The 52,907-nt window shown below is 72.2% G+C and carries 53 protein-coding genes and 1 pseudogene; 19 read left to right on the top strand and 35 right to left on the bottom strand.

What is annotated here, in order from left to right; translation table 11 throughout:
- Nucleotides 1-112: 112 nt before the first annotated feature.
- Both DV20_RS31545 and DV20_RS45670 read left to right on the top strand, forming a co-directional pair.
- Nucleotides 113-1,072 (top strand): annotated as a pseudogene (locus DV20_RS31545) (IS481 family transposase).
- Nucleotides 1,073-1,182: 110 nt separating this feature from the next.
- A complete protein-coding gene (locus DV20_RS45670) occupies nt 1,183-1,329 on the top strand; it encodes a hypothetical protein (protein ID WP_160169769.1) in 147 nt (48 codons plus the stop codon).
- A gap of 10 nt (nt 1,330-1,339) precedes the next feature.
- Here the strand turns inward: DV20_RS45670 and DV20_RS31540 are convergent, their stop codons facing one another.
- The 3 genes from DV20_RS31540 to DV20_RS31530 all read right to left on the bottom strand — a co-directional run bounded on the left by DV20_RS31540 (nt 1,340) and on the right by DV20_RS31530 (nt 5,534).
- Complete coding sequence (locus DV20_RS31540; RefSeq protein WP_043786638.1) at nt 1,340-2,845, bottom strand: FAD-binding oxidoreductase; 1,506 nt, start codon at nt 2,843-2,845, stop codon at nt 1,340-1,342.
- Between the two features lie 71 nt (nt 2,846-2,916).
- Entirely contained in the window at nt 2,917-3,627 is a 711-nt protein-coding gene (locus DV20_RS31535; protein ID WP_051736214.1) for a maleylpyruvate isomerase N-terminal domain-containing protein, read from the bottom strand.
- A 194-nt stretch (nt 3,628-3,821) separates the two neighbouring features.
- Nucleotides 3,822-5,534 (bottom strand): GMC family oxidoreductase, encoded by a 1,713-nt coding sequence (locus tag DV20_RS31530; protein WP_043786636.1) that lies wholly within the window; start codon nt 5,532-5,534, stop codon nt 3,822-3,824.
- A 154-nt stretch (nt 5,535-5,688) separates the two neighbouring features.
- Here DV20_RS31530 and DV20_RS31525 point away from each other — a divergent pair, with 154 nt between their 5' ends.
- Nucleotides 5,689-5,883 (top strand): DUF397 domain-containing protein, encoded by a 195-nt coding sequence (locus tag DV20_RS31525; RefSeq protein ID WP_043786634.1) that lies wholly within the window; start codon nt 5,689-5,691, stop codon nt 5,881-5,883.
- Here DV20_RS31525 and DV20_RS31520 read toward each other — a convergent pair.
- Entirely contained in the window at nt 5,867-7,000 is a 1,134-nt protein-coding gene (locus DV20_RS31520) for a GuaB3 family IMP dehydrogenase-related protein (protein ID WP_003073532.1), read from the bottom strand. The two genes, DV20_RS31525 and DV20_RS31520, sit on opposite strands and share 17 nt — an antisense overlap.
- A 76-nt stretch (nt 7,001-7,076) precedes the next feature.
- On the opposite strand from DV20_RS31520, the gene DV20_RS47065 reads away from it, so the two are divergent.
- On the top strand, nt 7,077-7,211 hold the full coding sequence (locus DV20_RS47065; protein WP_268747456.1) for a hypothetical protein: 135 nt from the start codon (nt 7,077-7,079) through the stop codon (nt 7,209-7,211).
- A 72-nt stretch (nt 7,212-7,283) separates the two neighbouring features.
- On the opposite strand, the gene DV20_RS31515 is transcribed toward DV20_RS47065, so the two are convergent.
- The 3 genes from DV20_RS31515 to guaB all read right to left on the bottom strand — a co-directional run bounded on the left by DV20_RS31515 (nt 7,284) and on the right by guaB (nt 9,911).
- A complete protein-coding gene (locus tag DV20_RS31515) occupies nt 7,284-7,796 on the bottom strand; it encodes a hypothetical protein (protein ID WP_043786633.1) in 513 nt (170 codons plus the stop codon).
- Nucleotides 7,797-7,870: 74 nt separating this feature from the next.
- Nucleotides 7,871-8,323, bottom strand: coding sequence for a DUF3574 domain-containing protein (locus DV20_RS31510; protein WP_235191027.1), 453 nt, complete (start codon nt 8,321-8,323; stop codon nt 7,871-7,873).
- 76 nt (nt 8,324-8,399) lie between these two features.
- Nucleotides 8,400-9,911: an IMP dehydrogenase gene (gene guaB, locus DV20_RS31505; RefSeq protein WP_043786631.1), complete on the bottom strand. Its 1,512-nt coding sequence runs from the start codon at nt 9,909-9,911 to the stop codon at nt 8,400-8,402.
- Nucleotides 9,912-10,059: 148 nt separating this feature from the next.
- Here guaB and DV20_RS31500 point away from each other — a divergent pair, with 148 nt between their 5' ends.
- On the top strand, nt 10,060-10,455 hold the full coding sequence (locus tag DV20_RS31500; protein WP_003073549.1) for a DUF5319 domain-containing protein: 396 nt from the start codon (nt 10,060-10,062) through the stop codon (nt 10,453-10,455).
- Between the two features lie 65 nt (nt 10,456-10,520).
- On the opposite strand, the gene DV20_RS31495 is transcribed toward DV20_RS31500, so the two are convergent.
- The 5 genes from DV20_RS31495 to DV20_RS31475 form a co-directional block, all read right to left on the bottom strand.
- Nucleotides 10,521-11,459: an anti-sigma-D factor RsdA gene (locus tag DV20_RS31495; protein WP_043786630.1), complete on the bottom strand. Its 939-nt coding sequence runs from the start codon at nt 11,457-11,459 to the stop codon at nt 10,521-10,523.
- On the bottom strand, nt 11,460-12,032 hold the full coding sequence (locus DV20_RS31490) for a sigma-70 family RNA polymerase sigma factor (RefSeq protein ID WP_043786628.1): 573 nt from the start codon (nt 12,030-12,032) through the stop codon (nt 11,460-11,462).
- Nucleotides 12,033-12,408: 376 nt separating this feature from the next.
- The gene (locus tag DV20_RS31485) at nt 12,409-13,005 is read right to left on the bottom strand and encodes a response regulator transcription factor (RefSeq protein WP_003073605.1); all 597 of its coding nucleotides are present in this window, start codon (nt 13,003-13,005) and stop codon (nt 12,409-12,411) included.
- Nucleotides 13,006-13,136: 131 nt separating this feature from the next.
- The gene (locus tag DV20_RS31480) at nt 13,137-13,991 is read right to left on the bottom strand and encodes a hypothetical protein (RefSeq protein WP_043786626.1); all 855 of its coding nucleotides are present in this window, start codon (nt 13,989-13,991) and stop codon (nt 13,137-13,139) included.
- Between the two features lie 68 nt (nt 13,992-14,059).
- Nucleotides 14,060-15,004: a MerR family transcriptional regulator gene (locus tag DV20_RS31475; protein ID WP_043786624.1), complete on the bottom strand. Its 945-nt coding sequence runs from the start codon at nt 15,002-15,004 to the stop codon at nt 14,060-14,062.
- A gap of 191 nt (nt 15,005-15,195) precedes the next feature.
- On the opposite strand from DV20_RS31475, the gene DV20_RS31470 reads away from it, so the two are divergent.
- Nucleotides 15,196-15,516: a WhiB family transcriptional regulator gene (locus tag DV20_RS31470; protein WP_084093773.1), complete on the top strand. Its 321-nt coding sequence runs from the start codon at nt 15,196-15,198 to the stop codon at nt 15,514-15,516.
- Between the two features lie 117 nt (nt 15,517-15,633).
- On the opposite strand, the gene groL is transcribed toward DV20_RS31470, so the two are convergent.
- Together groL and groES are read right to left on the bottom strand one after the other, a co-directional pair.
- A complete protein-coding gene (gene groL, locus DV20_RS31465) occupies nt 15,634-17,247 on the bottom strand; it encodes a chaperonin GroEL (RefSeq protein ID WP_043786623.1) in 1,614 nt (537 codons plus the stop codon).
- Between the two features lie 98 nt (nt 17,248-17,345).
- Nucleotides 17,346-17,639 carry a co-chaperone GroES gene (groES, locus tag DV20_RS31460; RefSeq protein ID WP_004559922.1) on the bottom strand — a complete coding sequence of 98 codons (294 nt, stop codon included), beginning with the start codon at nt 17,637-17,639 and terminating at the stop codon, nt 17,346-17,348.
- 312 nt (nt 17,640-17,951) lie between these two features.
- On the opposite strand from groES, the gene DV20_RS31455 reads away from it, so the two are divergent.
- Entirely contained in the window at nt 17,952-19,823 is a 1,872-nt protein-coding gene (locus DV20_RS31455) for an N-acetylmuramoyl-L-alanine amidase (RefSeq protein WP_043786622.1), read from the top strand.
- A 21-nt stretch (nt 19,824-19,844) separates the two neighbouring features.
- Here the strand turns inward: DV20_RS31455 and DV20_RS31450 are convergent, their stop codons facing one another.
- On the bottom strand, nt 19,845-21,221 hold the full coding sequence (locus tag DV20_RS31450; protein WP_043786621.1) for a glycosyltransferase: 1,377 nt from the start codon (nt 21,219-21,221) through the stop codon (nt 19,845-19,847).
- Nucleotides 21,218-21,727, bottom strand: coding sequence for an exosortase P (gene xrtP, locus DV20_RS31445; protein WP_152603779.1), 510 nt, complete (start codon nt 21,725-21,727; stop codon nt 21,218-21,220). Before xrtP ends, DV20_RS31450 begins: the two co-directional genes overlap by 4 nt.
- Before the next feature lie 360 nt (nt 21,728-22,087).
- Here xrtP and DV20_RS31440 point away from each other — a divergent pair, with 360 nt between their 5' ends.
- The 5 genes from DV20_RS31440 (at nt 22,088) to DV20_RS31420 (ending at nt 25,452) form a co-directional block, all read left to right on the top strand.
- Nucleotides 22,088-22,855, top strand: coding sequence for a choice-of-anchor P family protein (locus DV20_RS31440; protein ID WP_043786620.1), 768 nt, complete (start codon nt 22,088-22,090; stop codon nt 22,853-22,855).
- An 11-nt stretch (nt 22,856-22,866) separates the two neighbouring features.
- Nucleotides 22,867-23,046: an LPXTG cell wall anchor domain-containing protein gene (locus DV20_RS31435; RefSeq protein ID WP_043786618.1), complete on the top strand. Its 180-nt coding sequence runs from the start codon at nt 22,867-22,869 to the stop codon at nt 23,044-23,046.
- A 105-nt stretch (nt 23,047-23,151) separates the two neighbouring features.
- Complete coding sequence (gene wecB, locus DV20_RS31430) at nt 23,152-24,297, top strand: non-hydrolyzing UDP-N-acetylglucosamine 2-epimerase (RefSeq protein WP_043786651.1); 1,146 nt, start codon at nt 23,152-23,154, stop codon at nt 24,295-24,297.
- 42 nt (nt 24,298-24,339) lie between these two features.
- A complete protein-coding gene (locus DV20_RS31425) occupies nt 24,340-24,936 on the top strand; it encodes a GNAT family N-acetyltransferase (protein WP_152603778.1) in 597 nt (198 codons plus the stop codon).
- 135 nt (nt 24,937-25,071) lie between these two features.
- Nucleotides 25,072-25,452, top strand: coding sequence for a pyridoxamine 5'-phosphate oxidase family protein (locus tag DV20_RS31420; RefSeq protein WP_043786646.1), 381 nt, complete (start codon nt 25,072-25,074; stop codon nt 25,450-25,452).
- On the opposite strand, the gene tsaD is transcribed toward DV20_RS31420, so the two are convergent.
- Genes tsaD through tsaB form a run of 3 tightly spaced genes read right to left on the bottom strand, consistent with a single transcriptional unit; the run spans nt 25,453 to nt 27,640 of the window.
- Entirely contained in the window at nt 25,453-26,499 is a 1,047-nt protein-coding gene (gene tsaD, locus DV20_RS31415; protein WP_043786617.1) for a tRNA (adenosine(37)-N6)-threonylcarbamoyltransferase complex transferase subunit TsaD, read from the bottom strand.
- Nucleotides 26,499-26,978: a ribosomal protein S18-alanine N-acetyltransferase gene (rimI, locus tag DV20_RS31410; RefSeq protein WP_043786616.1), complete on the bottom strand. Its 480-nt coding sequence runs from the start codon at nt 26,976-26,978 to the stop codon at nt 26,499-26,501. Before rimI ends, tsaD begins: the two co-directional genes overlap by 1 nt.
- Nucleotides 26,975-27,640, bottom strand: a complete 666-nt coding sequence (tsaB, locus tag DV20_RS31405) for a tRNA (adenosine(37)-N6)-threonylcarbamoyltransferase complex dimerization subunit type 1 TsaB (RefSeq protein WP_043786614.1) — start codon at nt 27,638-27,640, stop codon at nt 26,975-26,977. Before tsaB ends, rimI begins: the two co-directional genes overlap by 4 nt.
- A gap of 99 nt (nt 27,641-27,739) precedes the next feature.
- Here tsaB and DV20_RS31400 point away from each other — a divergent pair, with 99 nt between their 5' ends.
- The 3 genes from DV20_RS31400 (at nt 27,740) to DV20_RS31390 (ending at nt 31,526) form a co-directional block, all read left to right on the top strand.
- Complete coding sequence (locus tag DV20_RS31400; RefSeq protein WP_043786613.1) at nt 27,740-29,164, top strand: acyl-CoA synthetase; 1,425 nt, start codon at nt 27,740-27,742, stop codon at nt 29,162-29,164.
- Nucleotides 29,157-30,488, top strand: coding sequence for a carboxyl transferase domain-containing protein (locus tag DV20_RS31395; RefSeq protein WP_043786612.1), 1,332 nt, complete (start codon nt 29,157-29,159; stop codon nt 30,486-30,488). Before DV20_RS31400 ends, DV20_RS31395 begins: the two co-directional genes overlap by 8 nt.
- A gap of 75 nt (nt 30,489-30,563) precedes the next feature.
- The gene (locus DV20_RS31390) at nt 30,564-31,526 is read left to right on the top strand and encodes a serine hydrolase (protein WP_043786645.1); all 963 of its coding nucleotides are present in this window, start codon (nt 30,564-30,566) and stop codon (nt 31,524-31,526) included.
- A 65-nt stretch (nt 31,527-31,591) separates the two neighbouring features.
- On the opposite strand, the gene tsaE is transcribed toward DV20_RS31390, so the two are convergent.
- From tsaE to glmS, 8 genes are read right to left on the bottom strand one after another with little or no spacing between them, the layout of a single operon-like run.
- Complete coding sequence (gene tsaE, locus DV20_RS31385) at nt 31,592-32,068, bottom strand: tRNA (adenosine(37)-N6)-threonylcarbamoyltransferase complex ATPase subunit type 1 TsaE (protein WP_043786611.1); 477 nt, start codon at nt 32,066-32,068, stop codon at nt 31,592-31,594.
- Entirely contained in the window at nt 32,065-33,162 is a 1,098-nt protein-coding gene (locus DV20_RS31380; protein ID WP_043786610.1) for an alpha/beta fold hydrolase, read from the bottom strand. The genes tsaE and DV20_RS31380 overlap by 4 nt, the downstream gene beginning before the upstream one ends.
- Nucleotides 33,159-34,274: an alanine racemase gene (gene alr, locus DV20_RS31375; RefSeq protein WP_043786609.1), complete on the bottom strand. Its 1,116-nt coding sequence runs from the start codon at nt 34,272-34,274 to the stop codon at nt 33,159-33,161. The genes DV20_RS31380 and alr overlap by 4 nt, the downstream gene beginning before the upstream one ends.
- Nucleotides 34,275-34,303: 29 nt before the next feature.
- Nucleotides 34,304-35,395: an ABC transporter ATP-binding protein gene (locus DV20_RS31370; RefSeq protein ID WP_043786608.1), complete on the bottom strand. Its 1,092-nt coding sequence runs from the start codon at nt 35,393-35,395 to the stop codon at nt 34,304-34,306.
- Nucleotides 35,396-35,398: 3 nt separating this feature from the next.
- Entirely contained in the window at nt 35,399-36,829 is a 1,431-nt protein-coding gene (xylB, locus tag DV20_RS31365) for a xylulokinase (RefSeq protein ID WP_043786607.1), read from the bottom strand.
- On the bottom strand, nt 36,819-37,655 hold the full coding sequence (locus DV20_RS31360; RefSeq protein WP_043786606.1) for a DeoR/GlpR family DNA-binding transcription regulator: 837 nt from the start codon (nt 37,653-37,655) through the stop codon (nt 36,819-36,821). Before DV20_RS31360 ends, xylB begins: the two co-directional genes overlap by 11 nt.
- A gap of 56 nt (nt 37,656-37,711) precedes the next feature.
- On the bottom strand, nt 37,712-39,151 hold the full coding sequence (locus DV20_RS31355; RefSeq protein ID WP_043786604.1) for a bifunctional ADP-dependent NAD(P)H-hydrate dehydratase/NAD(P)H-hydrate epimerase: 1,440 nt from the start codon (nt 39,149-39,151) through the stop codon (nt 37,712-37,714).
- A gap of 18 nt (nt 39,152-39,169) precedes the next feature.
- Nucleotides 39,170-41,032 (bottom strand): glutamine--fructose-6-phosphate transaminase (isomerizing), encoded by a 1,863-nt coding sequence (gene glmS, locus DV20_RS31350; RefSeq protein ID WP_043786642.1) that lies wholly within the window; start codon nt 41,030-41,032, stop codon nt 39,170-39,172.
- 377 nt (nt 41,033-41,409) lie between these two features.
- Here glmS and DV20_RS31345 point away from each other — a divergent pair, with 377 nt between their 5' ends.
- A complete protein-coding gene (locus tag DV20_RS31345; protein WP_043786602.1) occupies nt 41,410-42,234 on the top strand; it encodes a dienelactone hydrolase family protein in 825 nt (274 codons plus the stop codon).
- A gap of 22 nt (nt 42,235-42,256) precedes the next feature.
- On the opposite strand, the gene DV20_RS31340 is transcribed toward DV20_RS31345, so the two are convergent.
- The 5 genes from DV20_RS31340 to DV20_RS31320 all read right to left on the bottom strand — a co-directional run bounded on the left by DV20_RS31340 (nt 42,257) and on the right by DV20_RS31320 (nt 47,548).
- Complete coding sequence (locus DV20_RS31340) at nt 42,257-42,721, bottom strand: hypothetical protein (protein WP_043786601.1); 465 nt, start codon at nt 42,719-42,721, stop codon at nt 42,257-42,259.
- Nucleotides 42,722-42,740: 19 nt separating this feature from the next.
- Nucleotides 42,741-45,281: a WXG100 family type VII secretion target gene (locus DV20_RS31335; protein WP_043786599.1), complete on the bottom strand. Its 2,541-nt coding sequence runs from the start codon at nt 45,279-45,281 to the stop codon at nt 42,741-42,743.
- Complete coding sequence (locus DV20_RS31330; protein WP_235191025.1) at nt 45,281-45,595, bottom strand: hypothetical protein; 315 nt, start codon at nt 45,593-45,595, stop codon at nt 45,281-45,283. Before DV20_RS31330 ends, DV20_RS31335 begins: the two co-directional genes overlap by 1 nt.
- A 167-nt stretch (nt 45,596-45,762) precedes the next feature.
- On the bottom strand, nt 45,763-46,023 hold the full coding sequence (locus DV20_RS31325; RefSeq protein WP_043786598.1) for an acyl carrier protein: 261 nt from the start codon (nt 46,021-46,023) through the stop codon (nt 45,763-45,765).
- The gene (locus DV20_RS31320; RefSeq protein WP_043786596.1) at nt 46,016-47,548 is read right to left on the bottom strand and encodes a fatty acyl-AMP ligase; all 1,533 of its coding nucleotides are present in this window, start codon (nt 47,546-47,548) and stop codon (nt 46,016-46,018) included. The genes DV20_RS31325 and DV20_RS31320 overlap by 8 nt, the downstream gene beginning before the upstream one ends.
- Nucleotides 47,549-47,578: 30 nt before the next feature.
- On the opposite strand from DV20_RS31320, the gene DV20_RS31315 reads away from it, so the two are divergent.
- On the top strand, nt 47,579-48,463 hold the full coding sequence (locus DV20_RS31315) for a cytochrome P450 family protein (protein WP_043786595.1): 885 nt from the start codon (nt 47,579-47,581) through the stop codon (nt 48,461-48,463).
- On the opposite strand, the gene glmM is transcribed toward DV20_RS31315, so the two are convergent.
- From glmM to rplM, 3 genes are all read right to left on the bottom strand, one after another.
- The gene (gene glmM, locus DV20_RS31310) at nt 48,449-49,783 is read right to left on the bottom strand and encodes a phosphoglucosamine mutase (protein WP_043786593.1); all 1,335 of its coding nucleotides are present in this window, start codon (nt 49,781-49,783) and stop codon (nt 48,449-48,451) included. The genes DV20_RS31315 and glmM overlap by 15 nt on opposite strands.
- Nucleotides 49,784-49,954: 171 nt before the next feature.
- On the bottom strand, nt 49,955-50,455 hold the full coding sequence (gene rpsI / locus DV20_RS31305; protein WP_043786592.1) for a 30S ribosomal protein S9: 501 nt from the start codon (nt 50,453-50,455) through the stop codon (nt 49,955-49,957).
- A gap of 14 nt (nt 50,456-50,469) precedes the next feature.
- Nucleotides 50,470-50,922 carry a 50S ribosomal protein L13 gene (gene rplM, locus DV20_RS31300; RefSeq protein ID WP_004560141.1) on the bottom strand — a complete coding sequence of 151 codons (453 nt, stop codon included), beginning with the start codon at nt 50,920-50,922 and terminating at the stop codon, nt 50,470-50,472.
- Nucleotides 50,923-51,183: 261 nt separating this feature from the next.
- Here rplM and DV20_RS31295 point away from each other — a divergent pair, with 261 nt between their 5' ends.
- Nucleotides 51,184-52,077: a hypothetical protein gene (locus tag DV20_RS31295; protein WP_043786590.1), complete on the top strand. Its 894-nt coding sequence runs from the start codon at nt 51,184-51,186 to the stop codon at nt 52,075-52,077.
- A gap of 29 nt (nt 52,078-52,106) precedes the next feature.
- Nucleotides 52,107-52,841, top strand: coding sequence for a DUF4333 domain-containing protein (locus DV20_RS31290; protein WP_043786589.1), 735 nt, complete (start codon nt 52,107-52,109; stop codon nt 52,839-52,841).
- The last annotated feature ends 66 nt before the right edge of the window (nt 52,842-52,907 follow it).

Below are 52,907 nucleotides of genomic sequence, written 5' to 3'. Positions count from 1 at the left end.
TGCCCGGGGAGGTTGCGATCGTGGTGACACGTGATTGGATGATCTTGGTGTGAGGGAGGGCCTCTGGGTTCGGTGTGGATTGCGACGTCTACCCCGCCTCACGGAGGCCCTCGTGATCCACGCTAACGCACCCCTCACCCCAACCGGCAGACTGCGCCTGGCCCGTTGTGTGGTCGAGGACGGCTGGCCGCTACGACGGGCCGCGGAACGGTTCCAGGTGTCGGTCTCCACCGCCGCCCGCTGGGCCGGCCGCTACCGCGACCTCGGCGAAGCCGGCATGGCCGACCGGTCCAGCCGCCCCCGCACCAGTCCGGCCCGGACACCGACGCGGACCGAGCGGCGAGTCATCAAGGTCCGGGTGATCCGCCGGTGGGGACCCGCGCGGATCGCCTACCTGCTCGGCCTCAACCCCTCCACGGTGCACCGAATCCTGACCCGCTACCGGCTGGCCCGGCTGACACACCTCGACCGAGCCACCGCCACCCCGATCCGCCGCTACGAACACCCCGCCCCCGGCGACCTGGTCCACGTGGACATCAAGAAGCTGGGCAACATCCCCGACGGCGGCGGCCACCGCGCCCTCGGCCGCGCCGCCGGGCGCCGCAACAGCGGTCAACGCGGCCACGGCTACGCCTACCTGCACAACGCCGTCGACGACCACAGCAGGCTGGCCTACACCGAAATCCATGCCGACGAGACCACGGAAACCGCGGTCGCGTTCTGGATCCGGGCTCAGGCGTTCTTCGCCGGCTACGGCATCACCGTCCGCCGGGTGCTGACCGACAACGGCGCCTGCTAACGCTCACGTCTGTGGCGCGACACGCTGCGCGACGCGGCGATCGTCCCGAAACGGACCCGGCCTTATCGGCCGCAGACCAATGGCAAGGTGGAGCGCTTCAACCGCACCCTGCTCGAGGAATGGGCCTACGCCCAGCCCTACCGCACCGACACCGAACGCCGCCGCGCCCTGCCACACTGGCTGCACACCTACAACCACCACCGCGGACACACCGCACTCGCAGGCCACCCACCCGCCAGCCGCGTCCCCAACCTCACGGGGCACTACATCTAGGGCGAGGTCTTGGCGTCCCGCCTGCGGGCCCGGGAGGCGCGCAGGTTGTTCTGGAACGCCACCCCGCACGCGGGGTTCCGGCACGTCTTGAGCCGGGACAGCGTGCCCGTGTGCGAGGCGAGCAGGGCCTCGAGGTGGACCAGCGACGCGACCGCGGCGGCATCGGCGCGGCGACCGCGCTGGCCCTCGCGACCCAGGGCGCGAACGTCGCCCTGGTCGCCCGGCGCAAGGACCGGCCCGACGCGGGTCAGTGGTAGGCGCCGGCACTCAGACGACGACGCTCTGCCCGAACCGGAAGACGTTCTGCGGGTCGTACTTCTTCGCGACGTCCTGCAGCCGCTTGGCGTTGTCGCCGTAGTACGCGGTCTTCCAGTCGGGCAGGGCCGGGTCGATGTAGTTGACGTACCCGCCGCCCGCGCCCGCCGCGGCGAGCCCGGCGACGACGTCGCCGACCGTCTGCGCCACCTTCGTCCGGGTCTTCGCCGTCGCGGGTGCGTAGACCTGGACGCTGGCCAGCGCGTCGCGGTGCCAGAACGCGGTGGCGTTCTTGGCCGGCCCGGCGACCGCGCCGCCGAGACCGTCGATGAGCAGGTCCATGCCCGACCGGCCGTCGGCGACGGCGACGATCTTCGCCGCGTCGACCGGGGTGGTGATGATCCGCGAGGACGCGACGAACGACTGGCGGTTCGAGCTGCCCTCGAAGTACTTCATGGCGCCGAGGTAGTCCAGGGTCTTCACCACGCGCTGGGTCGGCCGGACGCCCGCGTTGGTGGTGAGGTTGTTGAGCAGCGTGCTCAGACCGGCGGCGCCGCCGACGTAGCAGCCGCCGACCCGGCACTGCACCGGCGTCCCGCCCGAGAGCACCAGGTTCGCCCAGAGCTCCGGCGGCATCGCGGCGATCCACTGCTGCCACGCGGCGAGCACGCCGGCGCCGGACCCGGCCGGGAAGCGCAGCGAGAACACTGTCAGCTCCTCCGGCGCCGGATCGGTGTCGAAGGTGAACTCGGTGACGACGCCGAAGTTGCCGCCGCCCCCGCCGCGCAGGGCCCAGAACAGGTCCGGCTCGGAGCCCGCGGACGCCGTCAGGGCCTGGCCGTCGGCGGTGACGACTCGCGCGGAACTCAGGTGGTCGCAGGTCAGGCCGTACTTGCGGGCGAGCACGCCGATGCCGCCGCCGAGGGTCAGCCCGGCGATCCCGACCGTCGGGCAGGACCCGGCGGGCAGCGCGCGCCCGGCCTTCGCCAGCGCGGCGTAGACGTCCTTCAGCTTCGCGCCGGCGCCGATGACGGCCTTGCCGCCCTGGACGTCGACCTTGTTCAGCGCGGCCACGTCGATGACCAGCCCGCCTTGGGGCACCGAGTACCCGGCGTAGCTGTGGCCGCCGCTGCGCGCGGCGATGGTGACGCGCCCGGCGGCCGCCCGGACGCACGCCTGAACGTCCTCGGTCGTGGACGCGGTCGCGACGGCGACCGGGTTGTTGCCGTCGAAGAGCTGGTTGAAGCCGTGCCTGGCGGTGTCGTAGCCCTCGGTACCGGGGCGCAGCAGGCCGCCGGTGAGCTGGCTGCGCAGGTCGTCCCAGTTCGGTGGCCCGGTGGGCAGCCGGCTGGTGGGCGGCGCGGACGACGTGGCGTCCGGGACGGTCGAGGCGACCGGGGCCGGGGGGTTCTCCGGCCCGCACGCGGCGGCGACGGCTCCGGCGGCGGACACGCCCGCGATGCGCAGGAACGTCCTCCGGGGGACGCCGGGCCGCCCCTGGTCGTGCTCACTGTCCACAGCGGACTCCTCGTGCCGGGAACGCCCAGTGTAGAGCGGGCGCGAAGGGTTCACCGGGCGGAGCGGACCGGTCACGTCCAGGCGGGGATCCGGGGCACGGCACCGTCGAGCGCGGCGCCGTCGGAGCGCCCGCTGAGCCAGGCGAGCAGCGCCCCGGCCGATCCGCGGACGGTGCTCTTCGGGGCGGCCCCCATCGTCCATTCGAATCCGTCTGCGGCCAGGCGCAGGGCGGGCAGGTGGGCACCGCGCGAGGTGATGGCGTGCTGGACGACGTCCTCGGTGAGCGGGCCGAGCAGCCCGAGCACGCGATCGAGGTCGTAGCCGCGGTCGAGGTCGGCGAGGTGGATGGCCAGTTCGGACAGCCGCATCCGCGCCACGACGGCCCCGGTGACGGGCGCGCCCTGCCGGTTGCGGGCCTCCCGCACCCAGGCCTCGTCCGGCATCGCCGCGGCGTACTGCTCGAACCGGCCGGCCGACGCGACGAAGTCCGCGAGCAGCTCACCGGCGGCCCGCTGGGCCCCGGCTTCGATGTCCCGGTCGCGGGCCTCCGGGCTGGCGTACATCGGGGTCTCGACGCCGGTGTTCGCCCAGGTCAGCAGGTTCCGCAGGCCGTCGGCGTTGCGGGCCACGTGCGCGAGGACGTGGGCGCGCGACCAGCCGGGCAACGCGCTGGGGGCGCGCAGCTCGGGCTCGCCGAGGCCGCCGATGGCCCTCGCCCATTCGTCGTCGAGCTTGCGGATGCCGCCGAGCAGCGCGTGCGCCTTCTCCGATGCCGTCGTCACGGCCTCGATCTTAGGACCGCCGCAGCGCCGCCGGGGCGTCCGCGGGGACCGCCGGGTTCTTCGGCGCGACCGGCTCCAGCCGCACGTACGGCCGGTCCTGCAACTCGCCGGCCGGATCGGCAAGGAGCCGGCGCCGCTCGAGGCGACCCTCTCCGAACCACCCGCACGACTCCGGCCCCGTGACGGCCGAGAACCTAAGACGACCGCCGCAGCGCCGCCGGGGCGTCCGCGGGAACCGCCGGGTTCTTCGGCGCGACCGGCTCCAGCCGCACGTACGGCCGGTCCTGCGCCGGGCGCTGGTCCTCCTCGCCCTTGTTCGGCCAGAACGAGAACGCGCGCTCGGCCTGGGCCGTGATCGTCAGGGACGGGTTCACGCCCAGGTTCGCCGTGATCGCCGCGCCGTCCACCACCGACAGGCCCGGGTAGCCGAACACGCGGTGGTACGGGTCGATCACGCCCTCCTCCGCCGTGGCGCCGATCGGGACGCCGCCGATGAAGTGGGCCGTCAGCGGGATGTCGAAGATCTCGCCCCACGTGCCGCCCGCGATGCCGCCGATGTGCTCGGCCGTGCGCTCGTTGGCCTCGTGGCCCGCCGGGATGAAGCTCGGGTTCGGCTCGCCGTGGCCCTGCTTGGACGTGTACCTGCGCCGCCCGAACAGACCTCGGCGGGTGTAGGTCGTGATCGAGTTGTCCAGGCTCTGCATCACCAGCAGGATCACCGTGCGCTCGCTCCAGCGGTAGCCGTTGAGCATCCGCGCCGACTGCAGCGGGTGCTTCAGCAGGAACCGCAGCAGCTGCTGCCAGCGCGGTACCGGCGAGGCGCCGTCCGTCGCGATCGTCTGCAGCAGGCTCATCGCGTTGCTGCCCTTGCCGTAGCGGACCGGCTCGATGTGGGTGTTCTCGTCGGGGTGGATGGACGACGTGATCGCGACACCGCGGCTGAAGTTGCGGCTCTCGTCGACCTCGGTACGGGCCGCGCCGATGATCGCCTCGGAGTTCGTCCTGGTCAGCTCGCCGAGCCGGCGGGACAGCTTCGGCAGCGTGCCGGTGTCCTTCATCTTGTGCAGCAGGTTCTGGGTGCCCCAGGTCCCGGCGGCGAAGACGACCTTCTCGGCGGTGATCGTGGTCCGGAACCTCTTCGACGTCGTCCCGGTCTTCTTCAGGCCGATCTCGTAGCCGCCGTCGACGGGCTTGACCGAGGTCACCGTGGTCAGCGGGATGACCTGCGCGCCGTCCTGCTCGGCCAGGTAGAGGTAGTTCTTGACCAGCGTGTTCTTCGCCCCGACGCGGCAGCCCGTCATGCACGAGCCGCACTCGGTGCAGCCGGTGCGCACCGGGCCGGCACCGCCGAAGTACGGATCGGCGGCGCGCTCCCCCGGCTTGCCGAAGTAGACGCCGACGGGCGTCGGGTGGAACGAGTCGGCGACGCCCATGTCGTGGGCGACCTGGCGCATCACGACGTCCGACGGCGTCATCGTCGGGTTCGTGACGACGCCGAGCATGCGGCTCGCCTGGTCGTAGTGCGGGGCGAGCTCGGCCTCCCAGTCGGTGATGTGCGCCCACTGCCGGTCGCGGTAGAACGGCTTGAGCGGCCGGTACAGCGTGTTCGCGTAGACGAGCGAGCCGCCGCCGACACCGGCGCCCGCCAGCACCATGACGTCGTTGAGCATGTGGATGCGCTGGATGCCGTAGCAGCCAACCTGTGGCGCCCACAGGTAGCGCTTGAGGTCCCACGACGTCTTCGCGAACTCGTCGTCGGCGAACCGGCGGCCCGCCTCGACGACGGCTACCCGGTAGCCCTTCTCGGTGAGCCGCAGCGCCGCAACGCTGCCGCCGAACCCCGACCCCACCACGACGACGTCGTAGTCGGGGCCACCCGCGCTGGTGGTGGTGTTACTGGCAGTCACACCTGGAGCGTAACTCCGGGTTCGCGTTCTGACCAGAGGTAAGTTACTCGCCGGTTATGCTTGTCCGACGACAACAGTGGGTAATCTTTACGGTGCTCGATGTTCACGTCGGCGAATCACCGCCGATCGGGACACAATGGCGGGAGACACCACCATGAGCCCACGAACGCTCACCGGTTGGCGCAAGTCGAGCCACAGCCACTTCGAAGAGAACGCCTGCGTCGAGATCGGCACGGGCCCCGGCGTGGTCGGGGTCCGGGACACCAAACAGGCGGTGCCCCGGCCGGTCCTCGTCTACTCCACGGCCGCCTTCGGCGCCTTCCTCGACCACCTCACCGACGGACGGTGAGGCCCACCCGCTGGAACTCCTTGAGGTCCGAGTAACCCGTCTTCGCCATCGCGCGGCGGAGCGCCCCGAACAGGTTCACCACGCCTTCCGCGTCGGAGGACGGCCCGAACAGCAGGGTCTTGAGGTCCACGGCGTAGTCGGGGCCCGCCGCCACGCGTGAGCGCGGCAGGGACGGGTGCGCCGCGGCCGCCGTCCAGTACAGGCCCTGACCGGGCGCGTCCGAGGCGGCGGCCAGCGGCGAGCCCAGCATGACGGCGTCCGCGCCGCACGCGATGGCCTTGGCGATGTCGCCCGAGACCGTCATGCCGCCGTCGGCGAGCACGTGCACGTACCGGCCGCCGGTCTCGTCGAGGTAGTCGCGGCGGGCGGCCGCGGCGTCGATGATCGCGGTGGCCATCGGGACGCCGATGCCGAGCACGCGGTCGGTGCTCGTCACGCCCGGCGTGTAGCCGTGGCCGACGATGACCCCGGCCGCGCCGGTGCGCATGAGGTGCATCGCCGTGCGGTAGTCGCTGACGCCGCCGGCGATGACCGGGACGTCGAGGCGGCCGATGAACTCCTTGAGGTTCAGCGGCTCGGCGTCGCGCTGGACGTGCTCGGCGGAGATGATCGTGCCCTGGACGACGAGGATCTCGACGCCGGCCGCGATCAGGTCGGGGGTCAGCTCGGCGGCGTGCTGCGGGCTGACGCGCGCGGCCACCGTGACGCCGGATTCGCGGACGGTCTTGATCGCCTCGGTCAGCAGGTCGAGCCGGATCGGCGCGGCGTGCAGCTCCTGCAGCACCCGGCCGACCGCGGTCGGGTCTTCGAGGTCCTCGGCCGCGCGGACGAGCTGGAAGATGGCGTCCTCGACGTTCGCGTGCCGCGCCCAGAGGCCTTCGGCGTTGAGCACGCCCAGGCCACCGAGCTCGCCGACGGCGACCGCGGTGCCGGGCGAGACGATCGCGTCGGTCGGGTGCGTGACGAGCGGCAGGTCGAAGCGGTAGGCGTCGATCTGCCATGCGGTGGACACCACCGAGGACGACCGGGTCCGCCGCGACGGCACGATCTCGACGTCGTCGAGGTCATACGCCCGCCGCGCGGTGCGGCCCATCCCGATCTCGACCAGGTCCCGCACGTGAAGCCTCCTCCGACGACGACAATCTGCCGTGCCCCATTGTCGCTAGGCCGCGTGGGTGACCTGCGCACGGGGGTTGGAACAGAGGCAGCACGGGCAGCGCACCAGCCAGGAACCCGGCCGTCGCGCCCAACGCGGCCCGGGCGCGCCGTCGCGCGCGGCGACCTCGATCACCGCGAAGACCAGCAGGCCGGCCACGAAGCTCGCGTAGGTCCCGAAGCCCAGGATGGCCCCGGCGGCGGCCCCAGGAGGGCCATGGCGGGCAGCCGGCCGCGCCGCACGCCTACACCCGCACGAAGACGGCGACCGGCGCCAGCAACGCCCCCAGCGCGAGGGCCAGCCAGGTCGCCACCGGCGGGTAGACGTTGAGCCGGACCGCGCCGAAGTACACCGCGCCCAGGGCCAGCAGGGCCGCGGCGATCAGCAGGACGGGCCGGACCACGCCTGGGCGCAGGTCGACCACGCTGCCACCCGCGCGCAGGTAGGCGATGCTGTCGTCGGCCGTGGAGACGTCGAGTGTCACCGGCTGACCGGGCGGGAGGTCCAGGCCGGGGCCGACCGCGGTGACGCGGTAGTGCCGCCCGCTCGCGGTGTCCACCTCGATGGTGTGGCTCTCCGCGTCCTCATCACCGCCGACCGGGAGCGCGCCCCGCTCGTGGGACACCACGTGCCCTTCGACGCGGAACGCCGGCGCGTCCCGGCCGGCCAGCACCTGGCACATCAGGCACACCACCCCACCGAGGAACAGGGACACCAGAGCGACGGCCGTGAAGAACACCCTGCGCAGGACCGTCATGTGTCCTAGTGCACACCACGAAGGCCACGCAAGGCGATAGGCCGATCACCGTAAGCACGCTAGGTCACGGGAACTCAGAACGAGACCTGCTCCACGGAATCCGAACGCAGTACCGACTCCTGCTGGAACTGCTTCTTGTAGTCGGCGCGGAGCTCTTCGATTTCCCGCTCGGCGTCCCGGTCGCCGAACGGGTGGAGCAGCACGATCACGTGCGTGTGCTCCCGCACGATCGCGCCGGAGCCGCCGCGCCACTGGCCGCTGCCGTCGAGCCGGGTGAAGCCGCCCGGGAACGCCGGGCTGATCTCGCGGTCGGAGAACTCCGCGAACTCCTGGTCGGTGACCTCGGTGCCGTCCGGCTTGCCGGTGCCGAAGAACAGCTCGGTGCGCTTCCAGATCTCCCCCGGCGACTGCGCCTGCGCCGCGTCAGTCGTCCCGGTGCCCGAAGCCGCCGAAGCCGCTACGCCGCCGCCGAGCCCGAACGCCGCCGCGGCGGCCACCGCCACCACCATCCGTCGCGAAACCGTCATCCCGCTTCCCTCCTCGATCGCCGGAGATCCAGTCTCGCGATCGAGGAGGGCGGGCGGAATGTCCTAACGGGCGGACTCAGCGGGTCGTGTAGTTCGGCGCCTCGACGGTCATCGTGATGTCGTGCGGGTGGCTTTCCTTGAGCCCGGCCGCGGTGATCCGGACCAGCTGCGCCTCCTGCAGCTGCGCGATCGTCTCGGCGCCCGCGTAGCCCATCCCGGCGCGCAGGCCGCCGACCAGCTGGTGGACGACGTTGGCGAGCGGCCCCCGGAACGGGATCCGGCCCTCGATGCCCTCCGGGACCAGCTTGTCTTCGTTGAGCACGTCGTCCTGGGCGTAGCGGTCCTTCGAGTAGGACTTGCCCTGGCCGCGGGACTGCATCGCGCCCAGCGACCCCATGCCCCGGTAGACCTTGAACTGCTTGCCGTTGACCAGGATCAGGTCACCGGGCGACTCGGCGGTGCCGGCCAGCAGGCTGCCCAGCATCACCGTGGACGCGCCGGCCGCGATGGCCTTCGCGATGTCGCCCGAGTACTGGATGCCGCCGTCACCGATCACCGGGACGCCCGCCGGGCGGCACGCCTGGTCGGCCTCGTAGATCGCGGAGATCTGGGGGACGCCGACGCCCGCGACGATCCGCGTGGTGCAGATGGAGCCGGGGCCGACGCCGACCTTGACCCCGTCCGCGCCCGCGTCGACCAGCGCCTGCGCGCCGGCCCGCGTCGCGACGTTGCCACCGACGATGTCGACCGAGTCGCCGAGCTCCTTCTTCAGCAGCGCGACCGTGTCGACGACCGCGCGGGAGTGCCCGTGCGCGGTGTCGACCATCAGCACGTCGACGCCGGCTTCGGCGAGCGTCATCGCGCGCTTGTGCCCGTCGACGCCCACGCCGACCGCGGCGCCGACGATGAGCCGGCCGTCCGGGTCCTTCGTCGCCTTCGGGTACTGCTCGGTCTTCACGAAGTCCTTGACCGTGATCAGGCCGCGGAGCTTGCCCGCGCCGTCGACGATCGGCAGCTTCTCGATCTTGTGCCGGCGCAGCAGGCCGAGCGCGGCGTCCGCCGACACCCCGACCTGGGCGGTGACCAGCGGCGCCTTCGTCATGACCTCGGACACCGGGCGGCTGTGGTCGACCTCGAACCGCATGTCGCGGTTGGTGATGATGCCCACCAGCGTCCCGGCCGCGTCGGTCACCGGCACGCCGGAGATGCGGAACTTCGCGCACAGGGCGTCGACCTCGGCCAGCGTCGCGTCGGGCGCGCAGGTGACGGGGTCGGTGACCATGCCGGCCTCGGACCGCTTGACGACCTCGACCGCGGCGGCCTGCTCGTCGATCGGCAGGTTGCGCTGGAGGACGCCGATGCCGCCCTGACGGGCCATGGCGATGGCCATCCGCGCCTCGGTGACGGTGTCCATCGCCGCGGACACCAGCGGGACGCCGAGGGTGATGTTCCGGGTCAGCCGGGTGCTCGTGTCGACGGTGCTGGGGACCACGTCCGATTCGGCCGGCAGCAGCAGCACGTCGTCGAAGGTCAGGCCGAGCATGGCGAACTTGGCCGGAACGGGGGCGGTGATGCCGTCGCTGGTCATAGCGGGTGAAGGGCCTTCCTGGCGCGGGATGAGCGTGTCGCTGCGGCTGATCGGTGAATCAGGGGCGACGGGGAGCCTTCCCCTCATCTTATCCGCCGCCCGCCGCCCGCCCCGGGCGGTGGGCGAGCCGGCGGGGCCGCCCGGTACCGTGCAGGCCGTGGCGCACGATGTCCTGCCTCCAGACCCGTTCGCGGACGACCCGGATGACCCGGCCCGCGCTTTCGGAGACCCCGAGGACCGGCTGGACGAGCCGATCAGCGACTCCGAACGCACCGAGCTGCTGGCCGATCTCTCGGATCTGGCCGTCTACCAGGCCCTGCTCGAACCCCGCGGGGTTCGCGGGATCGTCGTCGACTGCGGTGAGTGCGACGAACCGCACTACCACGACTGGCACCTGCTGCGGGCCAGCCTCGAGCAGCTGCTGGCCGACGGGCGGATGCGCCCGCACGAGCCGGCCTACGACCCGAACCCCGGCGACTACGTCAGCTGGGACTACTGCCGCGGCTTCGCCGACGGCGTGACGGCCAACGAAAGCGCCTACTGAGCGCTCCCCGACCACGGAAAAGGCCCTGGTGAGTTTCCTCACCAGGGCCTTTTCGTGCGTTCGCGCTACGGCGTCTCGCCGACGCCCTGCGACTGACCGCCGGCGGACTCGCTGCGCGGCGTGCCGGGGTCGTTGCCGCTGGCGACCGTGGAGGTCGGCGGGGTGGGCGTCGGGGTCGGCGTCTCGCTGGTCGGTGGCGGCGGCGGAGGCGTCGGGGTCGGCGTTCCGCTGCCGGGCAGGCTGGTGGTGCCGCTGCCGCTGCCGGGGATGGACGTCGCCGAACCGGCCGGCGCCGCCTGCGACGACGGCGCGCCGGGGACCACCGCCGGCACGGAGGTCTGGATCGGGCCCTGGACCGGCGCTTCCGGGTTCTGCAGCTGGGCGGCGAGCTGCCGGTGCTGCTCCATCAGCTGGTCGCGGTTCTCCTCGTCGGTGACCTGGGACAGGGCCGCCTGGGCGTCCTGGAGGGCCTGGCGGGCGGCGTCGAGGTTGCCGCCGGCGAGGGCGAGGTTGGCCTTTTCGAGGTCGAGCTTCGCGGCCGCGGCCGCCTCGACCGAACGGGTGTGGTCGGAGTAGAGGACCTTCGCGAGGCCCCACAGCGTGTCGCCGGGCTGCGCGGAGCGCGCGGCCAGCCCGGTGCCGGTGAACGCGATCGCCAGCACGGCGGCGGCGACGGCGACCGGGACGAGCAGCCTGCGGCGGCGTCCGCTCGAAGCGTGCCGCTTCGCGAGAGCGGCGGTGCTGACGGTGCGCACGGCGGTGTCGACGTCGACGAGCTCGGCCAGCGGCTCACTGTCGATGTCTCTTCGCCACGCCACCAGCAACGCGTTGAGCTCCTGGTCGCCGAGACCGTCGGCCAGTGCCGGGTCGGACCCGCCGAGCGCGTCGAGCAGTGCGTCGTCGGCTTGCACCGCCGACAGGTCGGCGGCGAACTCCGCCTCGGACGCCGTCAGGCCACTGCCGAAGACGTCGTCCGGCTCGAATCTCTTATCGTGAGCTGTCACTCAGATCACCTCCTCCGCGGCCAGGACCTTTCTCAGCCGCGCGAGGGCGCGGTGCTGGGCGACGCGGACGGCACCGGGGGTGGAGCCGACCGCGTCCGCGGTCTCCTCCGCCGACAGGCCGACGACCACGCGCAGCACCACGATCTCCCGCTGCTTGTCCGGCAGCACCTGCAACAACTGGGACATCCGCTCGTTCAGTTCACCTTGCAACGCCCGCTGCTCGGGACCGACCCCGACCTCGACCTCGTCGGGGATCTCGGCCACCGGCTCGGCCCGGTTGCGCGCCGCCGCGCGGTGCGCGTCGGCCACCTTGTGCTGGGCGATCCCGTACACGAAGGCCAGAAACGGGCGGCCCTGATCGCGGTACGAGGGCAATGCCGTTAGCACCGCGAGACACACCTCCTGCGCAACGTCGTCCGCCGAAGCGAAGGATCGCTCCTGCCTGCCAACCCGAGCGCGGCAATACCGCACTACCAGTGGACGGATAGCCGCCAGCAGCCGCTCCACTGCCTGGGGATCTCCCTCGACAGCAGCGGCGACCGGCTCATCCAGTCCATCCCCCACATTGGCCATCGCAGACAACAGTCCCAGTGTTACGCGTAGGTGTGCAAAGAACCCGGCCCGTGGTCGCCTCCACCGCGCACCGGAGACCGCTACCGTACCGTCGGCTCGCTCCGGACCGGCGCGCGCGGTGTGCCCGGGCGTGCCGCGGCGGCGCGAGCCGCGAAATACGGGTCGTCTCGCAGACTCGCGGTCGTGGTCGCCGATTCAACGAGCGAGCCTGGCCACGGGTACGAGATCCGCCGGAGGGGCGGGGTGGCGACGCGGAAATCCGCCAAGTCGAACGCCGGGATGTGATGGGGACCACATAGGTGCGGGCCAGGGCGGGTACACCCTGGCCCGTCGTCACCTGTGAACCGGCCGTGTCAGGAACGGGGAGAGCGCCAGGTCAGCTGACCAGGCCGCGGCGGAAGCCGTGGGCGACGGCCTGCGCGCGGTCGCGCACGCCGAGCTTGCGGAACAGCCGCCGGGCGTGGGTCTTGACCGTGTCCTCGGACAGGTAGAGCTCGCGGCCGATCTGGCCGTTGCTCTTGCCCTGGCTCATCCCGCGGAGCACCTGAAGCTCGCGCTCGGTCAGCTGGACGCCCGGGTCGGACGGCTGACGGGGCGCGGGCACCGAGGTGCTCGCCAGGGTGTGGGCCAGCGCGGCGACCAGCTCCGGCCGGGACGCGTCCCAGCGGAGGTAGCCGCGGGCGCCGCCGGCGATCGCGGCGGCGATGCTGCCCGCGTCGTCGGGAGCGCCGAAGACGATGACGTTCGCCTGGGGGTTGGCCGAGACGAGCCGCCGGGTGGCTTCGACACCTGTCGGGACCGCGCGTTGCGTCCCGACCAGCACGACGTCGACGGGCTGACGGGAGTACCGGGCCAGCAGCTCGTCACCGTGCGCTACGCAGTCGATGCGACTGACCCCAGGGACCGCGGACATCACTCGGGTGAGCCCTTCACGGACACTGCGTCGGTCGTCGCAGATCAAGACCGTCGTCACGGGGTTTCCTTCCTGCAGCCGGGTGACATTCCTCTTCCCCTATCGGACGCTTTAGCCCGAACCTTGACACGATCCGGTGGCTTTTTTTGAACTTTCTTAGCCCGGATGCCGGAACACCCCATTCCGACGGCTCAACCACCCGGGACGGGGACCCATGGTGATTCCCCCGCAACCCTCCTCCCGCAAGGATCTGCGCTTCGTAACACTGCGTGCAACACCTGCGCCACTCTGAATCGATACTCCTCGGCGTGTCCTGGGCGCAGGTCGGCCGCCACGAGCGCCGCCGGCCACAAAAGTGAAAGGAGTTCGCATTCCTCCGCCGTCGCCATTGCGTTTCCGACAAGGTCGTCCGAAATCTGCCGGTGATCGGGAGCCCCGGCGGCCCGCAGGGCCACGGCCAGCACAATCCGGGATTTCACGGTGTGCCGCCGCGCGCCCCGCGCGAGCGCGGTTTCCAGCGCCCGTTCGGCGGGCGGCACGGCGGCGGCGCCCTGACCTGCGGCGAGCTCGATTTCGGCGCCGACCCAGCCGCCGCGGACGGTGGCCCGCCACCCGGCATCCTCGGCCGCGGCGCGCCTGGCGAGCCTGCGGGCGGCCCCGAGGCGGCCGAGGGCGAGGTTGTCGGCGGCCAGGCCGAGCAGGGCGTCGGCCCTCGCCCCCGCGGCGTCGAGGCCGTCGGGGTCGGGCCCGGTGTCCAGGTCGGCGGCCTTCGCGAAGGCCTCGCCGTCGAGCGCGCGGGCGCGGCGGTGGCCGCCCAGCTGCCGCCGGTGGGACGCGAGGGTGCTGGCGGCGAGGGACGCCAGGAGCGGGTCCCGCCCGCGCCGGAGGACGTCGAGGAGAGCCGCGGCGGCGGCGTACCGGCCCTGGGCGCCGAGGACGACGGCGGCGAGCAGCCGTTCCCGCGGGCTGCCGGCCCCGCGCGCGACGGCGGGATCGGTCCGCGAGCCGCTCCCGAACGCGGCGGCCCTCAGGGCGGGTTCGTGCACCCGTCCTTTCTAGTGGGTGGGACCGACAAAAACCGGCCCGAGTGCCGTCACCCACGCCACCGAGGGAACTAGCGGCGGCCGCCGACCAGGACATGCTCCAGGCGATCCGCCGCACTCGGCAGATCCGTCAAAAGCTCCACCTTGTCCGGCAGACCCGCCGGATCCCAACCCGGGCCGCACGCGAACAGCCGGCTGCGCTGGCGGCCCCGGGTCACCCTCGCGAACAGCCGCGCGTCCGCCACTCCGCGTCCGTGGGCCCACAGCACCACCGCGGCCGGCGCGCTGCGGCGCACCGCCACCGCCAGCACCTCCGCCGGCAGCGGCACCCCGAACAGCTGCGCGCCGATCCGGCGTCCGGCCAGGGACGCCGCCAGCGCGTACATCGGCATCGAGTCGCGCTCGTCCGGGACGCAGCCGAGGAGGACCGGGCGGGTGTTGCGGGGCTCGTCGAGCACCGGGGTCGCGCGGACCAGGGCCGCGAACACGCACTCCGCCAGCAGGTACTCGACCTCGGCGCCCGCGCTCGCGCCGCGCCACCGCGCCCCGAGCGCCGACAGCACCGGCTCGATCACGCCGGTCCACGCAGGGAGCACGCCGAGTTCGGCGATGGTGTCCGCGAGCATCCGCTGGACCGCGCCGACGTCCATGGCCAGTGCCGCCGTGCTGAGGCGGCGGGCCAGGCGGGAGCGGACCTCCAGGCCGTCGTCGGCGACCGCGTCCCCGGGCAGCTTGCCGAGCTCTTCCGGCTGAGGCGGCCCGGAGCGCGGGATCTGCTCGAGGGCGTAGCGGGCCGCCTCGGCCGTCGACGCGCCGCTCAGCAGCGCTCGCTGCATCAGTTCCAGGCGGCCGATGTCGGAGGTGCCGTAGCGGCGGTGGCGGCCGTCGGTGTGGCGGCTGGGGCCCAGCCCGTAGCGGCGGTCCCAGGTTCGGAGGGTGGACGGCGCGACCCCGAGCCGGCGGGCGACCGAGGCCACCGGCAGGGTGGGTTCTTCGGTGCCCGACCCAGCTCCCACGAGCCTCAATATCCAGGCACCCAGCGCAGTCGGCAACCGGAGGCGAAAGCCCTGCTCACACATCCGGGGGATGCCTAACGGCTGAATCGGGCCGGATCGCTTGAACAACTATTGGCGCGCTTCTAACGTTACCGCCGTTGCACCGAATGGAGTATCGGCATCACAGCAGAGCAGCTAGCGGCATCGACCGAATGACGGAGGCGGTCAGGATGGCAGACACGCGCAGGCTCCCAGGACCCAACGCCGACATGTGGGACTGGCAGCTCGAAGGGTCGTGCCGGGGGATGGACAGTGCGTCCTTCTTTCACCCGGACGGCGAGCGCGGCCCGGCGCGGGCACGGCGGGAAGCCAGAGCGAAGGCCGTCTGCCTGAGCTGCCCGGTCTTGGAGATGTGCCGCAGCCACGCGCTGGCGGTGCACGAGCCCTACGGCATCTGGGGCGGGCTTTCGGAGTCCGAGCGGGAGCACATCATCAAGTCGGACAAACGCGCGCTCAGCATGTCCCGCGGCTGAGCGCACCAGAGACATCGGAGGGCGGCACCGGGTGGGGTGCCGCCCTCCGTGCCATTCCGGGGACGAGAAAGCGGGGCGGCACCTTTCGAAGAGGTACCGCCCCGCTCTCGTCGGCAATCAGTGCGAGTGACCGTGGCCCGCCGCGGCGGGCTCTTCCTCGGCCGGCTTCTCGACGACGGAGGACTCCGTGGTCAGCACGAGACGCGCGATCGAGGCGGCGTTCGCCACCGCGGACCGGGTCACCTTGACCGGGTCGACGATGCCGGCGGCCAGCAGGTCGGTGAGCTCGCCGGTGGCGGCGTTGAAGCCCTGGCCCCAGCCCTGCTCCTGCACCTTGTTGACGATGACCGCGCCCTCGTGGCCCGCGTTGGTCGCGATCCAGAACAGCGGAGCGGTCAGCGCGTCCTTGACGATGCGCACGCCGGTGGCTTCGTCACCGGTCAGGCCCAGGCCGCCCTCGAGCTCCTTGACCGCGTGGACCAGCGCCGAACCACCGCCGGGCAGGATGCCCTCCTCGACGGCCGCCTTGGTCGAAGCCACGGCGTCCTCGATGCGGTGCTTGCGCTCGTTCAGCTCGGTCTCGGTGGCCGCGCCGACCTTGATGACCGCGACACCGCCGCCGAGCTTCGCGAGCCGCTCCTGCAGCTTCTCGCGGTCCCAGTCGGAGTCGGTCGTCTCGATCTCCTTGCGGATCTGCGCGACCCGCCCGGCGATGGCGTCCTTGGTGCCGGCGCCGTCGACGATCGTGGTGTCGTCCTTGGTGACGACGATCCGGCGGGCCTTGCCCAGCGCGCCGAGGTCGACGTCGGACAGCTTGCGGCCGATCTCCGCGGAGATGACCTCGCCGCCGGTGACGACCGCGAGGTCGTCCAGGAACGCCTTGCGGCGGTCGCCGAAGAACGGCGCCTTGACCGCGACGGCGGTGATCGTCTTGCGCAGCGAGTTCACCACGAGGGTGGACAGCGCCTCGCCGTCGACGTCCTCGGCGATGATCAGCAGCGGCTTCTTGGCCTCGACGACCTTCTCGAGCACCGGCAGCAGCTCGGCCAGCGCCGAGACCTTCTCGCGGACGAGCAGGATGTAGGCGTCCTCGAGGATCGCCTTCTGCTCCTCCGGGTTGGTCGCGAAGTGCGCCGAGAGGAAGCCCTTGTCGAACTGGACGCCCTCGGTGATCACCAGCTCGGTCGCCAGGGTCGACGACTCCTCGATGGTGATGACGCCGTCTTCGCCGACCTTCTCGACGGCTTCGCCGAGCAGGGCGCCGATGTTCGCGTCGCGCGAGGTGACGGTGCCGACCTGCGCGATGTTCTCGCGGCCCTTGACCGGGGTGGCCTTGGCCTTGAGGACCTCGATGACCTTCTCCGCGGCGGCCTCGATGCCACGGCCGATCGAGGACGGGTTGGCGCCGGCCGCGACGTTGCGCAGGCCGACCTTCACCAGCGACTGCGCGAGCACGGTCGCGGTCGTGGTGCCGTCACCGGCGACGTCGTTGGTCTTGGTGGCGACGCTCTTGGCGAGCTGCGCGCCGAGGTTCTCGAACGGGTCGTCGAGCTCGATCTCACGGGCGACGGTGACACCGTCGAGGGTGATGGTCGGGCCGCCGAACTTCTTGTCGAGCACGACGTGGCGACCGCGCGGGCCGAGGGTGACCTTGACCGCGTCGGCGAGCTTGTTCACCCCGCGCTCCAGCGCGCGACGAGCGTCCTCGTCGAATTTGATCTGCTTGGGCATAGCGTGTTCCGCTTACCTTCCGGTGGGTCTGGAACGCAAGAACGCCCCGCTCCCCGGCGTTGTGCGGGGCCCGGGGCGTCATGCGCTGCGAGCGGACGTCAGTTGATGACGGCCAGCACGTCGCGGGCGGACAGGATGAGGTAGTCCTCACCGTTGTACTTGACCTCGGTGCCGCCGTACTTGGAGTAGATGACGACGTCGCCGACGTTCACGTCCAGCGGGACGCGGTTGCCCTTGTCGTCGATCCGGCCCGGGCCCACGGCCAGAACCTTGCCCTCCTGGGGCTTCTCCTTGGCGGTGTCGGGGATGACGAGGCCGGAAGCGGTCGTCTCCTCGGCCTCGCTCGTCTGGACAACGATCTTGTCCTCGAGCGGCTTGATGTTCACGCTCACCGGGTTGACCTCCACGGTCGTCGAAAGCGTTGGCAGGATGTGGTTACGGCTCTACCACCCCCGCCGTCGCGGGTGCCGGGGCTGTCGGGCCGTGCGATTAGCACTCTATCCACGCGAGTGCCAATCGTGCAAGGAGGGTCCACCCGACGGGCACAAAAGCGCCCGGCGACCCCCTGACCGGCGCTTTCACCCCCGGCACGACCGTCACCCGGAAGAGCGGCCGGCCGGCCGAGACGGGCCAGCCCTTACTCCCAAGACGAGTTTCTGGTTAGGTTCTCACCTCTGGCACCTGCACCCCGGGGGTTCATGCCCATGTCCCGCCCCATCCCGAAGGCGGCCGCCGTCACCGCCGCCGTCACCCTCCTCGCCGGCCTGGCCGCGGCGCCGGCCCAGGCGGACACCACCGGCCAACGCCAGCGCGACTTCGCCGCCGCCGCGAAGGAGTTCGGCGTCCCGGAGAACATCCTCCTCGGCGTCTCCTACCTGGAGTCCCGCTGGGACACCAACGCCGGCACCCCCAGCACGTCGGCAGGCTACGGCCCCATGCACCTGACCGACCTGCGCGAAGCCGGCGTCGCCGGCACCCACCACGACGAGGGCACCGAAGACGCCCGAGGCGACGACGCCCGCCCCGCCGTGCACCCCGAGGCCGGTCCCGCCGCCCCGCCGCCCACGCTGCAGACCGTCGACGAGGCCGCGCGGCTCCTCCGGACCGACGCGGACACGCTGCGCGCGAACCCCGCCCAGAACATCCGCGGCGGCGCGGCCCTGCTCGCGAAGTACCACGCCGGCCAGAGCGACTGGTACGACGCGGTAGCGCGCTACAGCGGCTCCGCCGACCAGGCCGCCGCCAAGACCTTCGCCGACGCAGTCTTCGACACCATCAAGACCGGCGTCACCCGGACCACCGACGACGGCCAGCGGGTCACGCTGAGCCCGGCCCCGGACCTGGCCGTCCCCCAGCGCGCCGAGACGCCGCCGTCGAACGTCGAGTGCCCGCGCCGGGTCACGTGCGAGTCGGTCCCCGCGCCCTACCAGGAACTGCCGGACGACGACTACGGCAACCACGACCTCGCGGACCGGCCGGACAGCCAGAAGATCGACCACATCGTCATCCACGACACCGAGGGCTACTGGGCCAACGTCCTCGACCTCGTCCAGGACCCGACGTACGTCAGCTGGCACTACAGCATCCGCTCGGCCGACGGCCTGATCGCCCAGCACGTGCCGACCAAGGACGTCGGCTGGCACGCCGGCAACTGGTACGTCAACGCGAAGTCGATCGGCATCGAGCACGAGGGCTTCGCCGCGAAGGGCACCTGGTACACCGAGGCCATGTACCGCACGAGCGCGAAGCTCGTCGGCTACCTCGCCCGCAAGTACGGCATCCCGCTTGACCGCGCGCACATCATCGGCCACGACAACGTGCCGGGCACGACGCCGTCGACCATCCCGGGCATGCACTGGGACCCGGGCCCGTACTGGGACTGGGCGCACTACTTCGACCTGATGGGCGCGCCGCTCGGCGGGTTCGGCCTGCCCGGTTCGTCCCTGGTCACCATCGACCCGGACTTCGCGAAGAACCAGCCCGCGTTCACCGGCTGCGACGGCCCCGGCACCCCGTGCGTGCCGCGCGGCTCGGAAGCCGTCGTGCTGCACTCGGCGCCGGACGAGTCCTCGCCGCTACTGGTCGACGCCGGCCTGCACCCGAAGGGCACGGCGTCCACCATGGACGTCGCCGACGTCGGCAGCCGCGTCGCGACGGGACAGCAGTACGCCGTCGCCGAGGTCAGGGGTGACTGGACGGCGATCTGGTACCTCGGCCAGCAGGGCTGGTTCCACAACCCGCGCAACGCGCGCGTCGCGAAGCCCGCGATCGGCTGGGTCGTGACGCCGAAGCCCGGGCTCGCGACCGTGCCGGTGTACGGCCGGGCCTACCCGGAGCCGGAGGCCTACCCGGCGAACATCCCGGCGCAGGCGATCACGCCGCTGCCGTACACGCTCGCCGCCGGCCAGAAGTACTCCTCGGGCGGGACGGTCGGCTCCGAGTACTACTGGGCGACCACGTTCGACGCGGCGAACCACGTGGTGGTGAAGGGCAAGCTCAAATACGTCCAGATCCAGTTCGGGCACCGGATCGCCTTCGTCAAGGCCGACGACGTCCGGATCGTCCCGGCGTTCTGATCCACCGGGTGGAGGTCGCGCTCACGCGTCGAGCGCGACCTTCACCCCGGCCGCCTGCTCGGTGTTGCGGCGCGTCTTGGCCCAGCCGTTGCGTCCGCGCACCAGCCGGAACAGCGCGCGCCACGACGTCACGTAGAACGTGTAGATGTACGCCGCGTACGCCAGACCCATGCCCAGCCCGCGCAGGATGTTCCCGCTGCGCAAGCACTTCAGCTGGTAGATCGGGCCCCAGACGAGGAACGGCAGCAGCCCGAACGAGCCGTAGATGGCGAACAGGATCCAGGCGCCGCCGGTGAACCACGTCCACATCTGCGCCGGGTCGCCCGCGGTGCCGATCAGCAGCAGCACGAACGGGATCGGGTACAGCAGCGAGCCGAGCAGCTGCAGCCACGGCTGGGCCAGGTAGTACATCATCTCCGCCGCGCCGAGCGTGCTGACGTGCGGGGAATCCCAGATCCGGCGCAGGTACCGTGCGCACTGCATGGTGCCCTGGCCCCACCGGGTGCGCTGCACGAGGAACCGCCGCAGGCTGTACAGACCTTCCTGCGCCACATGGGAATCCGGGGTGAACCCGGTGCGCCAGCCCGCCGTGAGCAGGTGGACGCCGAGCTCGAAGTCCTCCAGCAGCGAGCCGCGCCACGGCTCGCCGGCGTCGCCCGCGATCGAGTCCAGCGCGGTGAGCCGGGTGAACTGGCCGTTGCCGCCCATGGAGATCGTGCCGGTGAAGCCGCGGGACGTCTGGATCGCCGCGATCGCCGTCCGGAACTCCAGGTCCTGCAGCTGCGCGAGCTTCAGCCCGAACCAGCGGCCGACCGGGTTGCGCGACGGTGGCGGTGTCCCGGCGTTGCCCATCCGGACGTCCAGCTGCACCGCGCCGATCTCCGGGTCGCCGAAGAGGTGCCCGGCCGCGCAGACCTCGAGGCAGTTCGGTGCCGGACGGCCGTCGGCGTCGACGACGACCACGACGACGTCGTCGCGGCTCGCGTCCGGGCCCATCCAGTCGTTCAGGGCGCGGTAGGCCGCGTTGAGCGCGTCACCCTTGCCGGTCCGGGCTTCGGGGCGCACCCGCGGCACCAGGTGCAGGTACGGGTCGTAGCCGCCGTGCCGCCGCCACAGCATCCGGACGACGCGGGCGGTGCGGTCCTCCGAGTCGTCGTCGACGACCCAGACGTGCGCCCGGCGGAACGTCGTGCGCAGGTAGCGGACGGTCTCGCGGATGACCGTCTGCTCGTCGCGGCACGGGACGAAGAAGTGCCACGTGAAGTCCGCGGGGTCGCCGACCGGGCCGGGCTTGCGACGCAGGTAGGGCACCACGATCACGACGACGTAGACGAGGAACGCGACGCTCATGGTCAGCGCGAACGCCTGCGTGATCGCGAGCAGGACCTTGACGCTCATGCCTTCTTCTTCCGGGTGGCCAGCCAGACGAACAGGACGATCGAGACCGCGCCGCCGAACACGCTGACCATCGAGCCGAGCAGGGTGTGGCCCCAGTAGTAGCCCTCGTCGGTGCCGAGCCCGTGCACGAGCCCGACGATCGTGAGAATGCGCAGCTGATTGACCAGTACGACGACGACCGCGGAAATGCCCAGCGAAAAGAACAGCCTTCGCGCATTCGATGGGCGGAAGTACATCATGGCCATCGTCACAACGAGCAGCGGGAGCAAAAGGAACGCCGAGGAACATTCCGGCGTCATTCTCAACCCGAACGGAGTACTACTGGTCAACCCAAAGTAAACAGACTCCCGATCGGGTGCCACATAAACACCCGATGTAGTGAACAAGTCGAGGATCGCACCGGCGAGCCGTACTTCCAGCTCGCGGTAGAACCGCTCGGCCAGCACCACCACGACCCCCGCCGCGGCCAGCGCACTCAGCGCCACGACCAGCGGAAACCTCGCCATTCCTGTGTTCGGAGCGCTCGCTACCGCCACGACGTTCCTCTCGGTGCCGATTTCCCGATCAAGTTGCGGGCACGGGCGAGCGTAGGACATGTGTGCAGCCCCTTTCCACTCGGAGGGGTGGAAAGAGGCCCCCAATCGGTTGGAACTTCGGCGAACTTGTTACGCCGTTCGAGTGATGTCGAGACCCACCAGGGAAAACGGCGCCGAGCCTTACCCGATCCGGTGATTCGGTAAATTTTGTGTGCTATTCGGCCCGGTCTTCGCGATAGTCGATCCGCGTGCCGAGTCGAGGCAAGCCGGTTCGATCCGCGCCGCCGTCACGCACCCCCGATAAATCCAGCGAATTCGGAGGACCACTTGATGAAGAGCTCCCTCGTGCGCCGTGGCGGGCTGCTCGCCGCGGTCGTGGCGAGCGTCGTGCTCGCCGGCGCGGCCCCCGCTTCGGCGGCCCCCGGCGACGGGTCCGCGTACGGCGTCAAAGCCGACGTCAAGCTGCTCGGCCAGGACGCGGTGAAGGCGGGCCCGTTCGCGGCCGCGAACACGGCCGGCCCAACGAGCAACAGCCTGGCGAAGGTCGATCTCACCGGCATCCTCACCGCCGGTGCGATCAACACCGAGGCCAAGCGCGACGAGAATTCCGGTGCGGTGACGGCGAAGGCGAGCACCGCCGACGTCGGGCTGCCGCTGCTGAAGGCCGCGCTCGGCAACGTCGGCATCAAGCTCGTCGAGGCCGTCTGCACCGCCACGCAGAAGGGCGTCGAAGGCAGCACGAAGCTGGTCGGCGCGAACCTCGGCAGCGTCGGCGCGGTCGACGCCACCCCGGCCGCGAACACGCAGATCAAGGTGGGTCTCGGCGCGCTCAACGTCGCCACGATCATCCTGAACGAGCAGGTGAAGAACTCCGACGGCAGCCTGACGGTCAACGCCGTCCACGTGAAGCTGCTCGGCGAAGGGCTCAAGGCGCTCGGCTCGGGCGACGTGATCGTGTCGTCAGCGACCTGCGGGCCGGCCGCGCCGCCCATGCCGCTGGCCTCCGGCGCCGGGCTCTGGATCGGGCTCGGCCTGCTCGGCGCCGTCGCGGTGCCGGTCGGCACCCGCATCTCCCGCCGCCGTTCCGCCCGGGCCTGAGCGAGGCGCGGATGTACAAGATGCCGGGCGCGGGCGTCGGCGTGGCCGGGGGCGGGGTCGGCACCCTCGCCGCCACCGGCGCCGACATCGGGTGGTGGCTGGCCCTCGGCGTGCTGCTGGTCCTGCTCGGGACCGCCGCGCTGATCGCCGTCCACCGCCGCAACCGCCGTCTTTCCCGGGCGCGGGGCTGACGCGGTGACCCCCGGGCCGCCGGCGTGTGCCCCTCGCACGCCGGCGGCCTCGGCGGGGGAAGAATTTCCGGAATACTGGACGATGTGGAGAAGGGGCACCGCGGGGTGGACGTGATGTTGCTGGCCGGGACGCGGCCGGAAGCCCTCAAGCTCGCGCCGCTGGCCCTCGCGCTGGCGGCCCACCCGGCACTGCGCCCGGTCCTGGTCCACAGCGGCCAGCACCCGGGCATGGTCGAGCAGGCCCTGGAGCCGTTCGGCCTGGCCGTGGACGTGCGGCTGAACGTGCCGCCCCGGGTCACCGGCGGCCAGGCCGAGCTGATGGCGGGCCTGCTGCCCGCCCTCGACGACGCGCTGCGCCGCCACACCCCGGCCGCGGTGGTCGTCCAGGGCGACACGACGACGACGCTCGCCGGCGCGCTGGCGGCGTTCTGGCTCGGTATCCCGGTGGTCCACCTGGAAGCCGGGCTGCGCACCCACGACCTGGCGGCGCCGTTCCCGGAGGAGGGCGCCCGGCAGATGGTGTCGCGGATCGCGGCGCTGCACCTGGCCCCGACGCTGGGCGCCGCGGCGGCGCTGCGCGCGGAAGGCGTTGCGCGGCAGCAGATCGCGGTCACGGGCAACACGGTCGTCGACGCGGTGCTGGAGATCGCGGCCCGCGACCTGCCGGCCCGCGACACGGCGCTGGCGCTGCTGGAGATGGAGCTGGCGGAGGCCGGCGAGCGGCTGGTGCTGGTGACGTCCCACCGCCGCGAGTCCTGGGGCGAGCCCCTGGAACGGACCCTCGCCGCGGTGCAGCTGATCGTGGCCGAGCACCCGGACGTCCAGGTGCTGTTCCCGGCGCACCCGAACCCGCGGGTCCGCACCCAGGTGGAGGCGGCACTGGCCGGCCTGCCCCGGGTGACGGTGACGGACCCGCTGGAGTACCCGGACCTGGTCCGCGCCCTGCGGCTGGCGTCACTGGTGCTGACGGATTCGGGCGGCATCCAGGAGGAGGCCCCGACGTTCGGCACCCCGGTGGTGGTGCTGCGCGACGTGACCGAGCGAGTCGAGGTGGTGCAGGCGGGATGTGCCTGGCTGGCGGGCACGGACACGGAGCGCATCGCGGACACGGCGGCGCGGCTGCTGAACGGGGAACTGCGCCCGGCCCAGGTCGGAAATCCCTACGGTGAGGGGAATGCCGCGGTCCTGGCGGTCGCGGCGATCGAGGAGCTGCTGGGCGTGCGAGCCGTGACCCCGGCCGCGGCTTCCTAAATCGGTCGCGGGCCCGCGCCGGGTGCGATGACACTGGCGCTCGTGGACGTCGAACTCGTGGCCGTGGCCGAGCCGGACAAGCCGGTGCTGGCGAACCTGCTCCAGCTCTACCAGTACGACTTCTCCGAGATCCGCGAGCTCGACCTCACCCCGCACGGCACCTTCACCTACCGCTACCTGGATTCGTACTTCACCGAGTCCGGCCGCGAGGCGTACTTCATCACCGTCGACCGCACGCTGGCCGGCTTCGCCTTGCTACGCAGTGATGTCGACGACGACGGGTCGTGGAACGTCGCCGAGTTCTTCGTCGTCCGCCGGCACCGCCGGCGTGGGGTGGCCCGGCTCGCGGCGCGCTCGCTGTTCGCCCGCCACCCCGGGGAGTGGACGTTGTCGTTCGACCGGAACAACCCCCCGGCGGCCGCGCTGTGGCGATCGGTCGTCGCCGAGGTCGCCACGGGCGGCACCACCGAGACCGAGCGCCCGCCGCCCATCGCGGGCACCCGGCTGCGGTTCACCGTCCAGAGCGAGACCGGCGGCGACCTCGGTACCCGGACCACGGGACCCACCCGCCCCGCAACCCCGATCCGAAGCCAGAACACGGCCGGCGGCGCCGGGTCAAGGCACGCTTTCCCGCCTTGACGCGGTGCCGCCGGCCGTAGTCACAATCAGGCTTCGGGGTGGCGGGAAGCCGCCGGGCCAGTCCGGAAGAGGTCACCGTCGGACCCATCAGGCAGGCGCATGGCGGAGAGGGCGGCGTCCGGCCAGGATGGCGGCATGAAGATCACCGACCGGCTGGCGAAGGACCGCAACCTCTGGCTGTGCACGCTGCGCGGAGACGGCTCGCCCCACGTCACCCCGGTCTGGTTCGTCCACCTCGACGACACCTTCTGGATCGGCAGCGGCGAGCGGAACGTCAAGGTACGCAACGTCCTGAACGACCCGCGGGTCAGCCTCGCCCTCGAGGACGGCGACCACCCGATCGTCGCCGAAGGGCGGGCGCGAATCCACCGCGGCAGGCTGCCGCACCACGTCCTCGCCGCGCTCGCCGCCAAGTACGACGGCTGGGACGCCGGAACGGAGATCGCCCCCTTCGGCCCCAGGGTCCTCCTCGAGGTGCCGGTCAGCCGGTGGCTGCTGAAGGGAACCGCCCAGTGACTAAAGCGAAACCACATTCACCGGCAACGCCGGGTTCGCGCTGAAGTCCAGCGGCGCCGTCGGCCGCTTCGCCGCCACCACGTGCGCGCCCAGCGCCGCGATCATCGCGCCGTTGTCCGTGCACAGTCGCGGCCGGGGCACCCGCAGCTCGATGCCCGCCGCCGCACAGCGTTCGGCCGCCAGGGACGACAGCCGCGAGTTCGCCGCCACGCCGCCGGAAATCACCATCGTGTCGATTCCCTGTTCCTTCGCCGCGCGGATCGCCTTCGCCGTCAGCACGTCCGCGACCGCTTCCTGGAACGACGCCGCGACGTCGTCCACCGGGATCTCCTCGCCGCGGCGCGCGGCTCCCTCGACCCAACGCGCCACCGCGGTCTTCAAGCCGGAGAAGGAAAAGTCGAACGCGGCGTCGCGCGGGCCCGTCATGCCACGGGGGAACGCGATCGCCGACGGGTTGCCGTTCTTGGCCGCCTTGTCGATCGGCGGGCCGCCCGGGTACGGGAGGCCGAGCACGCGGGCGACCTTGTCGTACGCCTCGCCCGCCGCGTCGTCCACTGTGGACCCCAGTTCGGTGATCGACGACGCGATGTCGTCGACGCGCAGCAGCTGCGTGTGGCCACCCGAGACCAGCAGCGCCAGGCACGGCGCGGGCAGCGGCCCGTGCTGCAGCGTGTCCACCGCGATGTGCCCCGCCAGGTGGTTGACGCCGTACAGCGGCACGTCCAGCGCCGTGGCGTACGCCTTCGCCGCCGAGACGCCCACCAGCAGCGCGCCCGCCAGACCCGGCCCGGCCGTCACGGCGATGGCGTCCACATCGGACATGGACAGCCCGGCCGTGGCGAACGCCCGCGAGGTGGTCGGGACCATCGCCTCCAGGTGCGCGCGGCTGGCGACCTCGGGCACCACGCCGCCGAACCGCGCGTGCTGCTCGACGCTGGAGGCCACTTCGTCCGCCAGCAGCTCGACCGTGCCGTCGTCGTGCAGGCGGACCAGGCCGACACCGGTCTCGTCGCACGAGCTTTCGATGCCCATGATGATGCGTGCCATCAGCCCGCCACCCCGTCCCGCGTCCGCGCCGGGCGGACCATCGTGTACGCGTCGGCGCCGGAAGGCTGGTAGTAGCGCTTCCGGATGCCGAGCCGTTCGAAGCCGTGGCGCTCGTACAGGGCGAGCGCGGTCGTGTTGTCCGTGCGGACCTCGAGGAAGACCGGCGCCTCGAACTCGTCGGCCCTGGCCAGCAGCGCCCGCAGCAGCGCCTTGCCGATGCCCCGGCCCTGGTGTTCGGGGGCGACGCCGATGGTGTGCACGGTCGCCTCGTACTCACCGCGGCGGCGCCCGACGACGGCCAGCCCGGCGTAGCCGAGCAGCTCGTCGCCCTCGTCCGGGCGCGCGGCCAGGTAGAAGTGGCCCGCGTCCAGTTCGGAGTGGAAGGCGCGGGCGCTCCACGGGTCGTCGCCGGGGAACAGGATCTTCTCGATCTCCACGCACCGGGCGATGTCCATGCGGCGCAGGGGCCCGAGTCTCACGGAGCGGTCACCCGTTTCGGCGCGGCGGGCTCGGCGGCGTCGGGACGGCGCAGGTACAACGGCGTCAGCGGCGCCGGCGCTTCCTTCGCGAGCAAGGCGTTCCGGGCGGCCTTCACCAGGCCGGCGGGCGACGGGAAGCGCGGCTCGACCGGCCGGACGTCGAGCGCGTCGGCGTACAGCAGAGCGCCGTCGCCCGCGGCCACCTTGACGTCGGTCTCGAGGTCGGCGGGGCGCTGGACGTGCGGGCCGTCGGTGCGCCGGCCCGCGGCGTCGTAGGCGGCCCAGTAGACCTCGCGGCGCCGGGCGTCGGTCAGCACGAGGAAAGCGTTGTCCCCCGGCGGGACGTCGGCGGCCAGCGCGTCGAGGCTGCAGACCGGGTACACCGGGATGCCGAGGGCGTGGCCGAGGGCGGCGGCGGTGGCCATCCCGGCCCGCAGGCCGGTGAACGGCCCGGGGCCGACGCCGGCGACGATCGCGTCGAGGTCCTTGAGCGTCACGCCCGCGGCTTCGGCGGCGGCCAGCGCGTGCGGCGTGATCAGCTCTCCGTGGGCACGGGGGTCGACCGTGACGCGCTCACCGCGCGTCTCGACCAAGCCGCCGTCCAGCGCGACGACGCCCGCTGTCACGGCGGGGGTCGAGGTATCGATCGCCAGTACCAACACGGTGTCCCAGCCTACGACCAGCGCCTACGGCCGCTTGCTGCAGGGGACGGATCAGCACGGTAACGTGCGGATGGAGTCCGACACTGGGAGGTCCCCGCGGTGCCCGACCCCTTGTTCCCCACGCTCGTCGCCGGTGCCGCGAAAGAGGCCTTGCGCTTCGGCGACCACGCCCTCACCTACGACGACCTCGCCGCCGTCGCCGGCGGTCTCGCCCGCGAGCTGCCGTCCGGCCGGGTCGCGGTGTGGGCGACGCCGACCGTGCACACGAGCGTGGCGGTCGTCGCCGCGCTGCTCGCCGGGGTGCCGGCGGTGCCGCTCAACCCGAAGATCGGCGAACGCGAGCTCGCCCACATCCTCGCCGACAGCGCACCGGCGCTCGTCCTCGCCGAACCCGGCGTCGAGCTGCCCGCCGGGCTCGCCGCCCTGCCGCGCCGGGACATCCCGCTCACCGGGGAAAGCGCGCCGCTCCCGGAGGAACCGGACGCCGAAGCACCGGCCCTGATCGTGTACACCTCGGGCACGACCGGGCCGCCGAAGGGCGTCGTGCTCCCCCGCCGGGCGCTCGCGGCCACCCTGGACGCCCTGGAGGACGCCTGGGGCTGGACGGCCGCGGACATCCTGGTGCACGCGCTTCCCCTGTTCCACGTGCACGGGCTCATCCTCGGCATCCTCGGCCCGCTGCGCCGCGGCGGTTCCGTGCGCCACCTCGGCCGGTTCTCCACCGAGGGCGTCGCCCGCGAACTCTCGAACGGCGCCACGATGCTGTTCGGCGTCCCGACGATGTACCACCGGATCGCCGGCGAAGCCGGCTCCGACAGCGGTCTGGCGGACGCCCTCAAGCAGGCCCGCCTCCTGGTCTCCGGGTCCGCGGCGCTGCCCGTGCACGACCACCAGCGGATCACGGCGGCGACCGGCCAGCGGGTCGTCGAGCGCTACGGCATGACCGAGACGCTGATGAACACCAGCGTCCGCGCGGACGGCGAGCGCAAGCCCGGCACGGTCGGCGTGCCGCTGCGCGGGGTGGAACTGCGGCTGGTCGGCGACGCGGGCGAGGTGGTCGACGACGTCGAAACCGTCGGCGAGATCCAGGTCCGCGGCCCGAACCTGTTCACCGAGTACCTCAACCGGCCGGACGCGACCGCGGCCGCGTTCGACGGCGGCTGGTTCCGCACCGGCGACATGGCCACGCGCGACGCGGACGGGTACGTCAAGATCGTCGGGCGCAAGGCGACCGACCTGATCAAGAGCGGTGGTTACAAGATCGGCGCCGGCGAGATCGAAAACGCGCTGCTCGAACACCCCGGCGTCGCCGAAGCCGCCGTCACCGGCGAGCCGGACGACGACCTCGGCGAGCGGATCGTCGCGTGGATCGTGCCGAGCGGCGAGCCACCGGCCGCCGGGGAACTCGCCGACCACGTCGCGAAGCTGCTCGCGCCGCACAAGCGCCCGCGGGTGGTCCGCTACCTGGACGCGTTGCCGCGCAACGACATGGGCAAGGTCATGAAGCGGGCGCTCGGTGCCTAGGCTCGCGGCGCGCGAGATCGTCGGCGCGATCGCGAACGGCTTCACGGAGTTCCCGGTCCCACTGCGCGAGGAGCCCGCCGACGGACCGATCGGCTGGCCGGGTTACCGGGAAGCGCGTTCCGCGGCGGAGGAACGCACCGGCGAAAAGGAGTCGGTCGTCTGCGGGACGGCGAAGATCGGCGACGCCGAAGCGGTGCTGGTCGCCTTCGAGTTCGGGTTCCTCGGCGGTTCGCTGGGGCAGCGCACCGGCGACCGGATCGAAGCGGCGTTCGCCCACGCCCGCGACGTGCGGCTGCCGGTGGTGTCGCTGATCTCGACCGGCGGCAGCCGCATGCAGCAGGGCATGCGCGCGCTGATGCAGCTGCAGCGGGTGGCGCGGGCGTCGGCGTTGACGCGGGCGACCGGCATCCCGCAGATCTCGGTGCTGCGCGACCCGACGACCGGCGGGGGCTGGGCGACGCTCGGCGCGGGCGCCGACGTCATACTCGCGCTGCCGGAAGCGCAGGTGGGCTTCGCGGGCTCGCGGGTGCGGCCACCGGGCTCGCCGGAGGCGTACACCGCGGAGGCGCACTTCGCCTGGGGCCAGGTCGACGCCGTCGTGGCGCCGGAGGAACTCGGCGGGGTTCTGGAACGGTGGCTGCGGCTGCTGACCACGCGTTCTTCGGCCGCGGCACCGCCGCCTTCCGCGCTGCGGGCGGCCTCGCTTCCCGAGACGGGCTGGGATGCGGTCCAGGCGGCCCGTGCCCCCGGCCGGGCCCGGGCGGCCGAGTACCTCGACGCCTACTTCGACTGGCGGGAAGACGTCAGCGGCGACCGCGTCGGCGGCGCGGACCCCGGCGTCGCGTGCGGCTTCGGCTGGCGTGACGGGCGCACGATCGCGTACGCGGCCCAATGCGGCACGCCGACCCTGCCATCGGGCTTCCGGACGGCGGCTCGCGTGGTGCGCCTGGCGTCACGTCTGGGCATCCCGGTGCTGACGCTGGTCGACACCCCGGGCGCGGCCAACGACGCGGCGGCGGAGCAGGCGGGCGCGGGCGGCGCGATCGCGGAGATGTTCGAAGCGGTCGCGACGGCCTCGGTCCCGGTGACGACGCTGGTGATCGGCGAAGGCGGCTCGGGCGGCGCACTGGCGTTCGCGGCGGCCGGGTCGACGTGGGTGGCGCCGGACGCGTACTTCTCGGTGACGTCACCGGAAGCCGCGGCCGCGATCCTCAAGCGCCCGGCCTCGGAGGTGCCGGACATCGCCAACCAGCTGCACCTGCGCCCGCAGGACCTGGTGGACCTCGGCGTCGCCCGGGCGGTCGTGAGCGGCAAGGCGGGTTGACCACTCACGAGGTCCAGCTCTCCGTGGTTGGATCTCGCGATGGGGTATCGACTCAACAGGCGAGCGGCGTTCGGTCTGGGAACCGCCGTCGCCGCCGGCAGCATTCTGACCGGCTCTCCCGCGTTCGCGCAGGAAGCGGACATCGAGGCCAGCCCGGCCACACCGGACCGGGCCAGGCAGAAGGTGAAGCGCGTCTACGACGACGCGGCCGCCGAGGCAGGCGGCATCTGGAACTCCTACATCAGCGTGGCCGGCCAGGTGGCCGTCGACGTGGCGTCCGACGAGGTCGTCGAGGCGTACAGCGTCAACAAGGTGGCCGTCGCGGTCACCTTGATGGACAAGATCGACCGGGGCCTGCTCACGCTGGACCAGCAGGTCCAGGTGCCGGCGAGCATCGTCGTGCCGGGTGGCGACGGCGTCATCATCCTGGACGGGGCGTACCCGAGCGCGTTCACGCTGGGGCACGTCCTGTCGCTGTTCCTCACGGTTTCGGACGACACGTGCGTCCGGCTGGTGGGGCTCGTGGTTCCGGCGGCCGAGATCAACGAGATCCTGGTGGCCAAGGGCTTCCCCCGGACCCAGGTCACGCCGGTGGCCAACCCGAACCGCTACTTCCTCGGCAAGACCACTCCGCGCGAGACCCACGACCTGCTGCAGGCGCTGGTCGCGGGCACGTTGCTGAGCCCGGCGTCGACGGAGTACCTGCTGTCCATCCTGCGGTCGCAGGTGGCGTTCACCGACGGTGTCCGGCGTGAGATGTCGTCCGTCGACCGGGCGAGGATCGCCACGAAGGCGGGCTGGCTGAACGACGGCCGCAACGAGGCGGGCGTCATGTTCGACGCCGCGGGCAAGCCGGTGCTGATCTACTCGATGTTCGCGCACGGCCAGGCGAGCCCGGAGGACTTCGGGGCCACGCACCCGGTCCGGCAGGCCACCGCGAAGATGGGGCCGAAGTTCCTGCGCGCGGTCGACAAGATCGCGGGCGCCGGCACCCAGGCCTTCCGGGCCCCGGCCTACCGGCAGTACAACGGCGGCTGAGCGCAGCGGCACTTTCACGTGAAAGTGCCGCTCCCAGGTGGGCACTTTCACGTGAAAGTGCCCACTCAGGGGGTCGGGACCGAGCAGCCGTCGAACGCCCGAGTGCGGTCGGCCCAGGTGCCGTGCGGCTCCAGGGTGACCTCGCGGACGTCGTCCTCACGGCGGTCCAAGCGGACCACCAGGTAATCGGAAGACAGGCGCTCGGCCGAGCCCTCGCCCCACTCGACCACGATCGCCGACCGCTCGAGGTCCGTGTCCAGGTCCAGGTCGTCCAGCTGCGAAAGGTCGCCGCCCAGGCGGTAGGCGTCGACGTGCACCAGCGGCACGCCCGCGGCGCCCGCCGGGTGGACGCGGGCCAGGACGAACGTCGGGCTGCTCACGCGGCCGCCGACGCCGAGGCCGTCCGCGATGCCGCGGGTCAGCGTCGTCTTGCCGGCGCCGAGCGGACCGGCCAGGAGCACCAGGTCGCCCGCGCGCAGGACGCGGCCGAGCGCTCGCCCGAACTCCATCGTGTCGTCGGGGGTCGGGAACACGAAACTCAACGCTGCCACCACCAGGTTCGCCGGGACGAGGTCACGCCGTCCGCACCGGAGCAGCGTTGCAGGAGATCGATCAGATGGCTGTTCACCAGCTCGGGCTGCTCGAGCTGGACCATGTGACCGGCACCGCGGACGCGGACCAGCTCCGCGTCGGGCAGCTCGGCCGCGATCCGCTCGGCGTGCGCGAACGGCGTGAACCGGTCCGAATCGCCGCCGATGACCAGCACTTCCGCGTGCTTCAAGCCGGCCAGGGCGGCGTAGCGGTTGTGGCTGCCGAGGGTGTCGACGAAGTTGACGAGCCCGCGCACCGGCGTCACTTCCAGCATCTCGAGCATGAAGTCGACGAGGCGCGGCGCGACGTCGCGGCTGCCGAACGCCAGCCGGCGCACCGCCTGCCGCGTCAGCTGGCCGCCCGCCGCGCGGACGAACTCCACCAGTCCCGGCTGCCAGCCGGCCAGCCCGCCGGCGGCGCGCGTCAGCGGGTTGTACTTCGAGAGCAGCGAACGCGGCAACCCGCGTGCGCCCACTTCGCCCGCCGCCGTCGCGATGAAGGCCACGCCGCACACGCGGTCTTCGAAGATCTCCGGGAACTCGGCGGCCAGTTCCATGATCACCATGCCGCCCATCGAGTGCCCCATCAGCACGATGGGCCCCTCCGGCACCACGGACCGCAGCACGCAGTCGAGGTCCCGCGCCAGCTGCTCGATGGTCGACGTCTCGGCGGTGGCCGCGCCGGAAAGGCCGTGGCCGCGGTGGTCGTAGTACACCTGACGCACGCGAGGCAGCCGAAGCGACGCGAGGTCGCGACGCTGGAAATGCCAGCAGCGCCGCGAAAGCGCGAACCCGTGCACTCCCACGACGGTCAGTTCCGGTTCCCCGCCGTCTTCCGGATCGATTTCCTCGACCGAAAGCGGCGTGCCGTCCTCGGCCGCGACCGTCGAAGCGCGGTCGGGCTTCAGCTCCCCCAGCGGCTCGTCCACGTACGGATCCTCACTGTGCCGCCGCTGCTGCGCGGCAACGGCGATGGCGGCGGCGGTGCCGGTGGCCAGGGCCCCGACCCCGCCGGCGATGGCGAGCAGTCGTCGTGAAGGTGTCACGAGCGCTCCCCCAGATACCGGCGCCGCACCCGCGGCCGGTACATCGAGGTGACGATCTCGTAGTCGATGGTGCCCAGCTTGTCGGCCCACTCCCGGGCGGTCGGCTCGCCACGGGTCCCCGGGCCGAACAGGACGACCTCGTCGCCGACGGCCGGTTCGTAGTCCCCGCAGTCGACCACGAGCTGGTCCATGCAGATCCGGCCGGCGACCGGCCGCCGCCGCCCGCCGAGCCAGACGTCCATGCGGCCCGAAAGCGACCTCGGCACGCCGTCGGCGTACCCGGCCGGCACGAGCGCGAGGTTCGTGGCGTCAGACGCCGTCCAGGTGTGCCCGTAGGACACCGATTCCCCGGCTTCGATGCGCTTGACCAGCGCGACCGCGGACCGGAACGTCATCGCCGGGCGGAGGTCTTCGGGCTGCGGGACCGGGTTGAGCCCGTACATCGCGATGCCGGGCCGGACGACGTCGAAGTGCAGGTCGGGCCGGGTGAGCAGGGCCGCGGAGTTCGCCAGGTGCCGCATCGGGTCCAACCCGGCGGCGCGGGCGGTGTCGTAGGCCTCGGCGAAGCGCTTGGTCTGCAGGTCGGTCGCCGGGTGCCCGGGTTCGTCGGCGCACGCGAGGTGGGACCAGATCGCGACGACTTCGACCCGCGGTTCGGCGGCCGCCGCTTCGACCAGTTCGGCCCACGCGGACGGGGGGCAGCCGTTGCGCGAAAGACCGGTGTCGATTTTGAGATGCACACGAGCCCGGGTACCCGGTTTCGCCGCGGCCGCGATGCGGCGAAGCTCACCCAGTGAGCTCGCCGCGAGGTCGACGTCCGCCTCGAGGCCGGCGGCGAAGTCGACGTCCGGGGTGTCCAGCCAGCTGAACAGCCGGGTGGTGATCCCGGCCTCGCGGAGGGCGAGGGCCTCGCCGAGCGAGCAGGTGCCGAGCCAGGACGCGCCGGCCTCGACCGCGGCGCGCGCCACCGGCAGCGCGCCGTGGCCGTAGGCGTCGGCCTTCACCACGGCCATCACCTCGGCGCCGGGCGCGCGGGCGCCCAGCAGGGTGAGGTTGTGGCGGATCGCGTCGAGGTCGATGCCGACCTGCGCCCGGGGGAAACTGGGAGTCATGACGACTCCCAGTTTCCCATGACCCGAGGTCAGGGCAGGCGCGCCCCGGTGGTGGCGGAGAACACGTGCAGCTCGTCGGGGCGGATCCGCAGGTGGACCGTGTCGCCCATGGCCGGCGGCGTGCGCGGGTCGACGCGGGCGACGACGTTGGACTTCGTGCCCTCCGCGTCGGTCTCGGCCAGCTTGCCGTAGACGTACGCGTCCGAGCCGAGCTCCTCGACCAGGTCGACCTTGATCGGCACCGAGTCGGGGCCCTCGCTGACCACTTCCAGCGACTCCGGCCGGAAGCCGAGGGTCACCGTGTCGCCGTCGGCGGCCGCGATGACCTCGCGGGTCAGGGCCACGCTGCCGCCGCCCAGCTCGGCACCGTCCGCCGTCAGCTTCGCGGTCACCAGGTTCATCGCCGGCGAGCCGATGAAGCCCGCGACGAAAGCGTTTGCGGGCTTGTCGTACAGCGCGCGCGGGGTGTCGCACTGCTGCAGCAGGCCGTCCGACAGCACCGCGACGCGGTCACCCATCGTCATGGCCTCGACCTGGTCGTGCGTGACGTACACCGTCGTGACGCCGAGGCGGCGCTGGAGCGCGGCGATCTGCGTACGCGTCGAGACACGCAGCTTCGCGTCGAGGTTCGACAGCGGCTCGTCCATCAAGAAGACCTGCGGCTCGCGGACGATCGCGCGGCCCATCGCGACGCGCTGGCGCTGACCACCGGAGAGCGCCTTCGGCTTGCGGTCGAGGTAGTCCACGATGTCCAGCAGCTTCGCGGCCTCGAGGACCTTCTGCTTGATCTCCGACGCGGGCCGCCCGGCGATCTTCAGCGCGAAGCCCATGTTCTGCGCGACCGTCATGTGCGGGTACAGCGCGTAGTTCTGGAACACCATCGCGATGTCACGCGAGCGCGGCGGCAGCTGGGTGACGTCGCGGTCGCCGATCCAGACGGCGCCGTCGTCGATGTCCTCGAGGCCGGCGAGCATGCGCAGGCTGGTCGACTTGCCGCAGCCGGACGGGCCGACCAGCACGAGGAACTCGCCGTCGGCGATCTCCAGGTCCAGTGCGTCGACCGCGGGCCGCTCGGCGCCCGGGTAGCGGCGGGTCGCCTTGTCGTAGGTGATGGAAGCCATCGGTCAGTCCTCTCGGTTCTCTCGCCGGACCCCGTAAGCCGCTTCACGGGCTTCGAGGTGGCGCTGCTGGATCCGGTGGCCCGCGGCGCGCTGCGCCTCGGTCGGCTCGTCCAGCTCGAGCCGCAGCTTCTGGTTCTTCTGCCAGGACGGGGGTTCCGCACTGGACGCGAGGGCCCACGCCGCCTGGCGCGCCGCCCCGATGGCGACGTACTCGGCGACTTCGGGCAGCTGCACGGGCACCCCGAACACCAGCGGCGCGACCGCGCGGACGGCCCGCGACTGCGCGCCCCCGCCGATCAGCAGCACGCGCTGGACGTCGAGGCCGTGCGCGCGCACCGCGTCGAGGCCGGCGGCCAGGCCGCAGAGCATGCCCTCGACGGCACTGCGCGCGAGGTTCTCCGGGGTCATGTTCTCCCTGGTCAGCCCGGCCAGCGAGCCGGTGGCGCCGGGCAGGTTCGGGGTGCGCTCGCCGTCGAGGTACGGCAGGAACGTCAGCCCGCCGGCGCCCGGTTCGGCGGTCAGGGCGAGGCGGTCGAACTCGCTGAGCGTGGCCCCGAGCATCGCCGCGGTCGAGGTGAGGACGCGGGCGGCGTTGAGGGTGCAGGCGAGCGGGAGGAACCGGCCGGTGGCGTCGGCGAACCCGGCGACTTCGCCGCTGACGTCGGCCGCGCCGGTCTCGGCGACGCCGAACACGGTGCCGCTGGTGCCGAGCGAGACGACGGCGTCACCCGGCTTGAGTTCCAGCCCGAGCGCCGCGGCCATGTTGTCGCCGGTGCCGGCGGAGACGAGCACGCCGTCCGGGGTGTGGCCGGCGACGTCGGCCGGGCCGAGCACGGTGGGCAGCTCCGGCGTCCGGCCGCCGAAGGCGTGGCTCAGGACGTCGAGGCGGTAGGCGTTGTCGGTCGGCGAGAAGTACCCCGTGCCGGAGGCGTCGCCGCGGTCGGTGACCGGGTCGCCGCCGGTGAGCTTCCAGGTCAGCCAGTCGTGCGGGAGCAGCACGCGGGCCACGCGGTCGGCGAGCTTCGGCTCGTGCTCGGCCAGCCAGCGCAGCTTCGTCACGGTGAAGCTGGCGACCGGCACCGAGCCGACGGACTTCGCCCAGGCCGACGGCCCGCCGAGCTCGTCGATGAGGTCGAGCGCCGCCTGCGCGGACCGGGTGTCGTTCCACAGCAGCGCGGGCCGGACGACCTCGCCGTCTTCGCCGAGGGTGACCATGCCGTGCTGCTGGCCGCCGACGCCGATGGCCTTGACGCCGTCGAGCAGGCCGCCGGTGGCTTCGGTGAAGGCGTCCCACCAGGCGGCGGGGGCGACCTCGGTGCCGTCGGGGTGCGGCGCGCGGCCGGTGCGGACGATCTCGCCGGTTTCGGCGTCGCACACGACGACCTTGGTCGACTGCGTGGACGAGTCGATACCGGCAACCAGTTCAGCTGTCATAGGGCTGTCCCTCTGCGACGTGTTCGACGATCTCGATCGCGGTCCCCGCGTTCAGCGCGGCCTCGATCTCCTCGGTGGGCGTGGCTTGGCCCGTGATCAGCAGGTCGTAGTCGCCGACGTCGCCGTGCGCGTAGGTGGCGGTGCGGCCGAACTTCGAGTGGTCGACGACCAGGACGGTGTGGTTCGCGACCTTCAGCGCGGCCTTCTTGAGCTCGGCGTAGTCGCGGTCGGGGTGGAAGAGGCGGCCGACGGCGACGGCGGTGACCGAGACGAACGAGACGTCGGCGCGGATCGAGTCGAGCAGGTTGAGGACTTCGGGGCCGGCGCAGGAGTCGTACTCGTGGCTGTAGCGGCCGCCGGCGAGGACGACGTCGACCTGGGGGCCGAGCAGGCGGGCGGCGTGCAGCGAGTTGGTGACGACGGTGAGCGCGTCGATCTCGGCGAGCCGCTTGACCAGCGGGAGCAGGGTGGTGGAGTCGTCGACGAAGACCGTCTGGCCGGGCTGCACGTGGTTCGCGGCGGCCTGGCCCAGGGCTTCCTTCTCGCCGTGGTGGAGCGTGTCGCGGAAGCGGGCGGCGCTCTCGATGGTGAGCGCCGGGTAGGCCTCGACCTTGCCGCGCAGCTTGCGCAGGAGCCGGCGTTCGGCCAGGTCGTCGAGGTCGCGGTGCATGGTCATCAGGCTGACCTTGAACCTCGCCGTCAGGTCGTCGATGCGGGCTTCGCCGTGCTCGATGACGTGATCGAGGATGTCCTGCCGCCGCCGTTCGACGACGGCATCGGACGGCCGGGTCTTCCGGTCTCCGGGTGCTGCTGTGCCGCCGCTCACACGGCATTCTTACCAGATCTGCCGCGCGAAGTTAACAGAGAACTCGATAAGTCTTCTCAGGAAGTTAGCGAGCGGATCGAGCGGATCGCCTCCGGGATCGCGTGGACCAGGCCGGAGGCCGAGGTGGGGGCGTTCTGGGCCGCGATCGCTCCCGCCAGGGAGTGGACGTGCGCCGCCATCGCGGCCGCCAGCCAGGGGTCCAGGCGGGCCGCGAGGAGGGCGCCGACCAGGCCCGAGAGGACGTCGCCGGAGCCCGCCGTCGCCAGCCAGGCGCCGCGCGGGGTGTTCACCGCGACCCGGCCGTCCGGGGCCGCGATCACCGTGACGTGCCCCTTCAGCAGCACCACCGCGTTGTACTTCTTCGCCGCCTCGCGCGCCGCCGTCACGCGGTCCGGGCCGGGCGCGCGGCCCATCAGGCGCTCGTACTCGCCCGCGTGCGGGGTCAGGACCAGCGGCGTGTCCGGGTCGCGCGCGTCGAGGACGTCCGGGGACTTCGCGATGATCGTCGTCGCGTCGGCGTCCGCGCAGACCGGGACGCCCCGGCCGAGCACGTACCGCAGGACGTCACGGCCCTCGGCGCCCGTGCCGATGCCGGGGCCGACCGCCCAGGCCTGGACGCGGCCGGCGTCCGCGACGGTGCCCGTCGCGATGATCTCCGGCCACTGCCCGCGGACGACGTCGGCCGCGTGGCCCGCGTAGCGCACCATGCCCGCCGTCGCACGGACCGCCGAACCCGCCGCGAGCACCGCCGCGCCCGGGTACGTCGCCGAGCCCGCCGCGATCCCGACCACGCCCTGGCTGTACTTGTCGTCCTCCGGCCCCGGCACCGGCCAGGCCGCGGCGACGTCCACGACGTCGAGGCGCCGGAGGTCGGGGTCGTCCAGCTCGAGGCCGATGTCGACCAGCGCGACCTCGCCGCACCACGACGGCGCCAGCGCGTGCACCGGCTTAAGGGCCCCGAACGTCACCGTGCGGGCCGCCCGCACCGCCGGCCCGTCGACCGCGCCGGTGTCCGGGTCGACGCCGCTGGGCAGGTCGACCGCGACGATCGGCGCTTCCACCAGTTCGACCAGCCGCGCCGCCTCCGGCCGCAGCGGACCGCGGCCGGAGATGCCGACGATGCCGTCGACCACGACGTCCGCCCGGGCGATCCACTGTGGACCGTCCACGGCGGGCACCGCGCGGCCGCCGGCCCGTTTCAACGCCGCCAGCCCCTTGGCGTGCGCCCGCTCGGGCTGGAGCAGGATCGCCGTGACCGCGACGCCGCGGCGGCGCAGGAACGCCCCGGCCCACAGCGCGTCGCCGCCGTTGTCCCCGGAGCCGACCAGCAGGACGACCCGGCGGCCGGAAACGCCGCCGGTGTGGTCCTCCAGGAAGTCCGCGAGCTGAACCGACAGGCCGAACGACGCCCGCCGCATCAGCTCGCCGTCGGGCGTGACGGCGAAGGCTCGCCCCTCCGCCTCGCGAATCCGTTCCGTGGTCCAGATTCCCTGCACGGCGGGGCCTCCCGCGAGTTACTCGACTGTGACGGACTTCGCCAGGTTACGCGGCTTGTCGACGTCGTACCCGCGGGTGCGGGCGATCTCCGCGGCCAGCACCTGCAGCGGCACGGTGGACACCAGCGGCTGCAGCAGCGTCGGCACCGCGGGGACCTCGATGAGCTCGTCGGCGAACGGCCGGACGGTCTCGTCACCCTCTTCGGCGATCACGATCGTGCGGGCGCCGCGCGCCTGGATCTCGCTGATGTTGGACACCAGCTTCGAGTGCAGCACCGCGCGGCCCTTGGGCGAGGGCATCACGACGACGACCGGCAGGCCGTCTTCGATCAGCGCGATCGGGCCGTGCTTGAGCTCGCCGGCGGCGAAGCCCTCGGCGTGCATGTACGCGAGTTCCTTGAGCTTCAGCGCGCCTTCGAGGGCCACCGGGAAGCCGACGTGACGGCCGAGGAACAGCACGGCCTTGGAGTCGGCGATCCGGCGGCCGAGGTCGCGGACCTGCTCCACAGTGGACAGTACCTTCTGGACGGCCGCGGGCATGGCCTCCAGCTCGGCGAACTCGCGCGCGACCTCGTCCGGGTACTTCGTGCCGCGGGCCTGCGCCAGCGCCAGGCCGACCAGGTAGTTCGCCGCGATCTGGGCGAGGAACGCCTTGGTGGAGGCGACGCCGATCTCGGGCCCGGCGTGGGTGTAGAGCACGGCGTCGGACTCACGCGGGATCTGCGCGCCGTTGGTGTTGCAGACGGCCAGGACACGCGCCTTCTGCTCGCGCGCGTGCCGGACGGCTTCGAGCGTGTCCGCCGTCTCGCCGGACTGGGAGACGGCGACGACCAGCGTGTCGCGGTCGAGGACCGGGTCGCGGTAGCGGAACTCGGACGCCAGCTCGACCTCGACCGGCAGCCGCGTCCAGTGCTCGATCGCGTACTTCGCGACCAGGCCGGAGTGGTAGGCCGACCCGCAGGCGACGACGAAGACCTTGTCGACGTCACGGAGGTCCTGGTCGGAGATGCGCTGCTCGTCGAGGATGATCCGGCCGGACTCGAAGTGCCCGCGCAGCGTGTTGGCCAGCGCTTCGGGCTGCTCCTCGATCTCCTTGAGCATGAAGTACTCGTGGCCGCCCTTTTCGGCGGCGGAGAGGTCCCAGTCCACGGTGAACGGCTTCGCCTGGGCGGCGTCGCCGTGGAAGTCCAGGACCTCGTAGCCCTCACGGGTGATGACGACGAGCTGGTCCTGCCCGAGCTCGACGGCCTCGCGGGTGTGCTCGATGAAGGCGGCGACGTCGGAGGCGACGAAGTGCTCCCCGTCGCCGACCCCGACGACCAGCGGCGACGACCGGCGCGCGGCCACGATCGTGTCCGGGTGGTCGGCGTGCGTCACGACCAGGGTGAACGCGCCTTCGAGGCGACGGCAGACGGCGGCGACGCTGGCGGTCAGGTCGCCCTTGGTGTCGCCTTCGGTGTACGCGCGGGCCACCAGGTGGGCGGCGGTCTCGGTGTCGGTGTCGCTGGCCATCTCGACGCCGTCCGCTTCCAGCTCGGCGCGCAGGGCGGCGAAGTTCTCGATGATGCCGTTGTGCACGACGGCGACCCGCTGCGAGGCGTCCCGGTGCGGGTGCGAGTTGCGGTCGATCGGGGCGCCGTGGGTGGCCCACCGGGTGTGCCCCATGCCGGCGGTGCCGCCGAAGTGCTCGCGGCCGACCTCGTCGAGCCGGCCTTCCAGGTTGGCCAGCCGGCCCGCCTTGCGCTCGACGGTCAGCGCCCCGGCGCCGTCGAGGACCGCCACACCGGCGGAGTCGTAACCGCGGTACTCCATGCGCCGGAGCCCGCCGAGGACGACGTCCAGAGCCGGGCGGTGCCCGACATATCCCACGATTCCACACACGCGCACCAGCCTAACGAGGGATATTCGGCGAGTTGACGGGGTCCGCGAACGGCCTCCCACCTGCGCGGACGTCGGCTGGGTGGTTCGAACCAATGCCGGTGCGCCGGAGGGACGACACGCGTGCCTGGATGGACGACACGCGTGACTGGGCGGACGACACGCGTACCCGGAGGGTCGGGGGCGGGCGGAGCGGCCGAAAGTGTCGGTGGCCGCCGGTAAAGTGGAAAACGGGGGGCGCCCCCGCGGGCTGCCGACATCCCGCAAGCCCCGACACTGCCGCAGGCCGCCCTGCGGGCTGCTGACGTCACCGCGGGCGGGTGCGCCGCGCCGGGGCGGCGGGCGCGCCGCGGGAGGGCTCGCACAGTAGGGTTCCCGCCATGGCCAGCAAGCCCAAGCAGCTGCTCGCGGAGTTGACGCACCCGGGTCCGCACGAGGTCCTGCGGGGCAACCTCGCCCTGGTCGGGCTGCCCGGCGTGGTCTTCACGCCGCGCGCCGGGCTCGGGTTGCCCGCCGTCGCGTTCGGACACGGGTGGCTGCAGCCGCCCGATCGGTACCGGGAGCTGCTGCGGCACCTCGCGAGCTGGGGCATCGTCGCCGCCGCGCCGGACACCCAGCGCGGGCCGCTGCCCTCGCACCGGCTGCTCGCCGCCGACCTGCTGACCACCCTCGACGTCGTCACCACCGTGCGGCTCGGCCCGGACGGCATCAGCGTCGACCCCGCCAAGCTCGGCCTCGCCGGCCACTCGACCGGCGGCGGCTCCGCCGTCCTCGCCGCGGCGCAGGACGCCCGGAGCGAAAAGCCGCGGCTCAAGGCCGTCGCCACGATCACCGCGGCCCAGACGCTCCCGCCGGCCACCGAGTCGGCGAAGGCGATCACCGTCCCCGGCCTGCACCTCGCCGCCGAAGGCGACCTGGTCGCCCCCGCCGTCGCGCACGCCGAGGCGATCGCCGGCGCCTGGGGCGGCGAAGACGTCCAGCTGCGGTTCCTCGGCAAGGCGTCCCACCTGGGCGTCACCGAGGGCAAGCACTGGTCGCAGCTGTTCCTGCACGGCAAGCCGCACCGCAAGACCCAGCAGCTCACCCGCGCGCTGTTCACCGCGTTCTTCCTGACCCACCTGACCGGCACCGACAAGTACCGGCCCCTGCTCGAGGCGGACGTCAAGCGCGCGCCCATCGAGCGCGAGGAAGAGCCCGCCCACTGACGCGGACGGGCTCTTCGCGGTCTCAGACCAGCCAGCTGGTGCTGGAGAAATCGTCCTCGTCGTCGGGCTGACGCGCGTGCCGTCCCCGCCGCGGCGGCTCGGGCGCCGCGGCCGGTGGCTCCGGCGCCGGTTCCGGGCGCGGCGGGATCGCCGCGGCCGGGGTCCCGTAGCTGGGCGTCGGGTAGTTCGTGTAGCCGGTGTCCGCCTCTTCGTCGTGGACGCCGAACTCCATCAGCGACTCGCGGGACTTGTCGGCCAGCGTCTTCTCCGTCGCCCAGCCACCCGCGCTCTGCTTCCGCTTGTTGAGCTCGTCCATGTGCTCGGCGTACTTCTGCGCGGCGGCCAGCTCCCGCTGCATGCCCTCGCGGGCCTGCTGCTGGGCTTCGGCGAGCCGGCGTTCGCGCAGCCCCCGCTGCTCGTCCTGCTCCCGCGCCGCGGCGTCCATCGTCGAGATCGCCGCGCGATACCGGTCTTCGGCGCTGGTCATCGGCCCTCCTCGGCCCTCGTCACCGGTCGTACCGGATCGAACGGTCACCCTCGTCGTCCAGCGAGCCGCTGATCCGGCCCTTGGCGCCGCTCGTCTCGAACACGCCGCCCTCGACGCGGTACTGGCTGGGGCCGCGCTGCTGGTCGCCGCCACCGCCACCCCCCGGCGCGCCGCCCATGCCGCCCATCATCCCCATGCCGCCCATCCCGCTCATGCCCGACGAGCTCGCGGCGGCCTGGTGCATTCCGGAATCGACCGGCGTCGCGCCGAGCCCGCCACCGCCGTCGGACATCGGGAGCGAGGTGTCGCTGCCGGTCTGGGCGCCCGGGTCGAGCGAGACGGCGCCGGCGAAGTCCGACGCCCCGCCCCCGGTGACGGCCGAGCCGAAGCTGCTCGCACCGGCCGTCGTCGTGGCATCCCCGGCACCGGCACCGGCACCGGCGCCCGCGCCCGCATCGGCCGTCGCCACCGCGGGCTCGGCCCCGACGCTGCCCCCGCCGCCACCGCCGAGGTCGCCCTCGAAGCCGCCGGGCGCGGTGAACCCGGAGGCCGCTTCGCCGCGCGTGAAGCCCGGGTCGGGGTTGGCCGGTGCCGGGTCCCTCGTCAGCGGGGACTCGGCGTTCGCGTCGTGCCGGATGTCCGCGCCGACCGCGCCGTCGGTCACCGGTTTGACGTCCGCCTTGAGGCCGTCCGCCTTGAGGTCCCCGGCCTTGGGGTCGTCCTTCTCGTCCAGCGTGTAGGTGGTCGGCTCGCCCTTGCCGTCGTCGACCGTGACGATCGTCGGGCCGTCCGGGCCCTCCGGCCGCTCGGCGGTGATCTTGAGGTTGCCGTCCTGGATGTGGATCTTGCCGTCCGGGCCCGGCTTGTAGGAGCCGTCGGCCGACGGCTGGCCCTCCTTGACGGCCTGCTGGCTGCCCTGCGGCCCGAACGAGGCCTTGTCCGCGCCGGCGGCGTCCTTGCCGTCCTTGCCGGCTTCGGCCTTGTCGTCGTCACCCCAGTCGAGGTGGTAGTCCTTCTTGTGGCCCTGGCCGTCGTCCACGGAGATGTCCTGCTTGCCCGCGTTGTCGGGCTCGGACATCGTGATCGTGTTGTCGCCCTTCTTGACCGACACCGTGTCCGTGTCGTCGAGGTCCTTGATGGCCTCGCCGGTCTTCGGGTCGATCGGGTACGGCTCGCCGGTCGCCGGGTCGACCTCCAGGGGCTTCCCGGTGATCGGGTTCTTGCCTTCCTCCGGCTTCGCGGGCTCTTCGGCCTTCGGCGGCTCGACCGCCGACGGTGTCGTGGAGCCGCTCCCGGTGCTGCCCGTGCTCCCGGTGCCGGTGCTTCCCGTGCTGCCGGTGCCGGTGTTCCCGGTATTGCCGGTGTTCCCCGTGTTGCCGGTGTTGCCCGTGTTCCCGGTCTGGTCGCCGCCGCCTTCGTTCTTGGCTTCGGTCAGCTGGTTCCGGTAGCCGTCCAGGTACTGCGCCAGCGCGCCGAACTGCTGGTCGATGGTCTGCTTGGCGGCCTTGCAAGACCCGTCGAACGCGGCGATCAGGCTCTGGTACTCGGTCGAGAAGGCACCGTCGCGCCAGTAGCGGCAGACGTTCCGGCCGTAGTCGATGTTCTCCTGGTTGAAGCAGCCGTCGTCGTTCTGCAGGCGCTCGGCCAGGTTCGAGTTGTTGCCGTGCTTCGCGTTGACGGCGTCGATCCAGCCGGCGACCTTCATGAAGTCGTCGAATTCCTCGGTTTCGCCGTTGGCGATCTTGAGGACGTCCTTGGCCATCGGGATGTCGGCCTCGGCGATCACCGGGCGGTGCAGCTGCAGGACCTCGTCGACCTTCTTCTTGACGGCGGTGAAGACCTGCGTCACCGTCTGCGGGATCAGCTTCGCGGCGCCGTCGATCTGCTGCGACAGCTCCTTGGCGTGCGGCTTGATCGTCTCGTCGTACTTGATCTCCGCCGCGTTGGCGCCCTTGCCCTTCCACGCGTCGAAGAGGGTCTGGAGTTCGGTGTCGCTCTTCGTCAGCGCGTCCTCGACGACCTTGTGCGCCTTGCTCAGGTCTTCGGCGTCGCTGAGGAACTTCTGGTACTGGATCCCGCGGTTCTCGTGGAACTTGTCCTTGAGGTCCTTCTGGGAATCCTTCTTCGGGTTGTCGCCCTTGATCTGGTTCCAGACCTCGTCGGTCCACTTCGCGAGCATGTCGACCGCGACGTTGCCCTGGTCGAGCTGTTCGTCGGAACTCTTCGCGCCCGCCCCCAGCGTCGGCGCGGCGATTCCGTCGAGGTTCTTCTTCGCCTGGTCCCGCGCGGCGGTGTCGCGCTCGTGTTCCTGCTTCTTGGCCGCCGCTTCCTGCTGGGCTTCCTTCAGCGCTTCGTCGACATCGGACGAAGATCCCGGCAGCCAGTCGTCGTTGAAGCTGACGCTGTCGGTGTAGTTCTCGATGTACTTGGCGGCGTACGCCTCTTCTTCGTCGTTGAAGTTGACCGTGTCCTCGCTGTATTCCTCCATCAGCTTGGACTTGGCGGCCATCGAGACGTTCGGGTCGTCGAGGACCTTCTTGATCTCAGCCCATTCGGCCATCAGCGGTTACCCCCGGCCTGGTTCGCCTGCGCACCGGCGTTCGCTTCCTGCGCGGTGTACTTCGAGCCGGCCGATCCGATCCCGCTGCCGAGGTTCAGCAGGGCGTTCGAGAGCCCCGTCATGCCCGCGCCGATCTCGTCGATCCCGGCCTTGTACTTCCCGAAGCTCTCCTGGTGCACGCGACCGAAGTCCACCGCCACGATCTCGGTCGGCGCGACCTTCTTCGCTTCGTTCGCCGGGTCGTCGGCGACGTCCGCCAGGCGGATCTGCGCCCGCGTCATCGCCTCCGAACTCGCTTCGTAGCCGTTCGGCATGGTCGCTGCCCCCTTCGATCCCACAGGTCCCTCTTGCGTTCCGGGACTGTGACGCGCCCGGACACCGTTCGGTGCCGTCGCAGATGCACCCGTCGCAGATGCACACCGAGTCTAGCGTCCGGCCGGGCGCCAGACCTGGGCTTCCGCGAAGTGCACCCGCCCGAGCCTCAGCCGCCGGGCCGCTGGGCCGCGACCGCCTCGGAGATCACCTCGGCGACGCCCCGGATGTCCACCAGCCGCTCGAGCTCGTCGATGTCGACCGAGACGCCGTAGGTCACCTCGACCCGCGAGAGCAGCTGGATCCGCTGTCGGGACGTCATGCCGAGGTCGTCGAACGGCGTCGTTTCGGTGAGCCGCTCGGGCGGGATTTCCAGCGCGAAGGCGATGATCCGCCGGATCTCGTCGACGTAGGTACCCGGGTCAGCCATGCCGCTCATTCTCGCCCCACCAGCGCTCGCGGGCCGCGGCGCGGGACACCTTGCCGCTGGAGGTCCGCGGCACCTCACCCGGCCGCACCAGCCACAGGGCGCGCAGCGGCAGGCCGTGGGCCGCCGAGACGGCCCGCCGCACCGCCGTCTCCACCGCCTCGTCCGGCGCGACGCACCCGGCCACGACCGCGACGCCTTCGCCGTGGCCGTCCCGCACGGCGAACGCGGCGACGCGCCGGATGCCCGGGTGGGCGGCCTCGACGGTGGCCTCGATGTCCTGGGGGTGGTGGTTGCGGCCGTCGACGATGATCAGGTCCTTGAGCCGCCCGGTGACGTACAGCTCGCCGTCGTGGACGAACCCGAGGTCGCCGGTGCGCAGCCAGCCGCCGGGGGCGATCACGTCGTCGCGGCCCCAGTAGCCGTCCGCGACGTTCGGGCCGGACACCTGGATCTCCCCGCCGTCGACGCGGATCCGCTGACCGTACGGCCGCCCGACCGACACGCGCGGCTCGCCGCCGTCGAACGCCGTGATCGTCGGCCCCTCGTCCCCCGCGCTCGTGACGAACACGGTCGCCTCGGCGAGGCCGTAGGCCGGCTTCTGCGCCGCCCGCGGCAGCCCGAAGGGGGCGAAGGCCTTCGCGAAGGCTTCGACGGTGGCCGCGCGGACGGGTTCGCTCCCGTTGAGCAGGGAGTTCACCTGCGAGAGATCGACGTCTTCGAGGTCGCCCGCCGCCGCCGCGGCCAGGTCGAAGGCGAAGTTCGGCGCGCCGGTGACGACCCCCGGGTGCTCGGCCAGCAGCCGGATCCAGCGCAGCGGGTCGCGCACGAACTCCAGCGGCGTGAAGAACACCGACCGCGAGCCGAGGAAGACGGGCGTGCCGATGAGCAGGATCAGGCCCATGTCGTGGAAGAACGGGACCCAGCCGGCCAGCGGCGTCGACGCGTCGGCGTGGTAGCACCGCGTTGTCTGCCAGCAGCCGGCCACCAGCGCGCGGTGCGAGATCACGGCGCCGACCGGGCGGCGCGTCGAGCCGGACGTGTACTGCAGGTACGCGGGATCGGTCATCGCCACGGCGGCGGGTGGCTCGTCGTCGTCGGGCTCGATGTCCTCGACGGCGAGCACGGCGGACGGCGGAACCTTGTCCACGAGGTTCTTCGACGTCAGGCACACGGCCGGGGTGGCGTCCGCGAAGGCCGCCTCGATCCGGGCGCGGTGGGTGCGGCCGGTGGGGACCGACAGCGGGACCGCGATGCGCCCGGCGTAGAGCGTCCCGAGGAAAGCGGTGACGTAACCGAGGTCCTGCCGGGCGACGATCGCCACTCGATCACCCGGCCGGGTGACGCGCCGCAGCTCGCGGGCGACCCCGCGCACGCGGGCGAGCACCTGCGGCCAGGTCAGCGTGTGGTCGGCCGGTCCGGGGAAGGTGCGGCAGGTGAACGCGGGGCGGTCCGCACGCGCGTTGCGGAGCAGGTAGTCCGTGAACGGCGTGGCGAGGACGTCATCCGGGACGGCTGCGGGCGGCACGGCCCCATCCTGCCCTACCGTGTCGAAGCGATGGACGAGTTCGAACGGCACGGCATCGGCGTCGTCTCCGGCCGCGACGCGTGCGCGCGGGCCCTGCGATCACCGGACCTGACCTCGGATCCCGGCGGCGGCTCCCCCAGCGTGCTGCTGCGGGACGGCGAAGACCACGCCCGCGTGCGGGCGGTGCTGCGGGAGATCGTCGCCGGGCTGGAGCCGTTCCCGGCGTCGCTGCGCGCGTCGATCGAGGACGCGGTGGCCGGGCTGGGGACGTCGTTCGACCTGGTGCGCGATTTCGCGCGGCCGGTGGCGGGCGCGGTGACGTCGGCGGTGCTGGGCGTCCCCCTCGACGACGTGTTCCTGGACCACCTCGAAGCGACGACGGCGAACCTGGACGTCTTCGGCGGCACCGACCGGGCCGGGCAGGTGTCGGCGTTCCGGCTGGCGGTGCAGCTCAGCCGGACGGTGGCCGGGCCGGGCGGCCTGACCGCGTTGCGGGCGGCCCACGCGGCCGGGCGGCTCGACGAGGACGAGCTGGTCATCAACGCCGTGGTGCTGGCGCACGCGGTCTACGAGAACTCGCTGAACTTCCTGGCGTGCGCGGGCCTCGAATTCGCGACTTCGGGGCCGCGGAGCGTGCGGGAGCTGGTGACGGCGATCTGTCCGGCGCGGTACGTCCTGCGCTTCGGCCCGGACGGCCCGGTGGCGATCTCGCTGACCGACGGCCTGCCGTTCGGCCTGGGCCGCCACGCGTGCCCGGGCTCCGGGGTGGCGGTGGCCGAGGGCGAAATCGCGCTCACGGCGCTGGCGAAGGTCCTCGGCGACGGGTGCCGGGTGGGCGAAGTGCGCTGGAAGACCCACCCGGTGTTCCACGGCCTGGCGAAGGCCGTGGTCACCCTCGCGTCAGGAAACGGCTGAAACGACCCCGGCCAGGCGGTCGGCCGCGGCCTGCGCGGTCGACTGCGCCGGGGCCTCGACCATCACGCGGACCAGCTGCTCGGTGCCGGACGGGCGCAGCAGCACCCGGCCCTCCTCGCCCAGCTCGGCCTCGACCTCGCCGACGGCCGTGCGGACCTCGGAGGAGTCGGCGACCGCGGCCTTGTCGGCGACCGGGACGTTGACCAGCACCTGCGGCAGCCGGTTCATCACGGCCGCCAGGTCGGCCAGGGACTTGCCCGTCTCGGCCATGCGGCTCATCAGGCGCAGCGCGGTCAGCAGGCCGTCGCCGGTGGTGGCGTGGGCCGGGAGCACGACGTGACCCGACTGCTCTCCACCCAGCGCGAAGCCGCCCGCGCGCAGCTCTTCGAGGACGTACCGGTCGCCCACCGCGGCCGTGACGACGGTGATGCCGTGCGCCTTCATCGCCAGGTGCAGGCCGAGGTTGCTCATCACGGTCGCGACCAGGGTGTCCTTGGTGAGCTCGCCGGTCTCGGCCAGCGCGAGCGCCAGGACGGCCATGATCTGGTCGCCGTCCACCAGCTCGCCGGCGGAGTCGACGGCCACGCAGCGGTCGGCGTCGCCGTCGTGGGCGATACCGAGGTCGGCGCCGTGGGCGACGACCGCCTCACGCAGCTTCTCCGGGTGGTTGGAGCCGCAGTGCTGGTTGATGTTGATGCCGTCCGGGTCGGCGTACAGCGCGACGACCTCGGCACCGGCCCGGCGGTAGACCTCGGGCGCGGCGGCGAAGGCAGCGCCATTGGCGCAGTCGACGACCACCTTGAGCCCGGCGAGCGGGTGCGGCGTGGCGTCGAGCAGGTGGGTGGCGTAGCGGTCGAGGGCGTCTTCGACGTCCGTGACGCGGCCCACCCCGGCGCCCGTCGGGCGGACGGCGTCGGCGGACAGGCCGGCTTCGATCTCGTCCTCGATGCCGTCGGGCAGCTTGTGCCCGCCCGCGGCGAAGAGCTTGATGCCGTTGTCCGGCATCGGGTTGTGCGACGCGGAGATCATCACACCGAGGTCGGCCCCGAGCGCGCCGACCAGGTAGGCGACGGCGGGCGTGGGCAGCACCCCGACGCGGCGCACGTCGGCCCCGGCGGACGTCAGGCCCGCCACGACCGCGGCTTCCAGCATCTCGCCGCTGGCGCGCGGGTCGCGGCCGACGACCGCGACCGGCCGGTGCGAGCGGTCGTGCGCGGCGAGCACGCGGGCGGCACTGGCCGCCAGCGCCATGGCCAGCTCCGGCGTCAGCTCGGCGTTGGCCAGGCCACGAACCCCGTCGGTACCGAACAGGCGTGCCATCGATCGACCTCCTTGTGGGAACACCACGACAACCTAGCGACCCCGATGGACCGCGTTCCCCCACCCCGGTGATGTCGCTCCGACCGGCGAAAACAGCACACCGGCAAAAACGCCGGAGCGCCCATCCGATGGACGGATGGGCGCTCCGGTGGTTCGCGCCTGAGGGCGCGATCAGCGCTTGCTGTACTGCGGGGCCTTGCGGGCCTTCTTGAGGCCGTACTTCTTCCGCTCCGTGGCGCGCGCGTCACGGGTCAGGAAGCCGGCCTTCTTGAGGGCCGGGCGGTCGTCCGGGTCGACCTCGATGAGCGCACGGGCGATCGCCAGGCGCAGCGCACCGGCCTGGCCCGAGACGCCGCCACCCTTGAGGTTGGCGAAGATGTCGAACGAGTCCGGCTTCTCGACCAGGACCAGCGGGTCACGGATGAGCTGCTGGTGCACCTTGTTCGGGAAGTACTCCTCGAGGGTGCGGCCGTTGAGCTTGAACTCACCGGTGCCCGGGACGACCCGCACGCGGACGACGGCTTCCTTGCGGCGGCCGACGGTCTGGGCGTTGCCGCCGGCGGCACGCGACGGACGCGGCGCGGCGGGGGTCTCGCTGGTCGCGACGGCGCCGGTCTCGGTCGCCTCGGTGGTCTCGACGACCTCGGGGGCCTCGGTCTCGGTGCTGGTCACAGACTGTTCCTCACTCACTGCGCGACCTGCGCGATCTTGGTGATCTCGCGCGCCTGCGGCTGCTGCGCGGCGTGCGGGTGCTGCGGGCCGGCGTACACCTTCAGCTTCTTCGCCTGAGCGCGGCCGAGCTTGTTCTTCGGCAGCATGCCCTTGACGACCTTCTCGACAAGGTGCTCGGGCTTGGTGTCCAGCAGCTCGCCGAACGAGCGCTTCCGCAGACCGCCCGGGTAACCGCTGTGCCGGTACGCGAACTTCTGCTCGCGCTTGTTTCCGGTGAGCGCGACCTTCTCGGCGTTGACGATGATGACGAAGTCACCGGTGTCCACGTGCGGGGCGTAGGTCGGCTTGTGCTTGCCGCGCAGCAGCGTGGCGACCTCGGTCGCCAGCCGTCCGAGCACGACATCCTCGGCGTCGATCACGTGCCAGGCACGAGTGACGTCGCCGGGCTTGGGGCTGTACGTGGGCAAGGGTCTACCTCGTCGTCAACATTGCGTGTGGGTTCTGTGCGGGCCTAGCGCTTACGCGCCGCAGCGCACAACGACATATGAAGATACCCCCACGGTCACCGCACCCGCGCAGCGGGGGTGGTGGAAGCGCCCATACTAGGCTCCGGACGGCCCGGGCGCAGCCGGCACTCTACCGGAATTTTCCGGCCGAAGCGCCTGCACGCGCCGCCTCGGCACGCGAGGATGGGACGATCCGGGCGACACGGCTGAGCAGGGGACGGCATGAGCAAACGACCGAAGGCGATCTTCGTCCTGGGTGCCCTGCTGGCCCTGGTCAGCGCCTGCGGCCAGGCGAAGGCGGGCACCGCGCTGCCGAAGGGCGACGACGCGGCGGACTACGTCGGCGCCAAGTTCGAGCAGGTGATCGGCAAGCTCTCCGACGCCATCACCGATTCGCGGGACGTCACCAACTCGCTGGACGCCTACTTCAAGTTCGACGACAAGTGGATCCACAGCACCGTGACGTCCGCGCGCACCGGCAGCCCGGAGAGCCGCGCGGTGCGCCACCGGTCGCAGAAGCACCCGGACGAGATCATCGACACCTACACGCCCGCCGAAGGCGCGGTCGAGTACACCTACCTCGGCCCGGTGTACGTCCAGAAGGGCGTCTCGCCGACGGCGTGGGTGTCGATGCCCAAGCCGGAAGGCGGGCTGGTCGTGCCGTGCGCGTGGGGCGGGGTGCTGACGCCGTGCCGGATGGCGGACTCGGCCGCGCAGGCGTACGAGGCCGACAAACGCGCGGTCCGCGGGGCGAAGAGCCTCGGCGACGGCAAGACCGCGCTGACCGTGAACGTGCCGTTCGAGATCTTCGTCAAGAACAAGGTCGAGATCCTGCCGCCCAGCATCACCGGCCAGGTCGGACCGGAGCTGAAGAAGGCCGCGGTCCCGGCCACGATCACGCTGAACCCCGACGGCAGCCTCGCCTCCTTCGTGATGGAGGCCAAGTTCGCCGGCGACGGCCACCAGCTCGAGCTCAAGTACGAGTTCCGGTTCACCGGCAAGGCGAGCCCGCAGGACATGCCGAAGCTGCCGGACGCGAGCCAGATCACGGTGCTGCCCGACCGGGCGGCGATGGACGAGTTCTACCGCCGGCTCGGCGAAGCGCAGGGCAGCTGAAGCGTGACCACGACCCGAGGTGAGCTCCGATGACACCACCGTCCCAGCCGCCCGGCCCGCAGCAGCCGCAGTGGTGGCAGCCGCCGCCGGCCCCGCCCGGCGCCGCTCCGCAGCCGGGCGCGTGGCAGCCCGAGCAGCAGGCGACCGGCCCGCACTCCGGGCAGTGGCAGCAGCAGGCGGACCCGGCCACGGGGTCCTACACCGGCCCGTGGCAGCCCGAGCAGCCGTCGGGCTCGTTCTCCGGGCCGTGGCAGCCGGGACAACCGGGTAGCGGGCCGTGGCCGCCGCCGTCCCAGCCGGGACAACCGGGTAGCGGGCCGTGGCCGTCCCAGCCGGCACCGCAGCAGCCGCCGACACCCGGCCACGGGCAGCCGCAGCAGTACGGCGGCGGGTTCCAGCCCACGCAGTACGGCGGTCTGGGCGCGTTCGCCGCTGAGCCGCCGAAGAAGCCGAAGTCGAAGAAGCCGGTGCTGATCGCCGCCGGCGCGGTGCTGGTGCTCGCGCTCGGCGGCGGCGCGGCGTGGCTGCTGGGCGCGTTCCGCGGGGACGTGCTGGACCAGCAGTCCCTTCAGGACGGTGTGGTGAAGGTCCTGAACGAGAACTACGGCGAGCCCGACGTGAAGAACGCGCAGTGCCCGGCGAACGAGGCCGCGCAGAACGGCACGACGTTCGACTGCACGGTGACCATCGGCGGGCAGCCGATGAAGGTGACCGTGCGGGTGCTCAACGACCGGCCCGAGTACGAGGTCGGCGCCCCGCACTGAGTTCTGCCGCCGCCGCTGAAACGGCTCCGCTCCGGAAAAACGAAAACGGCGGGCCCCGCACCGGAG

It is taken from the genome of Amycolatopsis rifamycinica, assembly GCF_000695625.1.
GTDB lineage: Bacteria > Actinomycetota > Actinomycetes > Mycobacteriales > Pseudonocardiaceae > Amycolatopsis > Amycolatopsis rifamycinica.
The sequence above is the reverse complement of the archived record's forward strand: the minus strand, read 5'-3'. Positions and strand labels throughout refer to the sequence as shown.

Coding starts and splice junctions, on each gene's coding strand:
- DV20_RS31330 (WP_235191025.1), bottom strand. CDS start 45,595: ATGCCGAACGGCTACGAAGCGAGTTCGGAGGCGATGACGCGGGCGCAG.
- DV20_RS31290 (WP_043786589.1), top strand. CDS start 52,107: ATGACACCACCGTCCCAGCCGCCCGGCCCGCAGCAGCCGCAGTGGTGG.
- DV20_RS31510 (WP_235191027.1), bottom strand. CDS start 8,323: ATGACGGTTTCGCGACGGATGGTGGTGGCGGTGGCCGCCGCGGCGGCG.
- DV20_RS31440 (WP_043786620.1), top strand. CDS start 22,088: ATGAAGAGCTCCCTCGTGCGCCGTGGCGGGCTGCTCGCCGCGGTCGTG.
- DV20_RS31295 (WP_043786590.1), top strand. CDS start 51,184: ATGAGCAAACGACCGAAGGCGATCTTCGTCCTGGGTGCCCTGCTGGCC.
- groL (WP_043786623.1), bottom strand. CDS start 17,247: ATGCCCAAGCAGATCAAATTCGACGAGGACGCTCGTCGCGCGCTGGAG.
- tsaD (WP_043786617.1), bottom strand. CDS start 26,499: ATGGCACGCATCATCATGGGCATCGAAAGCTCGTGCGACGAGACCGGT.
- DV20_RS31515 (WP_043786633.1), bottom strand. CDS start 7,796: ATGACGGTCCTGCGCAGGGTGTTCTTCACGGCCGTCGCTCTGGTGTCC.
- DV20_RS31340 (WP_043786601.1), bottom strand. CDS start 42,721: ATGACCAGCGCCGAAGACCGGTATCGCGCGGCGATCTCGACGATGGAC.
- DV20_RS31525 (WP_043786634.1), top strand. CDS start 5,689: ATGAGCCCACGAACGCTCACCGGTTGGCGCAAGTCGAGCCACAGCCAC.
- DV20_RS31325 (WP_043786598.1), bottom strand. CDS start 46,023: ATGGCTGACCCGGGTACCTACGTCGACGAGATCCGGCGGATCATCGCC.
- xylB (WP_043786607.1), bottom strand. CDS start 36,829: ATGACAGCTGAACTGGTTGCCGGTATCGACTCGTCCACGCAGTCGACC.
- DV20_RS31435 (WP_043786618.1), top strand. CDS start 22,867: ATGTACAAGATGCCGGGCGCGGGCGTCGGCGTGGCCGGGGGCGGGGTC.
- DV20_RS31345 (WP_043786602.1), top strand. CDS start 41,410: ATGGCCAGCAAGCCCAAGCAGCTGCTCGCGGAGTTGACGCACCCGGGT.
- DV20_RS31490 (WP_043786628.1), bottom strand. CDS start 12,032: ATGGCCAATGTGGGGGATGGACTGGATGAGCCGGTCGCCGCTGCTGTC.
- DV20_RS31315 (WP_043786595.1), top strand. CDS start 47,579: ATGGACGAGTTCGAACGGCACGGCATCGGCGTCGTCTCCGGCCGCGAC.
- glmM (WP_043786593.1), bottom strand. CDS start 49,783: ATGGCACGCCTGTTCGGTACCGACGGGGTTCGTGGCCTGGCCAACGCC.
- guaB (WP_043786631.1), bottom strand. CDS start 9,911: ATGACCAGCGACGGCATCACCGCCCCCGTTCCGGCCAAGTTCGCCATG.
- DV20_RS31370 (WP_043786608.1), bottom strand. CDS start 35,395: ATGGCTTCCATCACCTACGACAAGGCGACCCGCCGCTACCCGGGCGCC.
- xrtP (WP_152603779.1), bottom strand. CDS start 21,727: ATGGCGAGGTTTCCGCTGGTCGTGGCGCTGAGTGCGCTGGCCGCGGCG.
- DV20_RS31335 (WP_043786599.1), bottom strand. CDS start 45,281: ATGGCCGAATGGGCTGAGATCAAGAAGGTCCTCGACGACCCGAACGTC.
- DV20_RS31470 (WP_084093773.1), top strand. CDS start 15,196: ATGACGGAGGCGGTCAGGATGGCAGACACGCGCAGGCTCCCAGGACCC.
- DV20_RS31450 (WP_043786621.1), bottom strand. CDS start 21,221: ATGAGCGTCAAGGTCCTGCTCGCGATCACGCAGGCGTTCGCGCTGACC.
- DV20_RS31455 (WP_043786622.1), top strand. CDS start 17,952: ATGTCCCGCCCCATCCCGAAGGCGGCCGCCGTCACCGCCGCCGTCACC.
- alr (WP_043786609.1), bottom strand. CDS start 34,274: ATGACTCCCAGTTTCCCCCGGGCGCAGGTCGGCATCGACCTCGACGCG.
- DV20_RS31420 (WP_043786646.1), top strand. CDS start 25,072: ATGAAGATCACCGACCGGCTGGCGAAGGACCGCAACCTCTGGCTGTGC.